55 protein-coding genes and 2 pseudogenes (1 of these 57 running past the window's edge) are annotated in these 57671 nt (G+C 59.7%); 10 read left to right on the top strand and 47 right to left on the bottom strand.

The window, feature by feature from the left end:
• The 8 genes and pseudogenes from BN2475_RS09015 to BN2475_RS08975 all read right to left on the bottom strand — a co-directional run.
• On the bottom strand, window positions 1-606 hold the beginning of the coding sequence (locus BN2475_RS09015; protein ID WP_094779193.1) for a Tn3 family transposase. 2418 nt of this gene lie to the left of the window's left edge; 606 of the gene's 3024 nt are visible here — the first part of the coding sequence; it begins with the start codon at window positions 604-606; its stop codon lies off the left edge, out of view.
• 60 nt (window positions 607-666) lie between these two features.
• Window positions 667-2451 (bottom strand): recombinase family protein, encoded by a 1785-nt coding sequence (locus BN2475_RS09010; protein ID WP_245841225.1) that lies wholly within the window; start codon window positions 2449-2451, stop codon window positions 667-669.
• A 306-nt stretch (window positions 2452-2757) separates the two neighbouring features.
• Window positions 2758-3363 carry a reverse transcriptase domain-containing protein gene (locus BN2475_RS09005; protein ID WP_218023686.1) on the bottom strand — a complete coding sequence of 202 codons (606 nt, stop codon included), beginning with the start codon at window positions 3361-3363 and terminating at the stop codon, window positions 2758-2760.
• A gap of 220 nt (window positions 3364-3583) precedes the next feature.
• Entirely contained in the window at window positions 3584-5062 is a 1479-nt protein-coding gene (gene ltrA / locus BN2475_RS09000) for a group II intron reverse transcriptase/maturase (protein WP_094779191.1), read from the bottom strand.
• Window positions 5063-6250: 1188 nt separating this feature from the next.
• A complete protein-coding gene (locus BN2475_RS08985) occupies window positions 6251-7597 on the bottom strand; it encodes an AAA family ATPase (RefSeq protein WP_094779189.1) in 1347 nt (448 codons plus the stop codon).
• Between the two features lie 2 nt (window positions 7598-7599).
• Window positions 7600-8586, bottom strand: coding sequence for a reverse transcriptase domain-containing protein (locus tag BN2475_RS08980; protein ID WP_094779188.1), 987 nt, complete (start codon window positions 8584-8586; stop codon window positions 7600-7602).
• A 749-nt stretch (window positions 8587-9335) separates the two neighbouring features.
• Window positions 9336-9515: pseudogene (locus BN2475_RS36690) on the bottom strand (CppA family protein); the annotation flags it as partial.
• A 161-nt stretch (window positions 9516-9676) separates the two neighbouring features.
• A complete protein-coding gene (locus BN2475_RS08975) occupies window positions 9677-9988 on the bottom strand; it encodes an LPD7 domain-containing protein (RefSeq protein ID WP_159444540.1) in 312 nt (103 codons plus the stop codon).
• Between the two features lie 203 nt (window positions 9989-10191).
• On the opposite strand from BN2475_RS08975, the gene BN2475_RS08970 reads away from it, so the two are divergent.
• On the top strand, window positions 10192-10413 hold the full coding sequence (locus BN2475_RS08970) for a hypothetical protein (RefSeq protein WP_094779187.1): 222 nt from the start codon (window positions 10192-10194) through the stop codon (window positions 10411-10413).
• 756 nt (window positions 10414-11169) lie between these two features.
• Here the strand turns inward: BN2475_RS08970 and BN2475_RS34225 are convergent.
• Window positions 11170-11307 (bottom strand): hypothetical protein, encoded by a 138-nt coding sequence (locus BN2475_RS34225; RefSeq protein WP_159444538.1) that lies wholly within the window; start codon window positions 11305-11307, stop codon window positions 11170-11172.
• A 62-nt stretch (window positions 11308-11369) separates the two neighbouring features.
• On the opposite strand from BN2475_RS34225, the gene BN2475_RS08965 reads away from it, so the two are divergent.
• Window positions 11370-11885 carry a hypothetical protein gene (locus BN2475_RS08965; RefSeq protein WP_094779186.1) on the top strand — a complete coding sequence of 172 codons (516 nt, stop codon included), beginning with the start codon at window positions 11370-11372 and terminating at the stop codon, window positions 11883-11885.
• 384 nt (window positions 11886-12269) lie between these two features.
• Window positions 12270-12389: pseudogene (locus tag BN2475_RS35400) on the top strand (ATP-binding protein); the annotation flags it as partial.
• Between the two features lie 149 nt (window positions 12390-12538).
• Here the strand turns inward: BN2475_RS35400 and BN2475_RS08960 are convergent.
• From BN2475_RS08960 to BN2475_RS08815, 29 genes are all read right to left on the bottom strand, one after another.
• Window positions 12539-13519: a hypothetical protein gene (locus BN2475_RS08960; protein WP_245841224.1), complete on the bottom strand. Its 981-nt coding sequence runs from the start codon at window positions 13517-13519 to the stop codon at window positions 12539-12541.
• A gap of 388 nt (window positions 13520-13907) precedes the next feature.
• Window positions 13908-14405 (bottom strand): hypothetical protein, encoded by a 498-nt coding sequence (locus tag BN2475_RS08955; protein WP_245841223.1) that lies wholly within the window; start codon window positions 14403-14405, stop codon window positions 13908-13910.
• Window positions 14395-14718, bottom strand: coding sequence for a killer protein (locus tag BN2475_RS34220; RefSeq protein WP_094779184.1), 324 nt, complete (start codon window positions 14716-14718; stop codon window positions 14395-14397). The genes BN2475_RS08955 and BN2475_RS34220 overlap by 11 nt, the downstream gene beginning before the upstream one ends.
• Window positions 14719-14728: 10 nt before the next feature.
• A complete protein-coding gene (locus BN2475_RS08945; protein ID WP_245841221.1) occupies window positions 14729-15145 on the bottom strand; it encodes a hypothetical protein in 417 nt (138 codons plus the stop codon).
• Between the two features lie 32 nt (window positions 15146-15177).
• Window positions 15178-15888 carry a StbB family protein gene (gene stbB / locus BN2475_RS08940; protein ID WP_094779182.1) on the bottom strand — a complete coding sequence of 237 codons (711 nt, stop codon included), beginning with the start codon at window positions 15886-15888 and terminating at the stop codon, window positions 15178-15180.
• A 66-nt stretch (window positions 15889-15954) separates the two neighbouring features.
• Window positions 15955-17625 (bottom strand): LPD7 domain-containing protein, encoded by a 1671-nt coding sequence (locus BN2475_RS08935; RefSeq protein WP_094779181.1) that lies wholly within the window; start codon window positions 17623-17625, stop codon window positions 15955-15957.
• Entirely contained in the window at window positions 17622-19391 is a 1770-nt protein-coding gene (locus tag BN2475_RS08930; protein WP_094779180.1) for a type IV secretory system conjugative DNA transfer family protein, read from the bottom strand. Before BN2475_RS08930 ends, BN2475_RS08935 begins: the two co-directional genes overlap by 4 nt.
• Window positions 19392-19527: 136 nt before the next feature.
• Complete coding sequence (locus tag BN2475_RS08925) at window positions 19528-19881, bottom strand: hypothetical protein (protein WP_094779179.1); 354 nt, start codon at window positions 19879-19881, stop codon at window positions 19528-19530.
• Between the two features lie 93 nt (window positions 19882-19974).
• Complete coding sequence (gene virB11, locus BN2475_RS08920) at window positions 19975-21012, bottom strand: P-type DNA transfer ATPase VirB11 (RefSeq protein ID WP_094779178.1); 1038 nt, start codon at window positions 21010-21012, stop codon at window positions 19975-19977.
• 365 nt (window positions 21013-21377) lie between these two features.
• Window positions 21378-21719, bottom strand: a complete 342-nt coding sequence (locus BN2475_RS08915) for a hypothetical protein (RefSeq protein ID WP_143325755.1) — start codon at window positions 21717-21719, stop codon at window positions 21378-21380.
• A gap of 25 nt (window positions 21720-21744) precedes the next feature.
• On the bottom strand, window positions 21745-23097 hold the full coding sequence (locus BN2475_RS08910) for a TrbI/VirB10 family protein (RefSeq protein WP_094779176.1): 1353 nt from the start codon (window positions 23095-23097) through the stop codon (window positions 21745-21747).
• Window positions 23098-23114: 17 nt separating this feature from the next.
• A complete protein-coding gene (locus tag BN2475_RS08905) occupies window positions 23115-23996 on the bottom strand; it encodes a TrbG/VirB9 family P-type conjugative transfer protein (RefSeq protein ID WP_245841219.1) in 882 nt (293 codons plus the stop codon).
• Window positions 23997-24028: 32 nt separating this feature from the next.
• Window positions 24029-24880: a VirB8 family type IV secretion system protein gene (locus tag BN2475_RS08900; protein ID WP_094779174.1), complete on the bottom strand. Its 852-nt coding sequence runs from the start codon at window positions 24878-24880 to the stop codon at window positions 24029-24031.
• A 175-nt stretch (window positions 24881-25055) separates the two neighbouring features.
• Window positions 25056-25184, bottom strand: a complete 129-nt coding sequence (locus tag BN2475_RS36205; RefSeq protein WP_281254195.1) for a hypothetical protein — start codon at window positions 25182-25184, stop codon at window positions 25056-25058.
• An 8-nt stretch (window positions 25185-25192) separates the two neighbouring features.
• A complete protein-coding gene (locus tag BN2475_RS08890; RefSeq protein ID WP_094779172.1) occupies window positions 25193-26107 on the bottom strand; it encodes a TrbL/VirB6 family protein in 915 nt (304 codons plus the stop codon).
• A gap of 24 nt (window positions 26108-26131) precedes the next feature.
• Window positions 26132-26377: a hypothetical protein gene (locus tag BN2475_RS08885; protein WP_094779171.1), complete on the bottom strand. Its 246-nt coding sequence runs from the start codon at window positions 26375-26377 to the stop codon at window positions 26132-26134.
• Complete coding sequence (locus tag BN2475_RS08880; protein WP_094779170.1) at window positions 26367-27044, bottom strand: TrbJ/VirB5 family protein; 678 nt, start codon at window positions 27042-27044, stop codon at window positions 26367-26369. The genes BN2475_RS08885 and BN2475_RS08880 overlap by 11 nt, the downstream gene beginning before the upstream one ends.
• Before the next feature lie 11 nt (window positions 27045-27055).
• Complete coding sequence (locus BN2475_RS08875) at window positions 27056-29506, bottom strand: VirB4 family type IV secretion system protein (RefSeq protein WP_245841217.1); 2451 nt, start codon at window positions 29504-29506, stop codon at window positions 27056-27058.
• A gap of 122 nt (window positions 29507-29628) precedes the next feature.
• Window positions 29629-30066: a VirB3 family type IV secretion system protein gene (locus BN2475_RS08870; protein WP_094779168.1), complete on the bottom strand. Its 438-nt coding sequence runs from the start codon at window positions 30064-30066 to the stop codon at window positions 29629-29631.
• Window positions 30067-30075: 9 nt separating this feature from the next.
• Window positions 30076-30426 (bottom strand): hypothetical protein, encoded by a 351-nt coding sequence (locus BN2475_RS08865; RefSeq protein ID WP_094779167.1) that lies wholly within the window; start codon window positions 30424-30426, stop codon window positions 30076-30078.
• Between the two features lie 45 nt (window positions 30427-30471).
• Entirely contained in the window at window positions 30472-31134 is a 663-nt protein-coding gene (locus BN2475_RS08860) for a lytic transglycosylase domain-containing protein (protein WP_094779166.1), read from the bottom strand.
• A 130-nt stretch (window positions 31135-31264) separates the two neighbouring features.
• Complete coding sequence (locus tag BN2475_RS08855) at window positions 31265-31579, bottom strand: hypothetical protein (protein WP_143325754.1); 315 nt, start codon at window positions 31577-31579, stop codon at window positions 31265-31267.
• Window positions 31580-32000: 421 nt separating this feature from the next.
• On the bottom strand, window positions 32001-33014 hold the full coding sequence (locus BN2475_RS08850) for a fatty acid desaturase (protein ID WP_094779164.1): 1014 nt from the start codon (window positions 33012-33014) through the stop codon (window positions 32001-32003).
• Window positions 32998-33711, bottom strand: a complete 714-nt coding sequence (locus BN2475_RS08845; protein ID WP_094779163.1) for a helix-turn-helix transcriptional regulator — start codon at window positions 33709-33711, stop codon at window positions 32998-33000. Before BN2475_RS08845 ends, BN2475_RS08850 begins: the two co-directional genes overlap by 17 nt.
• 934 nt (window positions 33712-34645) lie before the next feature.
• Window positions 34646-35674, bottom strand: coding sequence for a tRNA 2-selenouridine(34) synthase MnmH (gene mnmH / locus BN2475_RS08835; protein ID WP_094779161.1), 1029 nt, complete (start codon window positions 35672-35674; stop codon window positions 34646-34648).
• A gap of 1317 nt (window positions 35675-36991) precedes the next feature.
• Window positions 36992-37423, bottom strand: coding sequence for a TA system VapC family ribonuclease toxin (locus BN2475_RS08830; protein ID WP_094779160.1), 432 nt, complete (start codon window positions 37421-37423; stop codon window positions 36992-36994).
• Window positions 37423-37653: a CopG family transcriptional regulator gene (locus tag BN2475_RS08825; RefSeq protein WP_094779159.1), complete on the bottom strand. Its 231-nt coding sequence runs from the start codon at window positions 37651-37653 to the stop codon at window positions 37423-37425. Before BN2475_RS08825 ends, BN2475_RS08830 begins: the two co-directional genes overlap by 1 nt.
• Before the next feature lie 1735 nt (window positions 37654-39388).
• Entirely contained in the window at window positions 39389-40378 is a 990-nt protein-coding gene (locus tag BN2475_RS08820) for a ParB/RepB/Spo0J family partition protein (protein WP_094779209.1), read from the bottom strand.
• A complete protein-coding gene (locus BN2475_RS08815; RefSeq protein ID WP_094779208.1) occupies window positions 40375-41580 on the bottom strand; it encodes a ParA family protein in 1206 nt (401 codons plus the stop codon). The genes BN2475_RS08820 and BN2475_RS08815 overlap by 4 nt, the downstream gene beginning before the upstream one ends.
• 399 nt (window positions 41581-41979) lie before the next feature.
• On the opposite strand from BN2475_RS08815, the gene BN2475_RS33490 reads away from it, so the two are divergent.
• Both BN2475_RS33490 and BN2475_RS08810 read left to right on the top strand, forming a co-directional pair.
• The gene (locus BN2475_RS33490; protein ID WP_143325753.1) at window positions 41980-42318 is read left to right on the top strand and encodes a hypothetical protein; all 339 of its coding nucleotides are present in this window, start codon (window positions 41980-41982) and stop codon (window positions 42316-42318) included.
• A gap of 343 nt (window positions 42319-42661) precedes the next feature.
• Window positions 42662-44056: a replication initiation protein gene (locus BN2475_RS08810; protein ID WP_094779158.1), complete on the top strand. Its 1395-nt coding sequence runs from the start codon at window positions 42662-42664 to the stop codon at window positions 44054-44056.
• A 271-nt stretch (window positions 44057-44327) separates the two neighbouring features.
• Here BN2475_RS08810 and BN2475_RS08805 read toward each other — a convergent pair whose 3' ends face one another.
• The 5 genes from BN2475_RS08805 to BN2475_RS08785 form a co-directional block, all read right to left on the bottom strand.
• Window positions 44328-44567, bottom strand: a complete 240-nt coding sequence (locus BN2475_RS08805; protein WP_094779157.1) for a hypothetical protein — start codon at window positions 44565-44567, stop codon at window positions 44328-44330.
• 234 nt (window positions 44568-44801) lie between these two features.
• Window positions 44802-45092, bottom strand: a complete 291-nt coding sequence (locus BN2475_RS08800) for an NUDIX hydrolase (RefSeq protein WP_094779156.1) — start codon at window positions 45090-45092, stop codon at window positions 44802-44804.
• 518 nt (window positions 45093-45610) lie between these two features.
• Window positions 45611-45919 carry a hypothetical protein gene (locus BN2475_RS08795; RefSeq protein WP_094779155.1) on the bottom strand — a complete coding sequence of 103 codons (309 nt, stop codon included), beginning with the start codon at window positions 45917-45919 and terminating at the stop codon, window positions 45611-45613.
• A gap of 51 nt (window positions 45920-45970) precedes the next feature.
• On the bottom strand, window positions 45971-46798 hold the full coding sequence (locus BN2475_RS08790; protein WP_094779154.1) for a DUF932 domain-containing protein: 828 nt from the start codon (window positions 46796-46798) through the stop codon (window positions 45971-45973).
• A gap of 51 nt (window positions 46799-46849) precedes the next feature.
• Window positions 46850-47266: an antirestriction protein gene (locus BN2475_RS08785; RefSeq protein ID WP_094779153.1), complete on the bottom strand. Its 417-nt coding sequence runs from the start codon at window positions 47264-47266 to the stop codon at window positions 46850-46852.
• Between the two features lie 219 nt (window positions 47267-47485).
• Between BN2475_RS08785 and BN2475_RS08780 the strand changes: the two genes are divergently transcribed.
• Window positions 47486-49507 (top strand): ParB/RepB/Spo0J family partition protein, encoded by a 2022-nt coding sequence (locus BN2475_RS08780; protein ID WP_094779207.1) that lies wholly within the window; start codon window positions 47486-47488, stop codon window positions 49505-49507.
• Between the two features lie 201 nt (window positions 49508-49708).
• Here the strand turns inward: BN2475_RS08780 and BN2475_RS08775 are convergent, their stop codons facing one another.
• Entirely contained in the window at window positions 49709-50233 is a 525-nt protein-coding gene (locus tag BN2475_RS08775; protein WP_245841215.1) for a hypothetical protein, read from the bottom strand.
• Window positions 50234-50570: 337 nt separating this feature from the next.
• Between BN2475_RS08775 and BN2475_RS08770 the strand changes: the two genes are divergently transcribed.
• The 3 genes from BN2475_RS08770 (at window position 50571) to BN2475_RS08760 (ending at window position 54405) form a co-directional block, all read left to right on the top strand.
• Entirely contained in the window at window positions 50571-50825 is a 255-nt protein-coding gene (locus BN2475_RS08770; protein ID WP_094779152.1) for a hypothetical protein, read from the top strand.
• A 2-nt stretch (window positions 50826-50827) separates the two neighbouring features.
• On the top strand, window positions 50828-51193 hold the full coding sequence (locus BN2475_RS36495; RefSeq protein WP_094779151.1) for a plasmid mobilization protein: 366 nt from the start codon (window positions 50828-50830) through the stop codon (window positions 51191-51193).
• 176 nt (window positions 51194-51369) lie between these two features.
• Window positions 51370-54405, top strand: coding sequence for an LPD7 domain-containing protein (locus tag BN2475_RS08760; protein ID WP_094779150.1), 3036 nt, complete (start codon window positions 51370-51372; stop codon window positions 54403-54405).
• Between the two features lie 104 nt (window positions 54406-54509).
• Here the strand turns inward: BN2475_RS08760 and BN2475_RS08755 are convergent, their stop codons facing one another.
• Window positions 54510-54728: a hypothetical protein gene (locus BN2475_RS08755; RefSeq protein WP_094779149.1), complete on the bottom strand. Its 219-nt coding sequence runs from the start codon at window positions 54726-54728 to the stop codon at window positions 54510-54512.
• The gene (locus BN2475_RS08750; protein WP_094779148.1) at window positions 54728-55075 is read right to left on the bottom strand and encodes a hypothetical protein; all 348 of its coding nucleotides are present in this window, start codon (window positions 55073-55075) and stop codon (window positions 54728-54730) included. Before BN2475_RS08750 ends, BN2475_RS08755 begins: the two co-directional genes overlap by 1 nt.
• 376 nt (window positions 55076-55451) lie before the next feature.
• Between BN2475_RS08750 and BN2475_RS08745 the strand changes: the two genes are divergently transcribed.
• Window positions 55452-55853 (top strand): hypothetical protein, encoded by a 402-nt coding sequence (locus BN2475_RS08745; protein ID WP_094779206.1) that lies wholly within the window; start codon window positions 55452-55454, stop codon window positions 55851-55853.
• Window positions 55854-56296: 443 nt separating this feature from the next.
• On the opposite strand, the gene BN2475_RS08735 is transcribed toward BN2475_RS08745, so the two are convergent.
• Entirely contained in the window at window positions 56297-57460 is a 1164-nt protein-coding gene (locus tag BN2475_RS08735; RefSeq protein WP_245841213.1) for a hypothetical protein, read from the bottom strand.
• Window positions 57461-57671 lie beyond the last annotated feature (211 nt).

Genomic DNA, 57671 nt, shown 5'->3' with positions numbered 1-57671 from the left:
GCGTACGAGCAGGCGTTGCAGCGCGGTCCTGACGTCATCGGTGATTTGCGCCTCGATCAGCGCGGCCAGTCGTTGCCGTTCTTCACGCAGCGCGGTACTGATGATCGTCTGGAAGGTGGTATGACCCGGCCGTACGATATGTTGCTGGTTCAGCCAGATGATGAGTTCGGTGACCACGAATGCGGGTGTCACATCGCGCCGTACCAGTTGTGCGGTGCGTTGCGTGAGTGACGGGCTGTCGTGCTTCGACCAGAGGCGAAAGCGGAACCGTGAAAGGATTTCGCGTCGCTGCGCGTAGATTTCCGCAGACCGGATGGGTCTTGGCGAAAGCGCCTGTTGAGGGAAATAGCGTTCGCGCAGGTATCCCGCATCGTCCAGCGGAAGTTCCGTAAACGTAAAAAACGCCCGCGTGGCCTTGAAATAGCCGGTTTGCAGCAGACAGAGTATTTGTTCGTTCAGGCCGCGGCGCCGTTGCGCGAGCGCCAGTTCGTCGGCGGTGAAGGCAAAGTACTCCGCGCGCTGGAAATCATCGAATTCGGGGCGGTCATAGAGCGCTTGCCGTTCTGCTTCGGGCAGCAGGGTGAGATGGTCGTTGTGGGCGCGCATCCAGAGGCGGAAGAAACTGAAAGGGCGCCATTTTAAAGTGTGACGGACCAATAATTAATATTATCGGGCTAGCCACTTTGTTTCATGTAACCTTTGATGATGAAAACGCGTCACACCCGACGTCCTGCCGCAACACCTGCTGAACCCGGGTTTCCGGATGCCGATGCGCTTACGCCGCCTACAACGTTGCATACTTTTCGCTCCTTCGTCTGAATCGTTCGAATTTTCGGTGCTGCGAACCGGCGGCTGCGGATCGACGCGGAACACAACGACGATTTCGTCCTTGTGGATTTCGACGCGCTTGACCAGACCAAGAACGATCCTGCGTTTGGCTTCAAGGTCAATCGCATCCAGCTTTTCAGTGACGGCGGCTGCGAATTCCTCAAGCCGGTTAATGACGAGAAACAGCTCGCTTTGCATCGCGCCGTGGCGCCGCGATTCCTGGATCTGCTGTTCAATCTGTTCGAGCCGACTCTTCAACTGCTGGATCCTTGGCTCGAAGTCGGCCTTGTCGATGATACCGTCGGAGTAGCTGTCGATCAGTCTCGATTTGCCCTTTTCGAGCTGAAGCCGCTGCTTTTCCAGGCTGGCGGTGTCGAAGCTGCGCTTTTCGTTACGCTCCATCACGTCAAGTCGACGTTCATACTCTTCTTTCAGTCGCTCGGGATGTCTGAGCAGTTCCACGACCTGATGCCATACAAGCTCGTCGAGCTTGTCCGTTCGTACCTGCGGGTTGTCGCAAATACGTTCGCCGCCGAACCGGAAGGCGTCGGTTCCAACGCAGCGGTAATAAGCGTAATCCCGCTGATGTCCTTTGGCTGCAGCCTTGCTCACTTTCTTCGCATAGAAGGCGTAACGGCAGTGTCCGCAAACAGTGAGTCCCTGCAGCAGGCGCAGCGGCGCGTTATCACGGCGCTGGCGTGCCAGCTTGCGGTTCTCGGCAAGCTGCTCCTGAACGATGTCGAACAGTGCTTCGCTAACGATCGCCGGCACAGGGATTTCGATCCACTGCTGACGGTCCGCACGTTTCGCTGAATACGGTTTCCTGGGCACGTCGGCGCTGTGGCGCTGGGCACGCACGCGGACCGGATGATCGCACACCTGCGTTTTGCCAAACGCAGCCCGTCCCATGTAAGCCGGATTGCGCAAGATGCCCCATACCACGCTGCGGTCCCAGTACGGCTTGCCCGATGCCGTCACGATACCCGCCTCGCCAAGCCGGCGTATCACGTCTCCGAGACTCAGGCGCTCCAGCCCAACCCACTCGAACATCGCCTTCACCGTGGCCGCCTGCGGCAGTTCGATGACGTACTGGGCAGGCGTTCCATCGAGCTGTCTTCGGATATAGCGGTATCCATAAGGCGCCCCTGACAGCACATTGACGGTACCGCGTTTCGCACCGTGAAGTTTGCCGCGACGGTTACGCTCTCCGATCTTTGCCCGCTCGTATTCCGCAATCATGCCTTGCATCTGCAGCAACAGCGACTCTTCCGGCGTCGTGCCAATAGCGTGATTGAGAAACACCACCTGTACGCCGCACGAAGAAAGCTCTTCCAGCAGTAGCGCCTGGTGCGCATATTTGCGCGCCAGCCGGTCTGGCGAGAGGATGTACAGCCGATCGATCGTCCCGAACGCGGCCGCGTCGCGCAGTCGCTCCAGGTGTGGCCTGACCAGCGTTGCACCGCTCACCCCAGCATCAACGAAGCACATGTCCTCCACAATCTGCGCTCCGTCGGCCTGAATTCGCTCTTTCAATGCGGCGATCTGACTGTCTATCGTGCCGCGTTTGCTTTGTTGTTCGGATGATACCCGCGCGTAAAGCGCGACCATGGCAGCGTTGCTCATCGTTTCCCCCGCTTCACGGCCATCACCATTGCCGGCTTTGCATCCGACAAGTGCCTCGTGCTTCGGGCATCTCTCGGACTGAGTTGCTCGTAGGTCTTCTCCAATTGCTCGTTGGAATAGCGGTTCGGCTCGAAAGCGAGACGTACTCGCCAATGTTTGCGTCGTCCCCGTGTCATCGATTGGACCCCCTGTTAGCGGGAGCAACGGCCTCAAGCACGAGAACCGCATCAATGGCAGGACATTCTCTGGACCATGGCGCCAGACACTCCCTCAATATGCGAAGGCCCCATCTTACCCACGAGTTTGCTATGTTGTTGTCGGGGCTATCACCCCACCCTGAGGTGTACCTCGCGCTCGTGGCAGTCTCGTCCCATCTGCAGTCTCGAACGGCGCAGTCAGCCATCGCTCGATATACAGCAGAAGCCAGTCCACCTTGATGTGCTTGCGTACCGCCTTTAGCAGGAGGTCATGATCGATCTGATCGAACGCCGCCTTGATGTCAAACTCAACAACCCAGTCATACTGCCAGCAACGCTTGCGCGTCACCGCAATCGCCTGTTTTGCCGATTTTCCCGGCCTGTATCCATAGGAATCCGGATGGAACAACGGATCCAGTACCGGTTCTATCATGAGCTTGGCCACAGCCTGGGCGATTCGATCCGACACGGTGGGCACGCCCAGCTTTCTGGTACCGCCCGTGGCCTTGGGTATCTCAACCTGCTTCACCGGCGGCGGGAAATACGACCCCGACGACATCCGGTTCCACAGCTTGTACAGATTGCCCGACAGGTTCTGCTCGAACATGGCGATCGTTTCATCGTCCACGCCTGCTGCACCCCGGTTGGCCCTCACCAGCTGATACGCTTCCCAGACCGTGCGCTTCGCAATGCTGTACGGTTTCGTTGAGGTCATGTCACTCATCCCCACAGCGCAGGTTGGTGACCTTCGTCAACAGGATAACGCCGCCCCTTCGCTCCCCCTTCATTACAAAGGCTTCAACACTACTACGGGCGGCTCCGCCCCTCACTCCGGCATCGGTATTCATCCTCATGGTGTCTGATCGCGGTAGTGATACCCGTTACCGGGCACCCCCCGCACAGATCCGTACGTGCCCAATTCGGGCATACGGCTCCTACCTCGAGTGTTTGACGGCAAAGCGCTGGTTCGGCCACGGATGAAGTATGCGGGGACGCGGGAGCCATGTATCTGCGATTCGCGTCATTTGCGCCCAGGATGGGCGATCCTTCTGGCTGCGACGCCGCAGCGCGCGCAGCCACCGGGTTCGAACGTGATGGCGGAAAGCGTGAAGCGCCCGGAAGTTTGTGGGCACTGCATGATATGCAAAGTACCCCTGAACGACCTGCTTGAGCCATTTCCCCTGCTCTGGAATCGAATCGTGCCAGCGCCTTCGGAGATCATCCTTGATCTGCCTGAGCTTCGCCCGCATGCGATCTCCACGGCTCTTCCGCTGTAGCTGGAATGCACCGCGGCGTGAGCGCCCACAGATGAAGATGAAACCCAGGAAGGTGAACGTCTCTGGCCGGGGAAGACCTAGCCGCTGCCGCCGGGCCGCCGCATAGCGGCCGAACTCCAGCAGCCTTGTCTTCTCCGGGTGTAGCGTAAGCTCGAACTTTTCCAGCCTCGCTCGCATCGCGTCCCAGAAGCGCCTCGCGTCAGCTTCATGCTCGAAGCCGACCACGATATCATCCGCGTACCGCGAGATGATCACGTTGCCTTTGGCCTCCAGCCGTCGCCACCGTTGAGCCCAGAGATCGAAAGCGTAGTGCAGGTACACGTTCGCGAGCAGCGGCGACGCTACTGCCCCTTGCGGTGTACCGGTTTCACTGACGCTAAGTTCTCCATCTTCCAGAACACCCGCCCTGAGCCACTTGCGCACAAGACGGATGATGCGTTGGTCGCCAATCCGGTGTTCCAGAAAACGGACCAGCCATTCCTGACTGAGGCCGTCAAAGAAGTTCCGTATATCGGCGTCCAGTATCCAGTTCACTTGGGTGCGATCGATGGCCACTGATAACGCATCCATCGCATCGTGCTGACTGCGCCCGGGCCGAAACCCATACGAGAAGCCAAGGAAGTCTTCTTCGTAGATAGCGTTGAGAACGTCGACCACCGCGCGCTGGGTGATTTTATCCTCCAGCGCGGCAATTCCCAGCGGGCGCTGCTTGCCATCCGGCTTCCGTATGTACTGTCGCCGAACGGGCAGCGCCCGATACGCGCCGCTTTGTACCTGTTTGTGCAGACGCTGGAGGTTATCTTCCAGCCCTGCTTCGAAGTACTGCCATGTCATACCGTCCACTCCGGGAGCCGCCTTGCGTTTGAGCGCATGGAATGACTCTCGCAACCGGTCGATGGTGACATGGTGCAGCAGCGCAGTGAACCGCTCCTTCTTTCGCTGCCTTGCAGCCTGCCGTACACGTTCCAGCCCGTGTGACACGCTTCCCCGGTCCTGTGCCCGGCACGTGTTGAACTGACCCGCGTTCCCCTTGGTCCCCGCCCTTGGCTCCACCCACTCCGCAGCCGGTTTCCCGGCGTTGTTCGCGGGCTTCGTCGCTACTACGGCGGAGTCTGACTTCTCCCATCCGTTCATCATCGGCTTCGGCTCCTCGCCTTCCCGATGCGGACCTGCCAATGTTGCGACAGGCCAGACGAGAGATCTCCCGGTTCCCGCGCAAGGAGCGTCCGTGCATGCCAGGGTCTGCGACCGCGCCAGGTCGTCGAGGCGCTCGCGATGGCGCGCCCCTCCGTGTTGCCTTCCGCCAAATAGACGACGTCGGCACCCGGGACGTTAAAGATATCGCGGCTCAATGGCTGGCCTGCACGCTCCCCTACCGACGCTTCGCCGACATCCTCGCGGACGCCAGCGCACGGCTTGGGGCCGATGTGGTTCGCTACGCCTTCATCGTAATGGACTTTCACCATCTACTCCTTGCCGGTCTCCCGGCGCACCCATTTGTCTTTTCCCTTTCCATCCGGAGCAAGGTTCTCACGTTCCGTACCAAAGCCTGTATTGAGTTCATGCCGCCTTTACACCGGCTGCCATCGGGTCCGTAATCAGGTGTCGTCCCGACTGATCCTGGAGTAAACTTACGACTCCAGTTTTGACAGCGCTTTAGATAAGTTTTCTTCTCTTAATACTACCTGTTGCCCAGCCGGCAAGTGTGAGGGGCTATGCAGCGGTCGAAATTCGTTGTCACAAGTCGAACGCGACCGTCGGGAGTGCGGGACAGGTCGAGCAACGTCCGATGCGCATCAAGCCGACAACCCGGTTCAGGCTTCAACGCCACCGCAACCGCCACGGCTTCGCGCACATCTCTCACATCAAACTCGCGCTCAAGCATCCCGAAAACGCGGTCAAACGCAACCAGATTTTCTGACTTCGTCGCTCTTTTCGCCGGCATTTCCTGTGTCTAAGAGACATACGCGTCGGCCCGTCTGACACCGCTCCCAGCGAAGACAATACGTTTCCTGACAGCGTTACCGAAGTCGGGAAGCCCGGCTTGAGCGAGCGAGACGCCGGCACCACAAAAAACAAGATGTTGCCCGCGTCACGCGCTAGCAGCAGTTCGTCCGGGATCGACGGCCCATGCTCCAAAAAGCGCATCAATATTCCCGCGACGTATTTTCAATGAAAGGGGTATGCTTCCCGATCATCACTGGATAGCCACTCATGATGGTCCGGTGACAGCGTGGCGAACTCGCAAAGTAACGCCGCACTGCGGCTTAGGTGCGTTGCGTCGGTTTTTTCGACGGATTGTTTCCATAGCGCCTCGCTGGGTAGTCAGTCTGCATTAAGGAAGGTGTCTAGTCGGTGGATCAACTCGTTCAGTTTGTCGGCGTATGTGACGCAAAGATGCTCAAATAATTCGACGGTCGAATAAAGTTTGGCCTTCTGCAGGGCGTGGACCAAGCCCTTGCCGTCAGGCTTGGACACGTCGCCTTTCCAGCTGTCGGGTAGTAGTGCGAGCTTTTTATCTGAATAATCAATAAAAATCTGCTTTTCGACGCTGGGAAACGGCAGCAGAAGTACTCCTTCCTTTGCCCTCTGCAAATACTTTTCTTGATGCTGGTCACCATCAAGAACAGTAATTACCTTGGCAGTATCGGAAAAAAATCTTTCCGTCACGTTGCGAAGCATGAGATCGACCGTATTTGAACCACCGCCTACGTGAACGATCTTGTAGGTGAAGAATGCCTTCTTGATATGCTTCGCGATGGCGTGTTCGACAAAATTTTTCAAGGTCAGATCTTCAGTAAGAATATACCGGTCCCAGCCTGAAAATCCGAACAGTATACTGCGCACATAGTTATACGACGCGAGTCTGGTGTCGACTACTCCCTCTTCGTTACCCACGTACAGCAGTTCGGTCGACTCCAGCATACGCATCATCGCCAACGAGTGAGTGGTGAATACGATGCTCACGTGATATTGCTGACAGAAACGACGAAGATTGCCGACGAGGTGTACCTGAGCGGCAGCGTCAAGCGAGATATCAATTTCGTCAATGGCGATCAGCTTCTTTCTGTTTTTGATTTTCCGATACAGGCTGATCACGAAGTACTCACCGGAGCTGAAATAGTCCTCCCTAATGTAACGGCTATCTTCCTTGATCAAGCAGTAGTACGACCGCCCCTTGATCCGTATTTCCCTTAGATTGTCGAATCGGCGGGAGCCGTAGATATCCGATAAGAATTCGATCAGCTCGTTCGGCGTGCTGTAATTCTGCAGGACTACATTCTGGCGTATTTCTGCGTCGTGATTGCTGATTGTCTGGAAGTAGTTGAACCGTTCCCCGTAGGGCATCGGGAGTTCGACATCGATCTCTTCGCGTAGCGTCGACGGAACGGGTGTCCGGCTGTTGAGGCTCCGAATATTTGCATCATACGTATAGACGAACTCTTGGTCCCCGTATTTGTACGCGACCCGGCTATCAACCGAAAAGATGCTGCTATCAGAAGTCTTGATGTAAGTGTCGGCCACGCGAAGGTTTCGCAACGCCTTGACAAGAGACGTCTTTCCCACACCGTTCCGGCCTACTATACAGAACAGCTGGTTGCTGTCGAAGGGTATAGCAACATTCGCACTCACGATGTGCTGCACATTTTCGATCTGGACAAGCAACTCCATCGTCACTTATCCTTCTTTGAATCTGTTCTTTTCGGCTGGTGAACCAGGGTGTCAACGACAGTGACGCCATACTTCCGCCGGAGTTTGTCGAGGTAACCTTGGTCCACCGTGTTGGCGTAATTCAGCAGTCCAGACAATGTCTCGGCACTCTCAACGAGATCGGCTTTCATGACCTCCTGCAGCGCCAACTGATTTCGCACGTATAGGTGGAGAAGCGTTTCGATCCGATTCTTGACCTTGGCATCAAGTGTTACCACACCGTTTGGTAGGACCACCATCCCGAGTATCTTGATTTTTCGCCCGGTGCTGCTGATTTTCGTCTTTCGTTCATTCAGCCGCATTTCAGGCAAGTTGCACCGGCACAGCAGATCCTGTATCACCGCGTCCAGCGCAAGAAGTGGCGCCTTCTCCTGCGACGAAACCGTAATATCGTCCGAGTAACGGGTATAGATGAGACCGTTGCGCAAGCAGTGGGCCGCAAATGCATCGTCGAACGGCAGAAGCGCGGTGTTGCTGATCACCGGTGAGGTAGAAAAACCGATCGGAAGCGTTCCGTCAATGGTGACAAGATCGATGATTCGGTCGAGATAGTCTCCAAGGTCCTCTACCGGCGTTTGCGCCTCGTCTCTCAGAATTGACCGTCTAACGATATCTGCAGTGATGCTCGGAAAGAAGCTAGAAATGTCCGCCTGGTAGAAGTGTCGACTGCTTGCATGGCTGCGCACGGCGTCCGCGGCGTTCGTGCCCTTCCGGTAGGAAAAGACCACGGCTGTATTCACCGACAGGTAATTGAAGACGAAAAGGTTTAGGAAGGAATGGTACTTTCGCAACACCTTGTCCGGCACGAAGACATCTCGCTTTTTTCCGGCGTCGTCCGTAATCTGCCTTGCCGAGAGATGTCGGCCGATGTCACCCGTCGCGAAGTCCGCGAAGCTCTGTTTGTTGTGATACATCGCGTCGAACAGGAACTGCAACGGTTTCTTGGTCATCTTCAGGTATCGCCGGAACGGTCATCTGGAAACGCAGGGTCCGGAAATCGCAGACCATAGCATGACATCTCGTAGACAGACACGCAGGTGATCCGCCAGTCAGAGTAAAGGGGGAAGGGAAGACGGCGAACCGGACTGACCGGGAGGCCCATACGAAATGGGCGACTCCTTGTCATCAAGGAATCGCCCACACGTAAATGGATGCAGACCCGGTAGAGGCCAGACATATGACCGGAGAATGCTCCTGGTCGCTGACATAACCTTATTGTATGAAAAGCGGCGGATGCAGGCAAGTGAACATACTTGCTTCGGCGTTCCGTGGGATACGCGTGCCAATGCCCCCTGATCGCTAGATCATAAGAGCGAACCGGCTGGCAGAGGGCCACGCTTAACCGACACAGCACCGGGCTCCTGGTGGTCACGCACGGCGCGACGGGCGGTTGGCAGGGATCGGGGCGGGAGCGCGAGGGCGACTAGTTCGAGGCGATCGGCCATACAGGCTGAAGGAGTGCGGACGACATGATCCTGCCGGAAACGGCGCTGCACGGCAACGTTCCCCGCGACCAACGCCTTTGAAGACGGACTCGCGGTGTCGCCACCTTCAAGATATCGGATGCGCATGACCGTTAGTTGCAGTAATGTGGATCGTTGCCGCCTTAGCGAAAGCCACGTCGCACGAAGTGAAATTGGCGCTTGCCAATTAACCGAACCCTGTATAAATTAACAGTACTGTATTTAAATACAGTACTTCGTGCTACCGAAAACTCTGGGGTTCTAACACCCAGGGGTCTGCAGACGGTCGAGAGATAAGGTTTGCCTGGTCCCGCCCATTGCTCGACAACGATGGCGATTGCCGCATCTCCGACATGCCTTCGAAGCCACTCAAGCGTTCGCCGGTCTTTCTCGTTGTAGACCCTGACTAGATGCTCGTTGGCACGCGTCTTCTCCGATCGCGGAAAAGTCCTTGGCTACCCTGCGAAGGATCCTTGCTGCTCGAGCGGCACCCGCAAAACTGGTCGCTGGCTGGTAGGCCGCGCCCTCCCCCGATGCTTGAAAGCCGGTTCATTGTTGTTCTCTAAGGTTCGGTGGTTCACCGTTCAACATCGGGCTCGCTGTCCGGTGGGTCCGGATCAGCGTGCGAGCCGCCATCCTGATCTGGACGGGATAGATCGCCCTCAGCATGTGGCTGCGGATTACGCACGACGTCGCGCAGTTCGTCGCGCTCCCATCCCTCGCGCCCGCGCTGCGCCGTCCGGCGCTCCTGTGCCTCGGCATCGAGTTCGGCACGCCGCAACTGCCGGATGTGCTCGAGCTCCGGCTGTTCGAACACGACATGTACTCGCAGCTCGGCTGCCGCTAGCGCAGCGGCCGCCTGGAAATCCTCGGGCCCGGTGAGGGACAGCGTCGAGCCGTATTTCTGCTGGCGTAGGACGTAATAATTCTGTCACCGCCCCTTCACCCTAGCCACGGGCCAAAGGGCGGCCTTGTTGACACTTTCATTTCCCTTCGAATCGGCATAAAAGTGTCAACTCGCATATGTCCGTATTAATTTTGTCAACTTGCCTCCTACACTTCGAATCCCGTCGGTAGGAGGTTTGTCTCAAGGTGAATAACCTTCACGTAGCCAAGCCCATCGCGCTTGGCCGGCCGCGCGGCGCACACCAATTCGAAGCCTTCAGCCCCAAGCTCGCGCGCAGCGTCATATTCTACCGGCGAGAGTCGCTCGAACAATGGTTACTGCTCGACGAGAATGCGAACGTGATCACCTTCTGCAAGCGTCCGGGCTATGGGCTGATCAACGCACGCTACGTTGATCGCGATGAGTAGGTTGTACTAAGCGAATCGTTTTTGGGATCCGATGCAGACAGGTCACGCTCCGCGCCGCTGGCGCCGCTGGCGCCGCTGGGGTCCGCTTTGTCGTATCGGCTGAGCTCGTTGCGGCGCGTGCGTAGACGGACTGAAGTTGACCCGGTTCGACGGACGGATTTGCAGTCAGCAATTTGATGTGATTCAGCCTCCGTTAGGCCCACCGGCGCTTCAGCGCCCCCCTTGTGTAAGTAGTGAGCCCATTCACCAGTTCGTAAGGCAACGCAAGCCGGCCGGACGGGGCGCGACGTCAGCTGTTGGTCCCCGTGTTTGTCTGGTGATTCGGCCTAGGTATCCTATCCTGACAGCGGTTCGTCGTTCTTTTTCGGAACGAGATTGCGGTGAGTCACACGTGGACGATCCGGGGGCCCTCGAAAACGCAACGTTCGCCGAAAAGAGGCCCCGACTTGCAAAGACAAGCTACCCGTCGGGCGTCGCTCCTCTACAGCGACCTTGAACAAAAGGTGGGGCTAGTCGTTTTATAAGAGGGTGTAGTTGTGATGTCGGCGTTCGCTGTTTGGGACCCCGACTTTTCCGAACAGACACGAGGATGAGAGACGCAGCGCAGAAACTGGCAACGTGATCCGACGTGGGGAAGAATCATGACCCGGAGAGATTGGGTAGTGGCGGTTGTAAGCGGCCTTGGGGCTAGCCTTGTGGCCCTCCTGATGTTGGTCTCGATCAACTGGGATCGCGCACAGCAGCCACTAGCGCCTGTCAGGGAACCCGCATCGGACGCAGCCGCAGCCGCATCAGACGCAGCCGCACCCGTATCGGACGCCGCGGCGTCAGCATCAGCGCAAGCGCCTGATACGGGAGCGGCAGCACCAAAACCGACACCAACTGCGCCAACATCCCCTCCGGTCACAGCTCCCTCTCCTTCTATCTTTTCGGCAGTCGACGAAGCGATCGCGAAGATGCAAAGTGGCAACATCGCTTTCAATTCGCCCAGCCCAATAAACATTGACGATAGCGCCAAAGTAGAGTTGCGCCTCGATCTACACCAGTCACCCACCGAGCTCGCCAAATCAATCACCGCGCCCGGCACAGTCGAGACCGACGCGATCAAGGTTTCGAATCGCATGACTGCACATCTGTCCGGTCCAGACTTCGATATCACTGCCAACACGCCTGAGACTCAGGCCGTCAGTGGTAACGAGCCAACCACCTGGAGCTGGACCATCAAGCCAAAGAGTGCAGGTCAACACAGTCTCTATCTGAACCTGGACGCAGACTTTCTTCTGGACGGGGCGGTCACCCCCCGGACCATTAGGACATTTGGGAGGACCATCAACGTAACGGTGACAACGAGTCAGCGATTCGCGGACTTTGCTAAAGGGAACTGGCAGTGGTTGTGGGCCACAATTTTGGTTCCCGTCGCGGGTTGGTTGTGGAAGCGCCGACACAGGAACGCTAGCGCGGACGTGACCTGACCCAGAAATGGGAAAATCGAATACCTCAAAGTGGCCTGTTTCGACTGTTGCGGAGTCGGTCACGCGGTCATTCGGACGTCGCTTGTGTGCCCGCCGCTCACATGGTCTGGAATGCCCGCGGATACGAAAATGCTTGGCGCTGATTTCCGACGCCCGCAGGAATGCGATGCCTCAATGTCAGCGCCTGTGCTTACCCGTACCCGTCGCGGCTCCCCTGGAGGCCTTGTGCCTAAGTCAGGAGCCGGGATGCCAGGGCGCATGGCGCCCTGTGTCGCGTGATCGCAGTCCTTATCGGAATGGCCAGTCATCACGGTCAAGGCCATATGACCTAACTCGTGCACCAAAATGTTTTAAACGAACCTGCGATTCTGGTCTTCATAGCCGGGTATCCGCAATGCACAGGATGTCGACACGTGCCTGAATGGTTACGATCAGACTGCATATCCGGAGGGTACTCCCTGGAGCTTCACACGCCTTTACGTGCCCGAGGCGTTTGACGCCGGCTGCCACGCACCCCGTCGTGGCCTTTTACCCACGTGTTGTCTCGCGCTGGCGAGGGTGCGGAAGTTGCCGGCAGGCTCCCTGAAGCGGGGGCGTCCATCAAAAAGATTGGCAGATAACGAGGCGCCGTGAGACGGTCAGACTGGCCTTGTCTACAGTACTCCAGCGAGATGCAGGATCTTTGCAGCGACCCTGCGGAAAAATGCGTCGTCCCGCTCCTTCTGGTCAGCATCGTCGGCAACGCAATGCTCGATCAGGATGCCGCGGCGCTTCATGATTTCCTGAGTACGCGACTTGCGCTCAAGATAGTCAGGATCGTCGGCGCCCATCGTCTCGATGACGACACGGTGCAGCCGTGCCGCAACGCCGACGGCTGTCACCGATCGGAACGTCAATTCGAAGTCGGGGCGGCACCACAGGCTCGGCCCGTCGGTCTGTCTCACCTCCCGGTCAAACAGTGGCTTCCAGAGCGTCACCTCAACGCCGTGCTTTTTTACCCATGCCATGACGCCGAACAGCAATTTCAGCGTGACGCGCTCATAGCGGCTGTCGAGAGGTACGGGTCGCGCAAACGAATACGCATGCTGCGCGAACGCTTCCCGGAAGCGCGCATTGCCGTCGCGATCGCGGTCGACCACGCTGAGCACCCAATACGGCGGCTGCGTCAGTCGCTGATCGCGGCCACCGGCGCGGATACCCTTTTCGGGGCGCACCACACACTCGCCCATGCTGGTTTTCTTGATTGCAACGCCTGCGCGAATCTCGTCGGCAACGAACAGCAGGAGCGCGCTGCGTACCTTCCTTTCCGGCCATGGCAGGGCGTCGATCTCCATCATCTTCTCGTTGAGAGGAGTCCATGGCCTGAAATAGAGCATCTGCGAGAGGCAAAGACGCGGGCTCAGCGCCTGGCCGGCTGCATATGCTTCGAGTCGCTCCCACGATCTGGAATTTTCGTTCAATGCGTCGACGTGCAGCCGTGCAAAGTCGGCGTCCTCAAGAAGCGTGTGCAGGATGCGTCTGAGGCGTGGCAGGCGACGGCCCCTTTCGCTCACGCCGCCCTCTGATCCCGTCGAGCCGCCCGGTCGGGCAGCGCCTTCATTCAGATTGTCCAGATAGTCAAGCGCGTCGGCCACCGGTCTGAGCGGATTGTGCTGGCCTCGCCGCGCGCAACCATCCTCCGGCCCAGCGTTTTCCGGCTCCGGCGTCTGCCGGAACGACGCCAGCGCACAGTGGTGCTCGCCGTACTGGTGCATGCGCACGAAATGCCGCGGGCCGTCTTCACGCACCCGGGCCGTCAGCCGCGGCCGGCCACCGGCTGCGCTGACGCAGTCACACTCGAGCCACAGACGCACATGTCGCCCGTCGTGCATCTCTTCGAGCACGGCTTCCACGAGTCTGACGTCCTCAGGCCGCACTTGCTGTCCTTCGCCGCAGAACCGCCGCACAGCTGCGGCTTCTTCAGCACTCAGATGTCGCCTGACCGTATCGGGGCAATCGCGCTCGATGAGTTCCATGATGCGTTCAACGTGAAGGCCGGACGAGCATCGCGAGGCTGCGCACGCCCAGGAGCGACGTGCCGTGGTCCCGCAACCAGCCATGATTCTGACGGGCGAACGGCGGCGTGGCTACAGTTGTCTGTGTACCCGTGTCCGCAACGACCGGTGACGGTGGCTGCGGCGCGAACGACAGGCGCTCAACGCGGATGATGCGTGATGGAACGCTGCGCACGAGTACAAGACCTCCTTCGACGAGGGCGCAAAGCATGCCGTTTATCGCCGCCATCGGCGTGTCAAATCGCCTGGTCACTTCGCCCGCCTGGTACTCGCGGTCCAACTCCATGGTCTTAAGCAGTTTCGCAGCAGCGAGATGCATCAGATTCAGCTGGAACAGCGCTGGCAGTGCCCTGACGTCGCCGCAGTCCCGCCGCCGTTGCGCGCGATCGCCGCCGGAAGATGGAAAGCCCGGCTGCCGCAGGCCAGGAAATTCGCCGCGCCCTGAGAGAAGCGATTCACGGGCCATTCTCGACGCCGCCGTACCTGGAATTCACCGCGCTCTTCTGATCGCTTCCAACCGAACGGCACTGGTTGAGGTAATCGCCGCGCGCGCTCGACGTGCCGCCCAGATCGAAATGGCCATGGTGATAACGCACGATGGAAAAGTAGTTTGCCTCGTACTGGCTGCAGTCCCGACCGCCATTGCCGCCCTGCATCAGTCCGGCAAGGCAGAGCACTGTCCCGCATGCGTTCTGGTTGTCATCGTCGGCCCGCGCCGGCGTGACACCCGCGAGCGCCGTGCATACCGCTGCGACCAGAAAAGATGTCTGGAATTGCACGGAACGACTCCTATGCGCCTATCATATGCAGCACCACGACCGCGCCGACCGAGAGTGCGGCCGAACCAAGCGCTGCACTGACGACCCATGCTGCAAGCTCGAAGCGGCCAAAACCGCAGCGGTGACCACCTTCGCGCAGCACATCGCGCAACTGTCCCCGCACGCGAGCACTCGCCGCGTCGTATTCGCGCAATGCAAGCTCACCGACGAGCTGGTCGCGCGCCTCAGCAAAATGACCTGCCTCGGCGAGCACGCCAGTGGTCGCTGCGTTAAAGTCCTTGAGGAACTGCTCGTAGCGCGAAGTGAAGCGCAGCAGCGTCAGTTCGCCATCATCCTTGAACTGTTTGCCGCTCGCCTGGAGCAACTGGGTCAGCTCTTTCACGTCACGACGCAGGTGCGACAGCTGGCCGAGCACTTCGCCGATCAATTCCTCGCGGATCGAGTCCTCCGACGCGCCCATCAGCGCACCAGAACCTTGAACACATCATCCAGTTCTGTAGTCACCCGACTCGCAAGACGTTTGAGTGCGACCATCTGTCGGATGTGTGCTTTTTCGGCTTCCGATGCCCCGTTTTCCATTGCCTCGGCGTTCAGCGCGACATAGTCGCGCGGGTCATCGCGGATTTCGACGATCGACCTGTCGAACCCCTTGATCTTTTCGAAGATCGGGTTCTCGTAGATAACTGCGTCACGATGCATCGAGAAAACGTCACTGCGCGAGTGGAACTCGAACAGCTTCGCGAAGCCGCGGTTGACGTCCTGTTTGCGATCGACCATATTCATGACCAGCCGGATCCTTGTGGCGCGCACGCCCAGCTCAGAAAGCGCACGCAGCGTTGCGATCGTGTCGACCTGCTGCTTGGCGGTCGATACGGCCGGCACGATGAAGAGATCAAAGTCTTCATGCGATCCGTCATAGCTTCGCATCAGACCTACAAAATCTTCGACATTCGACGCGCCCACATCGACGACGGCGTTTTCCAGCCTCATCAGCTGATCCTGCAGCTCATCGAACTGCGACCCGCGCAACGCGCCTTCCTTTTCGCGGTCATCCGAATTGATCGATTCGATCGAGATCACTTCAGCGCCCGGCAGACGCGGTGCGAGCAGATGGTGCGCGACGGTGCTCTTGCCAACGTTGCCCGAGAAATTGATAACGGCAATCTTCATGGTGCAATGTTCCTTACCGGTTGATGGATGTAGCCGCATCACCGCGGCCACGCCAGACGCGTTCAGCTACGGTTCGAGTTCAAAGGGCGGGACTTCATGACCCGCCTCCTGTGTTGGGTGCCCGGTGGTCTCGTGGGCCGGTTGCTGCACAGACTGCGAGAGACCGCGCTGTTCGCGCCCGATCTGTTCACATATGGACTCGATCGTTGCCTCGCTGACCTGCGGCATCGGCACATCGAGCGGCCGGTTCGCTGCTCGCGCCGCGGCCACTGCGCTCTCGAACTCCGCGATCAGCCTCTCCTGCTGCTGCTCGGGCAAATCCTTCATCTCCTCGCGCAGAACCTCTCGTGCGGCCTGTTCCTTGATGCGCTCGCGCGCCGCGTCGAGCGCGGCGCGCTGTTCCTTCGAGTACTGCCAGTTACCGCTCAGGAAGCGCTCGCGCGCTTCGCTTATCTGCCGACGCTCGTCGACTTCCCGACGTGCGCGGGCGAGGGCCTCACGCTGCTCGTGCGTAGCCCGGCCCGGCATGTCCAGCGAGGAAGCCCGCCATTCGTTACGGCGGCTCGTAACAGTCTTTGGCGCGCACTCATTGCCCTGTGCATCGAACTGCCGCTGCCGGGACGTCACAGTCCTGCTGCCGCCTTTTTCGAGTTCGATGTGCTGGCCGACCTGCAGGCCGGCCTCACTGATGGCGCGTTCGAGATCCAGGCCCCATACCGTGCGCTCGCCATTCACGGTGCGCACGGTCGCGTAATAGCTTGGATTCTGTTTGGCGTCGTGGTTGAACGGTGCCGCCCCGTGCGCGATCAGCACGCCCGCAGTCACACCGACTACTGGCTGCTCTTGTGGTGAAGACGGCGACGGCGCCGGAGTTGCAGGCCCCGCGCGGCCGGACTGGTGCGCTCGTTGCCCGGCCGGCGTGTCAGCGATGCGGCCTGCGCCTGCGCTGGCCCGTGCGCGCCGCGCGGGCTTTTCGGGCTCCGCGACGGCGGACTCTTGAGTTGCAGCGCTCTCAACGGTGTTGGTGCGCGCTTCATGCGCATCGCCAGCTTGCTCGCCCGCGCCGATGCGCATGGCCTCGCGCGCTGCTGTCAACATCGCGCGATCCACCTGCTTCGGCTCGAAGCCGCGCGTTGGTACGCTGGCGAGTTCTGCTGCGATCCATGCCTGCCGCCGAAATTCCTCCGTGCCCTTGAGCTGCAGCTCGCTCCAGTTCTTCGCCTTTGCAACTTCCACCATGTGCGCGATCACGCTGCGGTCCTCGCTGGCCGTCGCGAGCGTGCGGCCGGTGTCCTCGAAGTGCACCGTCTCGCTCTTGCGGTCCAGGAATTTCCCGCCATGCGCAACGTACTGGTTGCTGACGGACTTCGGCACGTCGTAGCCGGTTTTCTCGAAGATCGGCTTCGGACGGATGCTGTTTTGCGTTTCGCCGTCTTTCCTGCCGATCAGCCGGCCAGTGCCTTTAGCCCTTTTCACCCCCTCGGCGGCCTGCTCGTCGCGCGATACATCGGGGGTGAGCCGCTGCCGAACCCGTTCGCGATCTGCGGCCCGGATCTTCTTCAGGCGCTCTTCCGTTGCGCTGTCCAGGGGCATTTCCGGATGGCGCGGAACGGCCTTCCCTTCCGGTTCGTTCGCCGGCAGCGTGGTCCGCGCCCGGATGGCCGAAGCGTCGTCGGCGTTGGCCGCACCACGCTCGCGGTGGTCAATCTGGTCGGCCGGGAATTCGATCTCGTTCATGCGACGACTCCTTGTTCAGGCTGAGGATCAGGTTGCGCGGCGCCTTGCGAACCGGGCTGAGCTGCTGTGGCCGCATGAGCACGAGCTGTCGCATCCGGCAGCACCTCACCCAGGTACGGCATCAGCCGGAACAGCGAGGCGCGGATAGTGCCGCGGTTGGCGAAATGGACGGCGGTGAGCACGCCAATTTCGTGCTCCCGGACATCGCGCACGCCGGCGGCCTGCGCTGCGCCCGCTGCAGGCTCCGTCTGCGCGCGACGCACGGCGTTCTGAGAGTGCCACCAGTGCTCGACGTCGATCTGCGGCACTGGCGCACTGAGTTCGCGGGCAACGAATGCGGCGTGCTTCATCTGCTCTTCGTTCGGGAACTTCGGACCGAACCCGAACCAAGCGCGGCGACGGTTGCTCTTTTCGAGACTGGCCATTACCCCCTGCAAATACGGGCTCTGCTGAACCAGGCGGTCGACGAGCTCGGCATCTTCGTAGAAGTACGCCTTTTCGCACAGGATCGGTTCGCAACCGTCGATCGTGATGATCTGCTTGCGGCTGGACAGGGCCCGCAGTTCCTGCGGCAGCATGAGCGGCCGGCCGTGTTCCGTCTCGTTCGTGCTCGTCGACGCGCTGCGGCCGCGACTGCGGCTGCGCGAGCGCGACAGATGCGTGAACGTGCCCAGCATCTTCGAATATTCTTCCGAGTCGTTGAGAGTGCGTGGCGCAAAGAGGCTGCGCATCTTGCAGTTGATCGCAAGCGTTTCCGCACCGTGTCTGCCGTACAGCTTCGGGTCCTCGAGCTGCGACATCCCGTGGAAAATCAGCATGAGCCGCAGGTTGAAGCCGGCGATGAACGCGTTGGCCGTATCGATGATGTCGATCTTGCCGGGCGCCGCAAACTCATCCATCAGCAATGCGCACTGGTATTTCAGATCCGGATTCTCGGCAGGCTGCTCACGCGTGTTCAGATCGATCAGCTGCGAGAAGAAGAGGTTGACGAGCAACGCGCCTGCCTTCAGGTCGCCCGGCTTGATACCGACGTAGACGGACATACGTTTCTTTCGTACGTCGCCCAGATGAAAATCCGATCGGCTCGTCGCTGCATCGACGACCGGATTACTGAACACGTTGAGCGGCGCCGTCATCGTCGACACGATATTGGCGAACGCTTCCTTCGACTGCGATAGAAAGCGGTTGAGCGCATCCAGACACTCGAAGCTGAGGACAGGCAGCGTGCCGGTAGCGTTCGAGCGCGTACTGACGATCGACGAGACGTGCTCGCGGATCGCACGCCCCCTGCCCGAGGCCTGCCGCAACACTTCGCTGAACGTGCACGGCAGCGAGGGCGTTTCGAGAAGGTACAGGACGATCCCGACGAACAGGTTGCGGGCGTTGTCGTTCCAGTACCTCAGGCGCGCGTCGACGTTCGACGGATACAGATGCTCGCCAATCGTCATCACGTCACCTACGCGCGTATACGCGGGCCGCCCGGCGATGTATTCGAGCGGGTTGTACGCGTGCGACCGGCCGTTTTCCGAAAACGGCGACCACAGGTAGACCGCATGACCGCACTTCCTGCGGTAACCGGACGTGTACATGAAGTTCTCTTCCTTGATGTCCTCGACGACGACCGAATCCGGATAGGTGAGAAGATTCGGGATCACCATCGAGACACCCTTGCCCGAGCGCGTGCCGGCGGCGAGCATCAGGAAGTCCTGGCCGCGATACTTCAGGTACTCGCCCTTGTACTTGCCGACGATGAACGGTGGATACATGTAGGACAAGGTGCTTTCCTCCTAGATCATGTGAGGATAACTACGGGTCCCGCAGGTGCAGACAGGTGACGCAGCGCCGGCAAAAAAGGCGTACGTGGCGCTGCCGGTACAGTCAGAGTTGAATCTGGCTGCATGATCACTTCTCCAGCAGCCCAGCCTTCACGATGTCCCGCCGCGTGGCGAAGCGCGCATTGCCGAACTGCGCGATATGCCCGCGCGATTTCACCAACGCAATCGTGATCACGACCACGGGCATACAGCCAATGACGGCTGACAGCAGCGTGCAGACGGACAGGGCCCGTCTGACCTCCGGGACGTCGCCCCAGGCCTGCCAGCAGTCGTACAGCGTAAAGACGCCAACCGCGTCCTGCGGCAGCTTCTGCATCTTCGCGAACAGCAGTCCGCCGAGATACTGACCAAGCGTCACTACGGCGGCCACGATCACCAGCACGACCAGACACGGAATGAGAATGCGGAAAATTTTCGGCATGGTTCGTCCTTCAGTGCGCTGTCGCTTCATGATTGTCACCGTCCAATCTCCTGAGGCGACCGGCGGCCTGGGATGGGGATGCAGCGCGCCTTTTCATGCGATGCCTCCCAGCAGCTGCCATTTGCCCACCGGGTCGTACCAGATCTCCGATAGACGCTTGTCGCGCATGAAAAGTACGAGATCGACGGTTACGCGGACCTGATCCATGATGAACTGCCAGTCGAGCGTCTGACCTACCACGCTCTGCTTGACCAGCGTCGCGATACGGGAGTGCACCGACCTGGCGTCGTTGCAGTGAACGGTCGTAATACCACCGGGCGTACCCGTATTGAGCAGCGCCATGTAGTCCCAGGTTTCGTCGCCACGCAGCTCGGCAAGAAACACGCGGTCGAACTTCATGCGCAGCGTCGAGCGCACCAGTTCCTTTGCCGGCAGCGTATCGCTGAAAAACATGTGCACGCGATTCGGATGCTTCGGAAGCGACAGTTCCGGCGTATCCTCGATCGTGCCGATCCTCTCATCGGACGGCACGAGATCGGACAGTGCCTTGTTGAGCGTCGTCTTGCCGGAGCCCGTGCCGCCGGCGAGCACGATGTTCAGGCGGTTCGCGACGGCGAGCTCGACGAGTCGGGTGACGTTGCGCTCGCGCTTTGCCTCAAGCATTTCCTGCTCGTACGGCGGCAGTTTGAGCGATGCCGGCGCCTCCCGGCACGGCGACATGTCTCGGTGGTCCGCGAACCAGCCGTTGCGCTCGTATTCGCGCACCGAGAACCGCTGGTTCGACGGAATCCGGATGGTGATCGAAATGGTGTCCTGCTCGCACGCCGGTTGCATCAGCACGTGACCGCGCTGGCCGTCGGGAAGGACCACTGGGTGGATTGGCTCCTTCGTCGAGAACTTGCCCCCCTTCATCACCGTCAGGGCATTGGCGAGCTTGAAACAGGCGTCAAGCGTGCAGGCGGGCGCCTCGTGCTGCCTCCAGGCGCCCGATCCCTGTGTCCAAATCTCGCCGGGCCGGTTAATGGCCACTTCGGTCAGGCTGCTGTCAAAGAAACTGGCGATACCCATCTGCCGGAGGAAGCTACGCGCGATGGTCCCCTTTTCGATGACATCGATAACCGCTGAATTCATATGCACTCCTTCCAGTTATGTATGGGGCGAGCTGGCAATAGCCGCACCGAGCCCGTCAGTGCGATCCCGCATCTGTGCCCTGCGGCTCGACCTAAACCGAGACCCGGTCCAGTCGCCCGCCGCCAGGCACGCTGCTCGCCAGATCGCGCAACGTTTGCGCAGGCGACGTGGAAACCACCGTCGTGACCATCCCCGCGGTAGCCGCCGCCGGCCAGGCAATGTTCCACGTCGTTGTCGTTGTCGTTGTCGCTGTCGCTGTCGCCAGAACTCCTACTGCTGTGCCTGCTGCGATCGCAAGGACAAGGAAACCTGTTCTGCGCTGACGCGGTGTCGAAGGGATGTTCGATCCAGAACAGTTAGTTTCACTATCTTGCTGACCGACGATGTCCGCGCAATGCCGGGCTCGGCCGGCTCAAGGCCGAGCGCGTGCCGATAGCACGCGTGACTACGCGGCGCAGCGCCATCGACATGTCGTCGAAGCGGCAACGGTCGAGCGTCATGCATTGCTCGAAGACTTGCTCGTCGTCAATCCGGCGCACCTGCAGAACATCAGACGGCTCGAAGGGCCGGCGCGCATCGACCTGTTCGGCCAGCTGCCGCACGCGGCTCCCGTCGAAGACATAATGCAAGGCGGTGCGCAGCTTTGCCTCGAACGCATCGCGCTCGATACCATGAAGCGGAAAGGTGTCGGGAAACTGGATCTGCAATCGCATCGTCATGTCCTCACAGTCGTCATTGCCGGCCCGATGGCACAATCTCGCTGCCGTCGCTGCCGACGTTTTCATACACGCTGGTCAGATCGACATCGCGCGCAACGAAGATGTTGATCACGGAGCCCTGGTTCGAATACGCAGTCGGCGGGATGTTGATCGAGTTGCGCAGCGTCTCTGCGGCCACGTCCTGTGTCGCGTTCGAGCTGTTCGTGAAGGTGATCGTCTGGCCCGAGCCGGTGGCCTTGTTGGCGAGGGCCTGACCGAAGTCGCCAATGAGGCTCACCATCAGTGCTCCACCGAAGCGAGTCCAGAAGTGCTGATCAATGTAAGCGGGAATGCCCGCAGCGCCGAGCGGATCGGTCGCCGGTGAATTCAGGGGAATACTCACATCACCATCGTCAATCTCGTCCCAGATTGCTCCGATCACGCCCTGCCCGTGCATCACCGCATCGCGCTGCTCGCCCTTGGCCAGCGCGCCCTTGCGGATAAGCAACGTCGTGCCATCGTCCGACCATACGTCATCCGCGATCGGACAGCCAACCAGTCCCGGACGGTCGGTGCGGATTGCGGTGGCCTGCCCGCAACGGATCATGGTGTTCCTGGCAATCATGTAGTGCCGGTTGGGCCGGAACGCGGCGCGCATCGGTTGCAGCTTCGAGGGCTGCAGCGACTGGTCGAAAGCCGATCCCTTGCTGTTGACGGCATCATGGTTATCCAGCCCTGTGCCAGATGAACCGGCGGCTCCCGATGGGCCGCCCCTCAGCGCCGTGAGCCCCATGGACTTCGCCATGCCGGCCAGACCATCGCCACCCGGGCCGTTGCCGGTGGTGTCGGCATTGCCGCCGCCTGCGTCACTGGACGCGAGAGTGGATTCCTCAGGAGCGTCGGAGGTCCTGACGTCGCCGGACATCACGAGCACGCTGCCTGAGAGACGCCGCTCAGCGGGGTTCAGCGGCCGTGGCCGGTTGGTCACGATCGCAGTGCTCCCTTTCACGATGGGGTGCGACGCAGCACCGGCCGGCGTCGCAAGCTGCTGTCTTGCCGCAGCGGCGGCCGCTTCCGATGCCGCGCGCGCCTGCTCGGCTTCGGCGCGTTTGATGCGCTCCTTCTGGGTCTCGAGGTCGGCGCCGGTCTCGCTCGCGCCGCTATCTTTTGGCTTGTTGAGCGCCGCCAGCCTCGCGTCCTGTTGCTGCTGGAAGAGCCGCTGCAGGTAGATCGTGACGCCCGAGGCGCCAAGCGCGATCACGATCAACGCGACCAGCACGAGCTTAAGCCTTCCGGCACGCGTGCGGCGGCGCCCGGGCAGGTCCAGCGACGGCTGAGTCCCGGCGTCAGCAGGCCCAGCACTACCGGTTTCGTTGCGTTCGCTCATGCGCTTCGGCTCTCCCGTCAGTTTTCCGGCCGATCGCTGCCGACGTGCGCGCGCTCGATGCGCGCCGTGCCGGGCAACGACGAGGCGGTGCGGTTGTAGTGGCCGTCCGGCGAGTAGCCGTCGTTGCGGATCCCCAGCACCGACTGCCCGTAGCGGATGACAAACCCGCCTGAGACCTCATGGACGACGACGGTGTCGCCTTCCATATGGAAATTCGCTGTCGCCTCGCTGCCATCCGGGAGCTTCGTGAAGATCGTCGGCAGGTCGCGCGCGGTTGCGTACTTGAAGTAGGTGAAACGTCCGTCGTCCCACAAGGCGGTGGGCGCAAGCGCGCGATCGCCGCGCATCATGTACTGCAAGTTCGCTGCGGGCGTGGCTGACCCTGGCGGACTTGGGGACGTCGCCGCGCCTGGCGCTGCGATTGCTGCCGGGACCGCGGGCGCGTCCTGCTGGCCCGCCAGCGCCGAGCTGACCGCCTCGCGGCGCCGTAGCTGTTCGGCCGCGGCCTTCGCCTTCGTGTCCGGATACTCGAAGCGCAGGATCCACGTCGCGGGCTGCAACCGCGATACGTCGACAAGCGACAACGAATAGGTGCGACGGTTGGTCACGAGCACGAGGTTGGTTTCGGGTTGGAGCGCACCGGGCTTGAGCAACGCTCCGCTGTCGTTGACTGAAACGTGCCAGGCGCGCGCGTCGCCAATGCCACCGCCGTCCTTCAGGATGTGCTCACCGGGCTCGAACTGGATCATCACCACGCGGCCCGGCATCGTCGCCACGCGGTAGGCCTGATCAGGGCTATACGTCGCGCACTGGATGTGCGGGTCAGCACCACAGTTGCGCGGGATTTCGAGCGCACGGACGCGGCCGGCTGCAAGCGCACAAGCGGCGATAATCGCCACGGCACCTATCGGCGAACGCAGTCCAGGACAACTCACGACGCGCTCCCGCCCGGTCTCGAACCGGTCGGTACGGCATCGGGCGATGCATCCGCCGGTGCGCGGGTATAGTCGCGTGTCACCTCGTAACTGGTGCACCTGAACCCGTCCGGATCAATATCCTGCTGATCCTGCTTCTCCGGCACATCGACGCGGGTGAAGGCCACTGTCGCAATCCAGTAGTTCGGGTCCGGGCGCTTTGCCGCCGCATTCAGCGGAATCAGCTGCCGTGAAAAAAACACCTGCGCGGTCGAACCGACAAAAGTAATCGAGCCGACCCGGGCGATGACGCGCGCCTGGTCCTTGAGCAGCTTGAGCGGGCCGGCCGGGCCACGGACAAGCGCGTCATAAGCGTCCTTTTCGTGATCGTCGCTCATGAACATCACTGCTCTGTGCATGTCGGAGATCGTCTCCCAGTCGTAGCTCTCGCGCATCTCGACGTAGCGGCGCAGGTCCGCGCGGTCGGTTTTTTCAGTGAAGCTGACGTGGCCATTCGCGGTCGTGGGCAGCACATCGACCTTTCCGGTCGTGTCATTCACACGCAGAACAGCCGGTGGACTCGGTCTTTTCAGGAGTCCTAAAGCCGCCATGCCAAAAACAGCCGCGAGCGCGATGCCGCCCGAGAGAACCGATCGGCGGTCAGCGATCCTTGCCTTCTCTTCAGCGGCCTCTACCTTCGACTTTTCGAACTCCCGCGCCTGGTCCAGATACCAGCTGAGTGCGTCGCGCTGTGACCGGTCGACGGCATTCGCTGCTGCCTCCCCGCCCGCGGGGGATGCGGTCGGTGTTCGTGCGCGATTACGCGAGCCCGAGCCCGCCGCGAACCATTGTCTGATTGCCGATACCATCCTGGTCCTCATTTCGGTTCCGTGCGACCGGACTGCTGGGCCAGTGGCGGGTTGACTGGCACCCATTGGCCCGTCGGCTCCGGTGGTTGCGGCGCAGAGCTGCACGCCTCAAGGACAAATGCGAGCAGTCCTGCGCAGAATAGGGCTTTCATGCCTGATGCCCTCCATTCATTGGTCATCGATGCAACCGGTGATAGATGAACGTACCGATATCGTTGAGCAACGCCCCCACGAAGCCGGCAAACGTGACCCAGCAGACGACTAGCAGCCACCAGCGGATCAGCTTTGCAAGGAAGTCGGGCATGGAGCCTCCTACGTTTGCGATACCGAGCCACCGGTCCTGTACTTGCCAGCGCTACCCATTTTCGAGGCAGCGGCCAGCGCACGGCCCAGACCACCCAGCTTGCCCGTCATCGTCGATATGCCCACGCCACTTGCCAGCGCCGACGCGAGGCCCGGAAGATTCAGGGCGACAATGAAGAACACCACGCCCATCACGTTGATCTCTACCACCTGCCGCATCGACGGGAAGGCGGTTCCGCTCGGAGCGATCGATTGTGCGAAATTGACCTCTATCGCGCCTGCACCTGCGAACAGGGCCACGAGCAGCGCGTAATTAAAGCACTGTCCCGCCCAGTTCCAGAAGAACTGCCGCACGGGCGGAAACAGCGCCATCGAAATGAACAGTGGCCCGAGTGCGAGCAGCAATCCGAGCGCAAATTTGGCGAGGATGATGTAGGCCACGGCCAACCCCATGAAGGGAGTGGCAAAGATAAGCATCACTGAAATCACCCAAACCGCGCCGATGATTTCGAAGTTGTGTGCGTGATCGTATATCTGTCCACAGGCGTTGATGTAGGCGCTCAACAAATTGTCGAGACCCGAAACCGGATTGCTCTGCCCGGTAATCGCACCGGAGAGCTGCTCGCCGAACCCGTTCACAGCTGGCACTATGTATTCGGTATAGAACTGAATGTTCATGCCGCAGGTCAGAATGAACGCCCAGGCCGCCATACGCATCAGGAAGTCGTTAATGGGTTCGTCGTTGTGCCCTTGCCAGTACGACCACAGGACCAAAAGCACGTAGATGCTGAAGCACGCCATCATCAATGGCGAAATCAGTCCGATGATGCGTTCGGAACCCGTGCTGATGGTCGTAATGACGTTCGCATCGAAGTCGGACGTCATTCTTGAGAAAATGATCGTCGTGATAGGCGCAAATGACATCTTCGACTCCTGAAATCGTTTCAATTACTGCATTGCTTTTTTCACCACCTGTTCGGCTTCCTTGTCCCGCTCGCGCTGTTCGGGCGTTTCCTCCTGCTCGAGCTTTTCGGGCGTCGTACCAAGTAGATGTGCCCTGAACTCCAGATCCTGCCTGTGTGCGATCTCCTCCTGCACGTTGTGCTGATGGCGGTCCCATGCCAGATAGCCCAGATAGCCGGCAATGACGACCAGCAGACTGACGACCGTACCAAGCAATGCCTTATTGACCATTTGAGCCTCCGAGAAACTGGTTTTTGAATTCCCGCTCCTGCTGGTCCTCCGCAAGCTTTAGCTCCGCCTGCTGCAGTTGGGTAGTGAGCTGCAGACGCGTCTGCTCATTGGTAACCATCGCCTCCTCAGCAGCCATCCGGTTCTGCAGGTCCGCCTTCTCAGCCGGATCCTGCGTGAGGTTCGACTGCTGCATCAGCGACTGGATGTTATTGAGCCGCGCCATCGTCGCGCTGTACGCCTGCTCGTTCATCGCCTTGTTAGCCGCAAGCACGTCGTAATAGCGCTGTTGCCCCGGCGTCGCGGCGTCCGTCATACCTTCCTGCTGCTCGATCGAGCGCATCGTCGAGCTGATGCCCGACAGGCTGCCATTCTTCGCCTGGTCGTAAATGTCCTGCCACTGTTCTGGCAGATAGTTGCGCAGGGACGCGTCGTTCATGATCGTGCCCAGGCTGCTGTTACCGGTGAGTGCCCGGTACTGTGCCTCCTGATTCTCGATCTGCTGCATCAGCTGCTGGACCTGCTCCATCTGCTGGGCAAGCTCCGCAGGTGAGATGGTTGGTACGCCCTGCGCACGTGCGATGGCCGTGGCACCCAGGAAGAACGCTGTGACGGCCACACGAGCGGCCGGCCGCAGGCGTGCAGGGCGTTCGTCATCGTTGACGTTCACGATTCCCCCAATCAGGCAGTGACAGCTTCGTTACCGGTGTCGACGGCGCGTGCCAACGAATAGGTGCGGGCGAGCTCGGCCCGCTTGCGCTCAAGACCGCGTTGCAGCTCGCTGGCCCACAATCGCTCATCGGCACCATGCTTTGCCGCCAGGCGCGTACGCAGCTTGCGTTCGAAGACGCGTTCCAGGTAGACCGGTAACCACACGTCCGGATCGTCCCCCAGCTCCGCGCGCACCGCGTCGCAAATCAAGACGTTCTCGCGGTCACCCGAAAACACCGCAATCGCGTCATCCATGCCGCTGATGTCAAAACTCGCGAACGCCGACTGGTTGCCCTGCTTGATGAGAAACCGGCGCGACGACGGCGTGAGCTTTTTGAACTCGCTGAATTCCTTGCGCGTCATGCCATCACGCACGTACGCCTCTTCTTCCGCCGCGGGATCGGCCAGATACAGATTCGTAGCCACGAGGCTACGGAGCGCCGGGTAGAGATCGGCAGCCTTCTGCCCCTGCTCGGGCTGCTGGGTAATCAGCATGATGAACTCACCCTCCTTCCGGCCGCTTGCGAGCGTCTCCTCGATCTGTTCGCGAATCGTGCGGAAACGGATGGGCAACCAGTACTCTTCCATCACGGTCTGCATGAGTCTGCCCTCCCGTCGCATCATCCTCTTGAGGTGGAAAAGCCAAGCGAACGCCGGCTCCGAGGGCTCGTAGTTCTCGACAAGGAATGCCTCAACGTCGAATCCGATCCAGCGTTGTTGCGTCATGTTCAGCGACAGGTTCGGCGGGTTGTCGAACACCCACCAGAAGCGGCCGTGCTCCGATTTGCACCACAGCGACAGCCGCTGGCGCAAGCTGTCGTCGCCCTCATCCGGAATGCTGTCGAGCAGCAGGCTGAATCGCCTCAGGCGAACGTCCTCGACGCCCATCACTGCATCGACGGCGTTGCGACACTGGATCTTCTCCGCGGCGCTCAGATCGAGCTTGATGACCTTGCCCTGGTGATCGACGCCGTTTCGGCGCGCGCAAAGTTCGACCAGCCCGTACAGGAATTCGCGATTCTCGGCAGTGTCGTTCAGCTCGAACGGCGCCCAGCCTGTCGGTTTGCCTTTTTCCAGATGGACGTAGGCACCGCGCATCGCGCGGATGAACACTTCCCAGGCCCGGCCCTTGTCCAGTACGAACAGCAGCTGACCGAACCGGGACAGCATGCCAGCGACGGCGGTCGCGACAGTCGACTTGCCGGCACCCGTCGTGCCTTGCAGTTTCAGGTGCGCGGCCAGCTTCTCCGCCACGTTGACGTCACCCTGCCGGCTCGCATGCGGGCTAAAGTGATAGATTCCCGACGCCGAACGGAACGGAATGACAGCTGAGCCGTCGCCAATCGGATTGCCCTCGGCCTTGCCGGCCGAATAGTCGTGACAAGTGAACATCGACGCGAAGTTGCGCGAAGATTGGATCTTCGGCCGTGGCTTGACCCTCGTACCAGGGAGCTGCGAAAAATACGTGAAGGGCGCCGAACCGGTCGCAAGCGCCCACTCGACACCGCATTCGTTGAGCGAGCGCGATGCGAACAGGATCCCGTTTTCCAGCGCCTCCAGTGTACTTGCGCCGTAGATCACGGCCGCGCCGTGGTACTCGCCGAACGACAGCTCACCCGTGTTGACGTAACCCTGCGCATCGCGCAACTCCCTGACCTGATGCTTCGCCTTGTCGCCGGCGGACTCCAGTTTGTTGATCGCCGAGTCGATCGTACGGTTCGACTCGAAGCCCGTCATGCAGTTGAATGAATGCACGACCGTGAATTCGACTGGCAACGAGAGCAATGGATCAAGCTGGCCAAAGCCGGGCTTGTCCGGGAAACTGCGCAGATCGCGGCAGGTGAAGAACCGCCGGTGGTCCGGCACTCCCGGCCCGTCGATCGCGTGCGTATCGTAGCCGAAGCGAAGATAGCTTGACGGGATGACGTCAACACCCGGCTCCGCAGCGACAGGCAGATCGACCGTCACACCGTTCACGAGATAGCTGACGAAACCATATAGCGGCGAGAACAGCATCTTCGAGCCGTTCATATGCGTGCGCTCGTACACTTCGAGCAGTTCGGCCTCATAGTCCGCAAGCTGTTGCAGCGCCTGCCCGGCGAGTGATGCGATTTCCTTCAGGCCGTCCTCGAAATCTTCGTACTTCAGGATGATCGAAAAGTAATAGCGGTTTTCGAAGAACCGGCCGCCCCTGAACTGCCCGCCATGCTGCGTCGAAAACCAGTTCATGAAGGGGCTGTCGAAACGGTACTCGCGACTGACATTCACCCGCCGTCGCATGAAAACACCGTGGTAGGCAAGGCGTCCGCCAAGGTCACGACCCAGTTTGCTCAGGGTCTCGGTGTCGCGGTCGAACTTGCGCTCAAGCACGATGTTTTCGAATACCTCGAACGGCACGCCACTCAGTGCAAGCGTCACCATGAAACGATTTCCATCGAGGTGCTGTACGTGCCTTGTGACCGGGTGCCTGAACTTTGGCATCCAGTCTTCGACGGCGCCGATTGCGCCGAGGATCTCGCTCGAGATGGTTGGTCTGCTGCCCATCACGGCTCCCGTTCGAGCTCACGCAGCCGGCGCTCGCCCTTGGACAATGGTTGGAGAAAATCGCGGAAGACACGACGCTGCCGGCCGCAGCGCAATGGCGCAAGCGTCGACGTGTTGCCGAAGTTTGGTGCCGCCCGTCCGGCATTTACCCGTGCGCGGATGCGCAACTGCCAGAAATAAAAGCGGCAGCGGAACTGCAGCCACATGATCCACAGTCCCTGATCATCGGTTTCACATATGTGCTTGAACCACAGCAGGACCGGAAAGCCGAGAAAGACGAACAGCAGGCCGCCCGGGCCAACGAAGAAGGCTACGAGCACACCCGTGAACATCGAGGCGACGACTACGACCAGCATCGCCATGTAAGGCACGCCCCAGATGGCCGCAGTACGTCCAAGACCATTGAAACCGGGATAGCGGGCTTTCTCGTCGGTCATGGCGCGTGCTCAGGTGAAGAGGTTCCACAGGTACGGAGCGAGCACGCCGACCACAGCACCGACCACCGCGACCTTGCCGCCGAGCGTAACGAACTCGCTCCAGTGAGAACGGTCTGCCCAGCACTCCGCCCCTTTCCATAGCAGCACGCAGGAAGCACAGACACCGAGAAACGAATACAGCCAGATCTTGAACGTATTCGCACCCTCCGTCGCTGAATCAAGGCCACCCCCGGCCAAGGCAAGTCCAGGCGCAATCAGTGCGGCGCCAAGCACCGTTGCCCCGACAGCGCCAGCCATGCGTTTCGCATCATCTTTCAGTTGTACTAACCTTATTGGATGGAATATCATTTTCCGAAACATATGACCTCTCCTTTTCGAACAAGAGCCGCGGTGCGGCCGGTCAAGTCATCTACATGAGTCGCTGTCGCAGCCGAAGTCGCCAAAGGCATCCCATGACGGATGTGGCGCATCCTGGCGCGGCTCTCGAACGGCGTGGCTCGTGGGGCTCGACTTACGCTCTCCTGCACCAACCTGCGTCGTCGTGCCAGCTGGCCGGTCCATGATGACTGGTATCGCGGGAACCATGTCGACAGGTCCCGCCGTGCTACGTGCATTGGCAACGACACGCTGTACGTAGCTGGATCCGTTGGATTGAGCCCGTTCGCCGCCAACGAAATCGCCGCTGTAATAGCAACTGATTGCCGCCCGCAAGGCGCGTTGGCCCTGACCATACGCGGCACTTGCCCGCTGATAGCAGGCGTACAGGATCGCACTGCCTGCACAAAGATTGGCGCATGGGTCGAAAGCGGTTACGTACGTAAGGCCGTACCGGGCGAGATTGAACCGGTTCACCTGCCCTAACCCGACGCTGAAATTGATTCCACGTGCATCGAGCGCGCGAGCCGTGGCAACCGCCTCTTCGGAGTCGCGGGGTTGTCGCGCGAGGCGGCCGCCAACTACGCCGATTGCATAGGGGTTGAAGCCGGATTCAGTGCGAGCGATGGCTTGCATCGTGACGGGATGCACGGATGGCGCGCACTGTTGAGCTAACTGGTTGAAATCAACCATGAGCGTACTCGATCCAGTGAGCGCGCGCGGCCACGATCGCCGCGGCTATAATGAGGCTAGCCATTATTTCCCTCGCACGGTAATCAATGGTTAGGCCAGTGACGGTGTTGGTAGCACCGCCACTGGTCGATCATCGGATGTTGCCTGCTACAAACTCCATATCCTTGAAGCGGATCCGGATCTCTTCCGCGTCCTTGCAGTGTTCGCACGCAAAGGCGATCGCGTCGTCCAGAACGCGCCACGTCTTTGGATGCCCCCGCTGCGTCTCAACCGTCAGGACTTTTGCATCCGCCGTCAATTCGATCTGCCACGAGCCCAGCGGCCCCATGAAGATCGCCACGCGAGGCCGGGGGACCAGTCCTTTTGCCAATTCCGCTTGCGTAATACCCATATCGCCCTTTCTTTGCACCGAAAGAGGCTTTTTGCAGCAAGCGAGAGGATTCATCAAGCATCATGAATCACTTTTTGATTCATGAACATCAAAAATCAGAAATCGTATTTTGATTATAGGCATTGCTCTTTTGCCCGTCAACCTGCGATCAGCTGCTGTGCGACGATTTGGCGAACAGGCGCGACCGTTACACCAGCGCTCGCGAGCCACTACCTGAGCATGCGTGCAAAATTGACCGCGTGTGCGCGGTCACCATGAAAGCAGATTTCACGCGCCACGCTGACAAGCTGCCCGCCAGGAAGACCGTAAATGGGCCACGCGTGCGTAGTTCCGTAATGCCCGCACTAGCGCTCGATGTCATTCATTCCCCCTTTCCCTCTCTTCCAATGCGTCACGCCGTCCGCCAATGGCAACACTGAATCGACACTACACTGACACTTTGGTCGAAACATGCTGATAACTTCAAGATCCACGTTTATTCTTGATTTTCATCCTCGCCCATGCTACGGGGGCGGTTGAGCAATTCCACATGGCGATTCATAACCAAAAACCAGAGCGGTGGGACGAGGGCGAGGATGAACATATGCAGATAGCCGGCTGGCATCGCCTTGCCGACCAACATGAGTCGCCCGTACGAGCGTGTCTGGTCTAGATGGTGATGGGTGTGGAGCCCATTGTTCACGAAAAGCCGATTCGACAACCAGGAACGCACGTTCCACGCTAGCGCGTCTTCACGATTGCGGGCGGTACCAATCAGACCGTAGTGCTGGATATAGCCGATCGCCTCGACGATGAACATAGAGATAGCGCTCTGCCCGATATAGAACAGAATGCCGCGGGAACCACCAAGGCACCCAAACACCCCGACGGTCGCAATGCAAGCTGCGGCCGGCCGTATGAGTCTGCTCTTTCGACCTTTCGCCATTCGGAGCCGATCGTGAGTGAATGCAGCGAGTAACGAAAGACAAAGGGAGTTGCCAACATGTCGCCATAGCGAAAGACCAAGGCGAGCAGTGGAGCCGTAGCGGGCATCTCCTACGTGCGAGTGATGCAGGTCGTGAACGATCCGGTAGTGTGGATAGCCAGCCAGCGTCAGCGCGATATCAGATGCCACTCTGAGCCGATAACCACCGCGATGCAAAATCTCATGGATGTGCGCCATTGCAAACGCACTCAAGACACCACATGCGGCAGTGAGCCCCGCGTATTCAGGCACAGCTACCCATCGCAAGCGGATCACCGTCGTGAGAATTGCGAACAACCACAGGCAAATGAAGACGACGGGAACAGCAGCGCTGATCACTGTGACACAGTGCTGCTCGCCGTCGGCTTCAACATGTTCACCGAGGAGCAAGTCACCTAGCAGGATTGTAGTAATCAGGCAGAGCAGAAACTTCCACGGACAGTCCCAAAGAAACGCCAAAATTGCAGCAGCCGGCATCATCGCCGAAAGCCAGTACCATCCTTGATTTTCACGCCAGGAGGCCATGCTCTTCGGCAAATTTCACGGCTCTGGTAATGCGACCAACGCCGAGCTTCTCGTTGATCCTCTGAAACTGGCGATAGACCGTCATCGATGAAACCCGTAGTTCGGTTGCGATTTCGGCCGCCGTGAAGCCCGTCTTTACCAGGCCCAAGAGCTGCACCTCGTCTTGCGTAAGACCTGTCGTCTGCAAGGCCTCTTCCCTCAAAGCACCGGAGGACCACTCGAGAAGCTCCAACGCCAGAGCACGAAAAAAGGGGCGGGCCTCGTGGAATTGCGGTTCCGCTTCTTCCGGCGGCCGATCGGACCCGAGATATAGAATTCCGATGCGACCGTGCTCGCTCGTATGAGCTGGAATCAAATAGCCGCTTCGGAATCCGTACTCCGCGGCTACCTCCAGCATACGTTTCTGTCCTGCGGTTCGGATAGGCAACGCTGAACCTAACACAGGCGCCGTATTGGAACGTGCATACTCGAGGCATGGATCGGTTAGATACCACCGATTTGCGTTATATAGCTGGCACCACTCTGGACGGCAGCCGATCAAGAACCGATAGGTCGATCGACTGTCTGAACAATCGGACGGGTGCAAAGAGGCAAACACAAACCACTCTGCTCCGTGAGCTTGCACCGCGCGTCTGACAAGCGAGATCAGCTCCAGCTCATCCGTGGAGTTCAACAGGTCATCAACACTCAGATCCATGGGTCGTACCTTGCTCAACACGCCTCATCAACGTGGCGGCCCCACACCAGCCTCCGCACCTCCCCATATATGGCTCGCATCGTCGAGTAATGCGGATCCGCCAATGCAAAGCCCTCAAAATCGGCACGTACTGACATCGGGAGGACCTGTACGGCAACCGTTTGGTTTCCCTGGACAAGAAACCGCTCGGCAATAAACCCGGTTGTCACTCGGTATAGCCGTACGCCGACCCGTTCAGAGGACGCTCCGACATGGCGTTCAAAGATAAGATTCTTCATAGTCCTCTCCAGTCCCGTCGGGATGATGACCACACTTTCTACAAGTGCGATCGAGACAGTCTCGTGGGGACCTTGCGGAAACTACGTTGTCGGCCACGCAGGCTTCACACTCGAACAGCCTAGTGAAAAAGGCTGTATGACATATCTGACATGTCAGTTGATGAACCTCGTTCTCCAGCAAGACCTCCCAGCAGTCGTCACCGAATGACTCTCCACAAGCCGGACACACGATGTTGATGCACTCGCTCATAATTCCCAACCCGATAGGATATGGACATCAAGCAGCGACGCTTAAATGCCCGAGGATAGCGGATCGACCGCTCTCCGGAGCACACCACGCAGCGATGCAGTCCCTGATGAGCAAAGCCGAGCCGGCTTGTCTAGGAGCGGGATGACGCGGTCCTCGATTGTGATGGACATGCCCCGGTACTCCCGATCCGACAATCTGTCCTGTCTGGATCAAAAAGAATTCGTATAAAGTTAATGCTCCAACTTCGGGGCGTGCCACCGCTGTTACATCCAGAAACACTAATGCGAACCGATATGCATATGTTCGGCAATTGGCTCTTGTTCGTGATCTTGATATGCACGTTGTGGTGGCAAGAATTGCGGGGACGTGACTAGACGATCGAGTGAGAGTCGATGTCTTTTGCATATCAGCCAAAGCGTCTGATGAGGCTCCGAGCAATTTGGTTAAGGCTAGCAGGCCGCAGATCCACTAGCTCGATGCAAGGTGACTCAGTGAATGATTGATAGCCTCGTTTTGTGGAACGCGCGTAGCTCGGATCGTAGTGCGAAATCATTAGGCGTTCGAACAATTCTGGAATCCTTCGCGACGCGGCCAGCTCACGCCATAGCTCGAGTTCTTTCCCGCCTACGAGGCTTCGCAGGTGTGTCAGCCGCTCAACTAAGGACTCGGGATCGCTTTCAAAGTGCGCGTAATCTTCCCGCCAGAGTCGAACTCGCTCAGTCATCGGCGCGCTGACCTGCAAGAGCGTCCCGGTTGAATGCATTGTTTCGAACAGCGCGAGCGGAAGTTGGACATTGCCAATCTTTTTGCTTTCTGCCTCAACCCACACCCGGCGCGTTGGCGAGAAGGTCGAGAGCTTCTGGAGAAGCAGGCTGTCAAAATATTTCTGGGTCGGCTGTGGAACGCCCGGGATTGCTCCGATGACAGAACCGCGATGCGCAGCGATCGCCTCAAGATCGAGCACTTGCGCCCCCTCGACCGAAAGCTGCTCGAGCAAACGCGTTTTGCCGCAGCCGGTCGGTCCAGAAAGAACGACGTACGAAAACTCTCGCGGACGGGTTTCCAGTTCTTCGTTGACCCAGCGGCGGTAACCCTTCCATCCACCCGGCAACCGCTCTACTTTGTAGCCAACTGTGTCAAGTGCATCGAACCATAGGCGACTGCGTTTGCCGCCTCGAAAGCAATATACGAGAATCCTGTTGCGGCGAGGACGGGTCACGATCACTGTGTCCAGATGGCGCGAGATATTCCTCAGCGAATAGGACACGCCAATCAGGTACGCGCGCATCTTGTCGGTGCGATGCAAGGTTCCCACCTCTGCGTATTCGTCATTGTTGACGACCGGGAGGTTGATTGCGCCGGGGATGTGATCCTCTGCAAATTCCCTCTCGCATCGTGCGTCGATGATGAGGTCGTACTCTTCAAATCGATACATGGGCGCCCGCCCTTCCTATCGAGAATTTGTCGACGTGGCTATTCTGGCAAATTTGTGGAGCCCTGACTCGAAAATTGACATACGCGACAGGGCGATGCTGAGGGCGGTCCTCGTTCGCGCCACTCGAATCCGATGACGTCGATGTAGCGCGACCGTCGCACTGCGCCGTGCCCGGCCAACATGTGCACGCATGCAAAGCAAGATTAATTGCACGCCTTGAAGTTATCGATGCGTTTCGGTACCGAAACGAGGTCTACGCGCCGTGGTTGACCGACGCCTGAAGCGAACACTCCAACATGCGCCCGGCGGCGAAGCAGGCATCGTCATTCGAGCAGTACTAGACATGCACACGTACGTTGCCGATGCCGGAGACGGACGGCTGCAGGCAACGATACCAAGTAACGGGCTGCGAGGTCAGTTTGCAAGTCGAACGTTTTTGGGACAGGCGCGGGATTGGGTGTATGACTCGTGGCTTACAGGTTAAAACCCCAATGTCGTGTCACGAATCTCGGTCCGCGTGATTTCCGCGGGTGCCTGCGCCGAACGTTTCTCCGGGCGGCGCCACCGGTACCACGAACGATGCAGGCGTCGGCCCTCAGCGCTCAGCTGCACCCACATTCGCCACACTCGTTTCGCGGCGTTTGATCCCGTCTCACTCTCGGTAGCGGCTGCTTTGACGTCGTTCGTCACAGTCCCGCAGGTTTCCCTCCCTGCGATATTTGCTTTCGTAGCCGCGAAGTTCGCCGGCGTGATCAGTTGCCGCGACCCGGCCGGGCAGTATCGTCACGGCTTTCGCATCGCCCGAGATCGGCAGACGGGTCACCCAACAACTCGGCATGAACTCTGCGTGTCCGTAACAGTCCGTGGAAGATGTGGCGCGCGGCGCACTCCGAGTCATCTCTCTCGGATATGGAAAGCCCCTCTTCCCGGCATAGTGAATCGTCGCGTCTGGAAATCGAGATAATGTTTTAGCGGAGCGGAAACCGCACTTAGCGTGGCGTTACATATTACGTGTTTTTCACTACAAGTTTGCCTTTCGCATGCACGAGCTGTGAGATTGGAGGCCGACCAAGGCAAAGACCGCCGTCCGGAAACACGCAGACGACCCACGCCCGTGAAACATTCGATGCAAACATCGGCGCAAGCCTTGCCCGACAGGGCTTTACGGGCGAAAGACATCTACCTTGGGATGTTTCACTGGTGCAGGAAAGTGCAGCCGCATGATCGCCCTAATGTTCCCTCGTTTTCTTAGGCCCGAATCGCGATTGGCGTTCGTAAGTCCCGCGAAGAGCGAGTCTCAGGAGCGCGGCACCAGCATCAACTAATGACTTCGAGGTGGCGCGCACCATCCGGCACCGCATCGACGACCAGCCGGCGGTCGAAGGTGGTCAGCGTTCCCCCGTGGCGCCGCGCGAGGGCAAGCAGGTACGTGTCGGTCACCTGGTCGGTCGCGAGTACGCGGCTGACGTCAACGTGCTCCGGATCGAGCAGGCTCAGGTCGTCAGACCAGAATGTGTGGCCAGGATGTGCGCGCAGCTGCGCGACAAGCGGCGCGACCGCGGCAGGCGTCTCCAGCGTATTCGGGTAGCGCGGATTGCCGATGATGCGAAGCACGCCGTTTTCAGTCAGCGGGCAGGTCGCCCAAGCGGCGTGCCCTGCCCGGCCGAACCATTCGTGCGCGGCCTCGTGCTGTACATGACCGGCGTCGAGCAGCGCAATTAGTACATTGACGTCAAGCAGATACGTCATCAGGGCGCTTCGTCGAGCAGCTGGTTGACGAGTTCGGGCGTGACCGTCCGCGCGGTGCGGGCGTTCGGCAGCACCGGCAAGCCGTTTCGCATGGCCGGAGCGGCTGCGGGACGCTGCAGCGCTGCGCGCGCGAGTTGCGAGATGATGCGGCCGATCGACACGTGCTCGCGGTCGGCGCGCATGCGCGCGACGGCGAGCACGTCGTCGTCGATATCGAGGGTGGTTCGCATGGGACCTCCATTGCATCGAGTTGTTTCACACCCCGTCAGATTAGCCCACATCGCATCACGCATCAAGCATCAAGCATCAGTTGTCACCAAAAGATCCTTCCGACCGACCCACCCACCCCGTGCTGCCGGTCTGGCGGGAAAAATCGACTTGAGGATCTTATGTCCTTCTTCACGCCGAACGATCACCTCCGGGCCACCGCGATGCTCGCACCCGCACGCCGGAGACAACGCACCACCCGGTCTCGAGCTGCTGGAGCTCGCGTGTCGCACCTGCCGCCGGGCGCTCCATCAGATCGCCGATATCCAAATGTTGTAAATGATCCCGCTCGCACCAGCCCCGGGTGTCGATGCACCATACGGCGGTTAGCAGCCGCTCGAGGGGCGCGGCCCACGGCGTCGGCCGTGGGCCGCGCCCCAAGGAACAGGATCCGCCCGTGGTAGCTGCAGTCGTGCTCTGTCGTCGCATCGGGCATCGCGACCACGGTCGCGATGCAGGCGATCGTTGCGAAGCACGGCGATCGACACGGAAGCGCGAATCGCTTTTTCAGGTTTCCCCGTGGTAATGTCCGCTGCATTCAGAAGGACGATTCTGCCCCGCGCCGCGTCCGCCTTGATTCAAATCAGAGGTGATGCCCGGACCTCTACGCGCTGTTGCACGACCTAGATCACGTCCAGCGTTGTTTCCGTTTCACGCTCAAGCACGGAAAATCCGCCGCGCACCAGTCACATGCGGCCGACTCTCTCGATATGCGAGCCCGCCATGTTCTAGTGGCGTCCAAGTGGCTGTGATCGCGGCCGGTCTGCCCGGAACACCAATGTGTGGCCGTGTAGCGCCAAAACCCTTCGACATGGGACTCGGTCAGCTGTCGCACCCTATAGCGGCCGTCCGGGTCGCCGTGCGTGGCACGCTGGCGCGCGAGGAACGCCGCTCTATGGAGGCGCCGGCTCTCCTGACGCCTCGTCGACCTTCAGCGCTTCCGCAGCATACGCACCTGCGTATCGACTAAGTCTGCGAAATGCTCGCCGAGGCAAACGCATGTGTTACCCCCGCCGCATCTCGACAGGCCAGACCGCCGGCTGCGCGCAACCGCCCCGCCTAAATAAGGGCTCACGGCGGACAGCACCCCTCGCAAGACGCACGGTAAAAGCCGCACCTCGCCTTCTCCGGCCAGATTTTCACGACAGCAGGCTAGCTGCCGCCCGCGTTGCATGGGCGGGTCACGCACGCCACGCCACATGCCCCGCCGGCCCGCCAGGCTCCGGGCAGATGAGTTCCGGCGAGGGCAGCGGCAGTTCGCTCTATGCCAGCCAGTAATGTGCGGCACTGCACCAGCGGGTGGGCCTCCGGCGCTTCCAGCGCCCCACCTCAGGCGCGGTCCCAAGTCAGGTTGGCGGAATTACTGGGAACCATGGACACTAGCGTTCGAGTTGCTTCGCAGGCTCTCCGGTCGCATCGTCCATTAGGCGGCATGTCTCTCTCCCAAACAGTCAGGCCTTGTTCAGGCTCTTCTCTTTCAGGCGACGCCTGACCAGCAGACGTCAAAGGCATAGATCGCCGGAGTGTCGGTACTACTGACACCGCACCACGTCGCCCGGGGTAGAGCGCTATTGGGAGGTCCGGGCTATTTCTGAGTGTCCGCATTACTGACACTCTAGCGTTGATCTGCGGGCAGCCCGCATTTGGCAATGGACCAAAAAAGCCCGCAGTCTGCGGGCTTATCTTCGGTGAGTTCGATTATTGCTGCGTGCTCGGTTCTTCCCTGTACAGCTCACTGATAAGTTGCCGGATTCGAGTCTCTTGAGCTTCACTAAGCGACCCGGTCTTGATTTTGACGGTGAACGAGTTCACGTCCTTGGTAATGCTACCGGCCTGTTCCTTGCCCGAAAAGAACTTCGCGATGCTCCGCTCGCGGGCCTCCGTTCGTGAAGCCTGACGGGTGGCCTGCGCTATGATTGCGGCAGCATATCGGCCCTGGAGAATTTCCCCTTTGAGAACGTCCGACCATAAGTCCTTTGCCGCAGCCAAACCGGCAGCGCCATGCCTTTTGATAGCCGACACAATCTCCTCTGCGGCGTTGCACCCAAGCAACGCGGGTTGCAAGTCCAATTGCTCCTTGATGAAATCAGGTAGCTTCTCGAACGCCAAAAATTGATAGAGCCCAGAGCGAGACATGCCGAGTGACTCAGCGAGCCGCTTTCGATTCGGAAACTCTGCTTCCGCACGACGAAGCGAAGTCGCTATTTCATAGTCGGTCAGGTTGGACCGCCCGATGTTCTCTACCAACGCGAGAACAACCATATCCTCATCGGAGCACTCGACTATGACGGCCTTGATTTGCTCCATACCTAAGATTTTGTGCGCGCGCAATCGCCGCTCACCAGCGACCAGTTGGTAGCCGGACTCAACGCGCCGCACCGCCACCGGCTGAACCAACCCCTTTTCGCGAATAGACTCTGCAAGATCTGAAAGCTCGGCCTCGACAAAAATCCGCCGCGGCTGCCATGGATTCGGCACAACCTCCGCAACCGGAATCGTTGCTTGGCCGCCACTCGCTTCCAACTCTTGAATTTTAAGTTGTGCGGCTGCCAAGGCCCCTGCCATCCCAGGCCCTGTCTTCGGCTTCTCGAGCACGGGCTTGGTCGCGTCCATCTCCTCGTCAGAAATTGAGGACGTCTTCCGGAGGTTGGCGGTTTGTAGAGCCATACGATCACGAATGCTGCTCATTGTGAGAGACTCCATTCGTCGACGTACATGTTGTCAATCCACTTGCAGTATTCAACCAGTGGTTGCCGTACACGCTGCACCGTCTTTGAGACCCCGTCGGATTTGCTGAGGTCGAACACTGTTGAGAGCGCGAGCGCGCCGTTGCTCATCACCGAACTCGCCGGAATCTCGGTCGTGGTCAACCAGTCTTCGTAGGCGCGTTGCGTCCAAGAGCGAACGATGGGTGCTGACGACGTCGGGCTTGTATCCACCTTCGACAGAATCACGGAGATGAAATCGTAGACCTTGTCAGACTCCTTCTCCATGAAGTTCGCGGCTATATCCGAAAACAGCCCCCAAAACGATACCGAACTGATGAAGTCTAGGCTCTCCGGCACCAAGGGCATCACCATCGAATCAGCCGCCATCAATGCGTTCAATGTGAGGTAGGAGAGGGAGGGAGCTGTGTCCAGAATGATGTAGTCGTACTTCTTACGCAGCGGCTCCAAGCCTTTCCGCAGGATTGCCCAAAACTGATAGCTCGGGCGGGTCTTCAGCATCGAGGGGATGAAGAACTCCGCACTGAACAGCGATGGATGCGCGGGAATCACATCCAAGCCGTCCCAATAAGTTTCCTTGATCGCAGATTCCAGTCCGCCTTCCATCTCCTCGTTATAAATAAAAGGGAGAACGGTCGAATCCTCATCGACCTCGTTTTCGGCATAGAGTCCGCAGAGTTCAGACAGGGAGGCCTGTGGGTCCAGGTCAACCACAAGCACTTTCCGTCCCCGCAACGACAACCCTTGCGAGATACACATCGTCGTCGTAGTCTTCGTCGACCCACCCTTAAAGTTGGCGACTAGAACAATTTTGCCATCTGCGTCGCGACCGGTCACGAGCGGCGACTGATAGATTTCCGACAACTGTTGTACGTAGGTGCGCGCCTCGGCCAAGGTAAACAGCCGGCTGCGGCCCGTGCCGTGTGCAACGCCCGGCGGCAACGTGCTTCCTTCCCGCGTCGCTTGGTAGTGAAGCTTGGTCCGGTCCAGCCCGCACAGGTCTGCTACTTCGGCAGTCGTAAAGTTCGGTGGTGACTTTCGCGGCCTCGGCGTGAGAATCTGCTCGCGCAGCTCAGCCGTCAGCCCGTCCAGTTTTTTCGCAAATTTAGCGATTTTCGCTAGTGGAACCTTGCGTGTGATAGCGGGAAATTCGACTTTAGACATGGTTTTTACACTTTCACCGGAAATCGTGACGAAGCGTAGAATACTCGAAAACTTTAAAAAAATCGCTGTCGCATAAGCTAGTTTCTTAAATTCCCCCCCTAATCCACTGAAAAACAACGAAAAAAGATCGAACGGCACGACAGAAGAGCCAGAACTGGCTGCTCGTGCGAACGCATTCCGAAACTTCATGGTGAGAGAAATTGTTGAAATACGTTGAAGTAGGGTTGTGAAGGTGGGTGAGAAGAATTGTTGAAATCTGCCAGTTGACGTGCCCGTCATGCTTCTTTCAACAATTCCTCTCACCATCGCGTTGCGGGCACATCGCATTGCCGCGAAATGCGGGGCATGTTTTTGCCCCAGAGAGTTCATCGATCCCCGGCCGGAGTCAACGCAAGCGTCATGCTGGTTTTCACTGCAAGGACAACTGCACTTGCCTACAAAAATACTCACCATCATCAACCGGTTATTGTGTTATCCACAGATGCGCTGCCCGCAAACGGCCGTCCGGTGGACCTTGGTGCTGTTCATGCTGATAAATCGAGCACGCCAACTGCGTGGTGCCACAAAAGCACTCACCATCCTTCAACAAAACCACTCACCCATTTCAAGCTATTTTTGGCCGGCAAACCCCGCCAGGTAGAGGTCCCCGCGATGGGAAGCGATATTCAACAAAAATTCTCACCGTCACTTCGCGCCTACAGAATCACTCACCTGACGCTGGTAAACCTCTCACGCTAGTCAAGGATTTCTACTCACCTTCTGCCCACAAAAGTCCTCACCTCTAGCACAAAACTGCTCACCCTCAAGGGAATAACCCATTGTTTTTACAGGGATCGCGGTTTCTCTGTTGTTAGTTGGTTGGTTTTCGCTTTTAAAAGACTTTGAAAAACATACCACCGTTCATCGCGACGCTCGACCCCAAAAAAGGAAGAAGGTAAGTAGATTTGTTGAACACACACGTCCCAATGGTGGGTGATTAGAATTGTTGAAATGCCCCATTTCATGGTGAGTCTTTTTGTTTTGACATCTCACCTACACGTGATAGAGTCTCCGCGACCGGCAACTAGGGGCAGGATCCTCGATGGCAAACAACATTACGACACGCGCAACCTCGCGCCAGCTGTCGTTCGAGCTGTTCGAGGAGATGCTCACCACCGATACACCGATCAACGAATCGACGAAAGAGATTGGCTATCAGCGTAACAACGTTTTTATAGACATCACCGATGTGGGTATTACGGCCAGGCGACTCCTGGACGCAGCGCACTTCATCGTGGCGCAAGAGCCGACTACCCCGAAGATCTATGACGTCGAGCTGAGCTACTTCCGATGGCTCATGCGTTATGACAGCTACAACTACAAGCATCTGCGAACAGTCGTGTCCGAGGCTCAAAAAGCCTTGATTCAGGTTTCGGCCTCGCCCCTTGGCAGCACGTCCGCGGAGGACGAAAAGTGGGTGTCCGTACAGCTCATCGGTATCGTCGGTATCGACAAAGGGCGTATCACTTTTGCGGTTCCTGAGCCGCTCATTCCGCACATTAAGGATCCGGTGAAGTCGCACTGGCTGAGCCTGCGAATCACCTCTGCCTTCACGCTTACCTATGCTCGAGCCATTTACGACCACGTCATCGGTTACGTGGCAGAAGGCATAACCGAGTGGATCGAAGTCGATGTGGTACGTGGCTGGCCTGGGAAGGCTGCGTCGACTGCAACCGAATTCAAGTACTTCAAACGCGACAACCTCGACAAGGCGGTTAAGCAGATTAACGCAGTCTCCGACATCGACCTTAGCTACGAGACTCGCACCGTGAGCCCGAAGTCGAAAAAGATTGACCGGATTCGTTTCAGGTTGACGCGCAAAGAAACCGCTGGAGCTATTCGAGCTAGCCTGCTTGGCGCGCAAGAGATATACACGACGCTGAAGAACGAATTCGGCTTCACCGAAAAGCAGTTCAACACCATCTCGCAAAACCGCGCTGTGTGGTCCGATGAGCGTATTCTCCAGGCAATCGAATACACGCGAGCCAAGGTCGACTCCGGCCAAGTCAAGAAGAGTCCAGGCGCCTACCTGCTAAAAGCTATCACCGATGGCTACAAGCTATCAGACGCTGACCGCAAAATGCTAACGGTACAGCAACAGCAGCAGGAGCAGGAGAGGGCGGAGTCCGGCGCGAAGCAACTGGCGATAGCGGCCGTCGCCGCCAGCACCGCAGCGGCAGAGGAGCGCAGCAAAACACAGACCGTCGAGAACGCCGACCTCGGTCGTGAGGCGTATCACAAGGCGGACGGTAAGGCGCAAAAGGACTTCATGCGTGCCTTTATCGCCTCCGCGGCCGGTAAGCTGGCCATCAAGCGGGTGAAGCTCAACCCGTTGACGATTCATGAGTCGGAAGTGTTGGCGCATAAGGACCTATCCTTTGCGCTCCACTCGTTCGTGTTTCTGCGTACCAAAGCGAAAGCCACCACCAAGGCTTAAACGATCCGCGAGCACTCGGCTCCGCACCTCGCAGACCTGCTCAAGCATCTCCCCTAGCTCGCATGCACGGTCATTGAGTTAATCGAGACCGTTTCACCACCATGCGTCTCGTGCTGCCGCCGAAGATGGTCGCGTCGAGGATGCACCTCCTCGCTTTACTTTTTGATTTGGAGACCCACCGGCTGATCGGTAGCGAGCGTATCGAACCGCCGTTCGATGTCGTTTCATGATTGGCATTCACAATGCACAACAATTCGTCCGTAATGCCGAGTTATAGGTCGGGCGCGTGGGAGACCTGATTGAATGGCATCACAGGACCGGCTTTCCACTCATCGAGTGCTATGCACACGATGTCGTAGGCGGTCCGGAAGCCGAATCCTTCGGACTGGCCCGGCACATCGGGAAACTGCCGCCGATCGACGGCCAACATGTAGTCGTCACAATAGCCATACTCGTCGAGCCGGGCATCATTGACGACGTTGTCTTTCGACGCGTCTCGGGCTGAATGCAACGATGTTCTAGTATTAGCAGGGTGCCGCGGCCGTGTGAGGAGAGCCAATTTCGTCGCCGAGCTTCCAGCTCCTGCATCTCGTCACTCCCCAATATCAGGGGAGTCCTTGCAGTCCGCGCGACTGCGCGGCGGGTGTTTACGAGCTCGGGCATCACCTGCCAGTTTTCCGGTTCAAGATCGCCAACTGTATTTATAAAACGTTCCCTCGAGTCGGTGCGGGCACAAGGCGCACCGTTAGGGGAGTGAATCCGGCCCGGCTTGGTCTGCTGCTGGGCGCCAGATACACCCAAGGCCGGCTCGGTCGCATAACAAGGCCCAGGCCGAGTAAGGGATTGCGGCGTCTTCGCTGATCCAGCGGCGCACCTGCCGACCGCCATATTCCGACAAGCCGAGATAGCGCGCAACCGCGCGTCCCGGCAAGCCGGTGCGGCGGATAACCTCCTGAATCTCGGCTCCGCTCGGCTGCTCCCAGCCGTCCTCCGCCGATCTCAGGCAGGTGGCCCGGATTTCGATGTGATAGCTCATCCTTACCTCAAACCGTTTATTTTTCCATGTGTTTCGTGAAGATCCAGTCCCCACGGCTTACGCCGCGGGGGATACAGGCGCCCTCCGGACGCTTGACGGCCCAGGCCGGTGCCCGGCCCGGGCCGTACCGGATCGTCGTGCCGCTGACGCGGCGCGCTGTGCTTCCGTAATTATCCAGCCCCCACGGCTCACGCCGCGGGGGATTCACGCGCCCTGCGGGCGCTTGACGACCCCGGGCCGGTGGTCTGCCCGTACCGGATCGTCCCGCCGCTGACGCGGCGCGCCGGCGCTCTCCCCATGTCCGGCGATGCGGCCATGGGGGACCCCGTGCGCCTCGATCCGGGCGCGCGGCGCGCGCGATGCTCCCGTGATTATCCAGCGTCCTAGCTTGCAGGGGGAGGGGCGGCGGGGCGCGGCAGTCCCGCTCGATTTCGACAATGACAAAACGTCAGTGACGAGTACCTCACAGGCCCGCGTGACCTCCACGCGGGCATTAACGATTAATCAGGATGACGAATTTAATGCAGACTTCCGTTGTGCTCCATGAGCATTGCAACGGGCGCACAAGGCGGTACGCGTTCGAAGCCAGCTAGCGCGGCGAGGGCGATGGCGCGCAACTCCTTGCAGTGCATCTCTACCGGATTGCCATCGCGGTTGAGCATGCGGGCAATGCGTTGGAGTGCGTCAGCGGATTGTGCCGCCGCGTCAGCCGACAGGGCCATGCGGTACAGTTCGCCACGAACTATGCTCCGGTCTCCGTACTGCCATACAGCCAAGAGTGGCAGCAGGGCGGCCAGCCACGTAGGACGGGTATTGAGCGGATCCATGTGAATTCCCCCTTCTGGACACGCCCCGACCGCAAGGTCGGGGCGATCCGGTTAGCCGCGCAGGCGGCGCAGTTCGTCAGCCAGCACCCACAGGGCCCGATTCAGGCGGATGTTCTGGTCGATACCTGCAACGGCACGGGTCGTGGTCGTCCGGCCGCTCGCATTGCGACCCTGCAGCCCGCCACGAATCATGTTTTCCTGGACACGGTTGAAAGTGGTCCAGAGATCGGGCGCGCGATCTTCCACCCGGCGGGGCGCGAGAACCTGGCGTTCCGTAACCGGTGCAGGCCTGTCCTCCTCGTAGCGCAACGTGAGCGCTGCGCGGGCAAAGGCAACCTGTTCGCCCTCATCGAGCACGGTTGCCGCCATGCCTTCCCGCTGCTCTGTCGTTGCTTCGAAGCTCTTCAGCACCTTGAACGCGCCTTCGATCACTTCACCGATCACGTTGCCCTTATGCGGGACGCGGATATCGTTCAGCACGTTGCCGCACACGATGCCGTTCTGGCACGCCCAGCGGAACATTCCGGCGATCATCTGGTAGCTCGACGCGCCATTGTGGCTATTGAGGAGGATGACCTCATTGGCCTCACTACCAGTGATCTGGTCGGCATGGCGCAGACGGAGCATATGCTTCGTGTAGTCACGCATGCCCTCATTGCGCACGCGGGTCTGGCAGACCATGAAGGGCTGGAAACCTTCCTTGCGCAGGGCGTTGAGCACATCAACAGTCGGGATATAGCTGTATCGCGCCGAGCGGCTTTCGTGCGCAGATTGCGCAAGGATGGACGGCGCAACTTCCGCGATTTCGTTGTTCGTCAGCGGATTGTCCGAGCGAAGGACAACGGCGTTGCTGGCAAAGCGGCTTGCAAGAGTGTTCATGCTGTTCCCCAATGAAGGAGCAGACCCGGCCGGCAGGCCGGGGCCGGTCAGTTAGTCGATGGCGCGCAGGATGTTGGCGGCTTCTACGTGTTGCGCGGCGAACTCACGCAGCTGGTGGAAACGTTCGATGATGGCGTCGTCCTGCGTCTTTTCCGCGAGGTGGCACAGAGCGAAGAGCGTCACGGTGATGCCGAAGGCATCCGCGCCCATCATGTCGTTGTAGCCGTTCAGATGCCAGCGCACATGTACACGGCCCATGTTGGCCGGACCCATGTAGAAGCCACCGTTGGACAGCGTGAAGTAATGCCACGAGCCACCGTCGTAGCTGCTGCACAGGCGCGCGGCCCAGTCGTACACCATCCCTTCGCCGGTGAGGTAGTGGCGACCGAGATAGCGCGGCAGCACGTTGAGGCGCAGTTCATCGGGGATGATTGAGGAAGTAATACGGTTTTGGATTTCAGTGGTCATCGGAAAACTCCGGTTCGGCCATCGCTTCATTGCGAGGCACGACTTTAGTTTAGGACTAATAGCCCTTTATATCAAAGAATAATTCGTCTTTATTGATTCAAAATGTATACTGAATCGATATGGCGATATTAAATATTAATCCATTCATATTAGGACTAAAAGTCCTCTAAAATTAACCTGTGCCTCGCAATGAAGCGATGGCCGAACCGGAGCAATCTGATGACAACAATCAACCTCAGCGTATCCAGCAGCATCGAGTACGTTTCATACAGCCGACTTTGCCGATCGCCGCTGAACGTACGCAAGAAAGCGCCAACCGGCATCGAAGGCCTGAGCGAAACCATCGCGGAAAATGGCCTCATGCAGAATCTCGTTGTGCATGAGATCAAAGGGCGCGGGAAAATGCCGAAGCTCGGCGTTTGCGCCGGGCAGCGGCGGCTCGCGGCGCTCGATCTGCTGTTTTCCCAGGGCCGAATTACGAAGGATTACCAGGTGCCTGTGCTAGTTGTTAGTGAAGGCGAAGCCGTTGCCGCATCGCTGACCGAGAACAGGGAAAGAGAAGACATGCACGTCGCAGATGAAGCGGTCGCTTTCCGCCTGCTGGTCGATGAGGGTAAAAGCGTGACCCACGTGGCAGCCGTTTTTAAAGTGTCCGAGATGGTCGTGCGGCGTGCGCTCAAGATTGCCAACCTATCGCCCGTTCTGCTGGAGATGCTGCGAGATGACAGGCTCGATTACGAGCAGGCCAAAGCGTTGGCGCTCGCCGACGATCACGCGACGCAGGAACGCGTGTGGAACGAGGCAGCCAACGCCTGGCAGCGCCGGCCGTCAGAGTTGCGCGCTGCGCTCACGAAAGCGGAAATCGACGCGCGCGAGAGCGCCCTGGCGAAGTTCGTCGGACTGGACACCTATGAGGCGGCGGGCGGCCACGTTCGACGAGATCTGTTCAGTGACGACCAGAATGCAGGCTATATCGAGGATTCTGAAATGCTGCATCGGCTCGCGACGGATCGGCTCGTCGAGCTATCCCAGACCATTGCGAAAGAGGGCTGGCAATTCGTAGAAACGAGGACGCGAGGCGACATGATGGAGATCATGCAGTATGGCCGGGTGCACTCGACCATGCGCAAGCCGACCACGGAGGAGCAAGCGGAGCTTGACGCGCTGGTGAGCGTGCGCGACACGGCGCAAGCCGAACTTGACGCGTACTACGATGAGGACCGTGAACAAGACGAAGACCGGTATGACCGGCTTGACGCGGCAGTGACAGCGGCCTCATACGCCGTGGACCAATACGCGGTGCGGTTCGAAGCGTTCGATGCGGACGACATGAAGCGCGCGGGCGTTCTCGTCTATCTTGATGAGGAGGGGCAGGTATGCGTCGAGCGCGGACTTGTGCGCCACGACGATGCGAGAAGGCAGTCCGACGGTGGCTCGCGGACCGATGGCGCATCGGCGAGCCGTAGTGCGGCGGCGAAGCCAAAGCCGCTGCACGGCGAAAAGCTGTGCAAACGGCTCACGGCGCACCGGACGGCTGCGGTGCAGGCGGAACTGATGACGCGGCCCAGCTTGGCGATGGCTGCGCTGATGACTCGCATGGTTCCAGTCGTGTTCGGGGAAGTCTATTCGCGACAATTTGCGGAGCACGCGATCCGGATCGACGTGCACACGTCACGAGATGCGCTGGTGTCGAACGCTGACGACATGGCAGAGAGCGTCGCCTGGAAGATGCTTGAGGGCGAACGTGCGAAATGGGCGGGGGTGCTGCCGAAGCGTCGCGATGGGTTACTGTCGTGGCTGCTGCAGCAGGAGGCGGACGTCATCTCCCGGCTGTTTGCATTCTGCGTAGCGGCGACGCTCGACGGTATCAGCGGGACGGACAGTGCCCACGCCATCAACGAGGTTACAAATGTGCAGGAAACGGACATGGCGTATTACTGGAAGCCTACGCGTGCCAGCTACTTCGATCACGTACCGAAGGCGCGCATCGAAGAGGTGATCAGCGATGCCGTGTCACCGGAAGCTGCAGCGGAGCTACGCGGCATGAAGAAGGGCGGCGCTGCAGCGGCTGCGCAGCTTCGGCTGTCGGAGTCGGGTTGGCTGCCCGAAGTGCTGCGTAACCGCGAGGTGCCGGAACATCGAATCTACGCTTATGACGACGGTGAAGACGAAGAACCCGGTGACGAGGTCGACGCCGATAGTGGCACCGATGAGGCGGAGGAGGACGCGGTAGACGCGTGAACGACGGAGAGATGATCCAGTAGAAGCCGTTGGGGTCCTTCACCCCGGCGGCTTTTTGCTATGGAAGGGGAGAAAAGATGAGCCGCGACCGCACGCCAGGTCGACTAGGCTCCTCTGCAACGCTGGTTGGCCCGCGTGCACAAATGTGGGTGTTGCGCGCGCCGCGCGCCCGACCGGGCGCAATCGACGGTGCGGCACGCCTCAGCGTCTGGGCGGGCTGCCGTATTTGCGTGCTATTTCATCGAGTCCAGTGCTGGAAAGCAGCGGCGGGTCGTATTGCTGCGCTTCTAGTTTGATCAACTGCATGCGCGAGAGGTGCGGGTTTTCGGCAGCGAGTTCGTCGAGCGTCCTGATGCCCGCGCGAGGTGGTGAAGCGGAAGGCGTGTACGCGTGCGACGCGGGTGCTATCTGCCTGACAGGGGCGGCGGGTGCAGGGATGAGTGCGGGCGATGCAGGATGGCTGATGGGCGTGCGTGTGCGGTTGGGTGCGCGTCGGCCCATGCGTTTGCGGATGCGATGCAGGGCGTTGTCGAAAACCGCGAGACTCATGGTGAGGCCGCGCTTTTGCAAACGGGCGTGGAGTTCGCGCCTAGACACTCCGCGCGCCATGGCCGCATCGATCTGTTCGATCAGATCGGCAAGCTGCGCGGTTTCAGAGCGGGTGGTGCTGGTGGCGGGCGCATCGCGCAGGTCTTCGGCGACGGTGGTGAGGTCAGTGAGCGGCATGGCGAGGTCTGCGAAGAGTCAACGCCGTTTGATAGTGCTATAAAAGTGCTAGATAGTCAAAAATGCGTGGTGAATAAAGCTTCAATAAAGCTTTAGTTATGCAAATTAATGATTGAAACCTGCTATATGGGTGCTACAGTGTTTGTTATAAAGTTGTGGAGCGAGGCACGTCGGATATGTTTACGCAACGCTACGCGCTTCGTAAAATATCTCGTGCGAAAGGGGCGAGGCCCCTTTGAAACCCCGGCGCGATCTACTGCCGCGTCATCCTGGCCGGTAGCTTCTCTGCCAACATTCAGCACTGCATGGTATGCGTAATGAATACGGAGGTGCAGTCATGATTCCGACCGGCGAATGGGTGATCCAGATTGTGATGAGGCCGCGCGCGTTTGAGCACAACAGGCGGTGGCGGTACCTACCGTGGGCGAGTTATACCCACCCCATGACGGGCGACCAGGCGATGTGTGCACTGCGCGAATGCGAAGCGCATTGGCCAGCCTATGGATTCCGCGCACATCTGATCGGCGATGACAAAACGCGAATCGATCTGCCGGGTCAGTCGGCCGACTGCACGCATCCAGTGGGGTTGTGACAATGCCGCCAAAGAAGAGGAATGATGGCGCTGGACTCGGCAAACCCATCGCCTTCCGGTTGTCGGATGCGGACCGTGCGGTCTATCTTGAAAAGGTGAACCGAAGCGGACTGACGCAGTCTGAATTTTTCAGGCAGGCCGTGCTAACGAACCGGACGCAGGTGATCGCCCGGCCGGTTGCCAGCGCGGACCGCAAGCGGCTCCTGTACATCTTCAACAAGACCAGCAACAACCTGAACCAGATCGCCCTTCGCGCGAATTCGGAACACCTGCGCGGTGATCTGTCGGCAGCGACCTACGAGCAACTGCTCACGCAGCTGCAGATGATCTCGCGCTATCTGAAAAGCACGCTCGGGAAAGTGGACTGACCGGATACAACGCACATGTGTTTCGATTATCCATATCAGATAACTGTCGTCGTGCAGGGGACGAAACGGAATGTCGGGCAGGAAGACGATGGCATGTACGTCACCGATCACACTTCGATGTTGCTCCGTCGCGCCGTTCGGCCCGCAGGCGGATCGTTCACGAGGGACGATGATCGATGCTAATACGGGTACGCGGCTATCACGACGGCATCAAGGCCTACCTGGAGCAGGGCCAGAAGCAGGACCGTGAGTTCGAGCGTGATGAGATGGATGAACGGGTGATTCTGGCCGGGGATCTGGCGTTGACCAACGACATCATCCAGTCGATGGACACGCAAGCAGAGCGCTACATCAACGTTACGCTGTCGTTCAAGGAAGACGAAGTCTCGCGCGAAGTGCTCGCGGAGATCGTGCGTGAGTTTGAGGCGTTCGCCTTTGCTGCCTACCGGCCGGACGAATACAACTTCTATACTGAGGCGCATGTCCCACGGCTCAAGAGCTACGCTGACCGGCGCAGTGGCGAGCTTGTCGAGCGCAAGGTCCATCTTCACGTGGTGATCCCCGAAGTCAACCTGCGAACGGGCCGGCGGCTGGAGCCGTTTGGGAAGGTCGACCGGCATCACCGGTTCCTCGAAGCGTTTCAGGAGCATATCAACGCGAAATACGGGCTGGCGAGTCCGAAAGACAACCGGCGCGTGCAGTTCACCGATGCGTCGGAAATGATCAGCCGGTACAAGGGCGACGTATTCGAGCCGATGAACCGCGAGCTGAAGGCCCTGGTTCTTGAGGCACTGATTTCACGTGACGTCACCCGTTACGAGGATTTCAGGGTGATGCTCACCGAATTCGGTGAGACCCGCACACGTAACGCTGGTCGCGACGGCGAATATGAAAACGTCAAGCCCGCGGGCGCGGCGAAAGGTGTGAACCTGAAGGAGTTCGTGTTCTCGCGAGAATTCATCGAACTCGATGCCGACGCCAAGCGTGAAGCGCTCGATCGGAACGTCCATGCAGAGTACATCGAGACGGGTATCCCGCGCGCGACACCCCAGCATTATCTCGATGGGCTTTTCGAGTGGAACGATGTGCACGCGAGGGAGATCAAGTATCTCAATAGCGGTAGCAGTTTCTACAAGACATATCAGGCCGCGTCGCCGACTGAGCAGCGGCGCATTCTTGACCATCGCGAACAGCGGTTCTATGACGCAGCAGGAGGATTTGATGAGCGAACCGGACGAAGCAGTAGTGGACCAGGAGACTGGCGAGATTGGGAACAGCGGTGGCACGAGCCGCCGCCCGGGCGACACGAACGTCGGGGCCGGTGGCGACACGGAGCGGATCACAACCTTGACACTCGCTTCGATCGATCCAGCCCGTCGTCCCGATCCCCACACCGTGTGCGAGGTGTGCCCGGCCGCGGTGTGGATGGCGACGCCGCGCGACGTCAAATGCTTTTGCCGGCTGATGCACTACTGGAGTTGGGAAACCACCAAGCCGACCGAATTGACCAACTGCGATGGACTGGCGATCGCGAGCGAGCGGGAAGAGAACAGCTAGATCCCGCCAGTAACCCGCTGCTCGATGCAATCGCGGCACGCATGTACGGTTCATGGGACGCTGCGGACAGTGCGGGGCGGGCACGGCTTGCGGCGACTGCCGCAGACAAGTTCACCCGCGCCGGCGGACCGTTTGGCGGCCCCGCACAAAGCCGCGAACCATTTGGTCTGAATCCCGCATTGGGCGGCGGTCGGCTGCCAGCGGATTTCGGTCCGCGAGATGAGATCCGCAGCCTGGCGGACGTTCAGTCGTTCGATGCGATCGGATCGCTTCCATTCGCATCGTCCGATACTGGCGACGAGACTCTGCCAGACACGTTCAATTCGCGCGCGCGGGCGGCAACCGGCCGGGAGGCGGATACGGTTCGGGACCAGTTCGCACGTGATTTTGCGGAGTCACGCCGTGTCCGTCGCTCGCGCGAGCGGGAGGAGTTCGCGGAAATCCGTGTGACGCTCGATGCCAGCCGGCTGCTCGCCGCACTCGCGTACTCACACGGGCTGATTGTCGGGAAGTACAGCATCGGCAAAGGCGCGGACGGCGGTGACCGGATCGGGGCGGGCTCGCGCAATCTGAACGTGTCCGATTTCCTGACGAAAGAAATGAATCTGCCGTGGGCGGAAGCCGCGCAGCTGCTTCGCGAGACGTACCGGGCGCAGGTTGGACTTAGCCCCGGCCATGCGCCGCGCCACGCACCCGAACGGGACCTGTGGGCCGGGTTCCAGCAATGGCGCGCAGCTAATCGCGACGGCCTGCGCCGCGCGTGGGATGAACAGACGCGGCTCGAGAAGGACCGGCGCGGCACGATTAAGGCGGCTTTCTACCGCGCACGTAGCACCGTTGCGGATCGCAAGGATCTCTCCGCCAGGGAGCGGCGTGAGCAACTGTCGGCCGCGCGCGTGGCGCGACTCGAGGGCGAGGCTGCGCTGCGTGACCGGATCGTGAGGGAGCGTGACGCCCTCAAGGGCGCAGGACGCCGGCCAATCACGGACCAGTATCGCGACTTCCTGCAGGAGCGTGCGCAGAGTGGTGACGAGCGGGCATTGCGCGAGTTGCGACGCATGCAGGAGCTCCGTCTGAGTGCGAAGCGCGCCGACGTCGAGCGCGCTGTGAACATCAATCGGCCATCTGATGGCGCGAAGCAACCGGTCGAGCCTGGTCACAATGAGATCATCTATCGCGGGCCATCGATCACGTACGAGGTACAAGCCAGCGGCGAGGTCGACTACCGAAAGGACGGTGTGGCATTCCTCGTCGATGAAGGCCGCACGCTGCGGTTGTGGGACAGCGAGCGCGAAGCGATCGAGCTGGCGCTGCGTTTCGCGCAACAGAAGTTCGGTGCGACATTGTCGCTCTCCGGCCCCGAAGCATTCCAGGCCGCCGCGGCGCGCGTGGCAGCTGACACCCGCATGCGTATCGTATTCGAACAGCCTGAGCTGGAGAGCATCCGCCAGGTCCGGCTTGCCGAGCTCGATGCCGAAGTGCGGGAACGTCACATCGTGCAGCGTAAGCGTGACGCATCGGAGCGCGACGAGCTGCGCAACGCAGTACGGAATACGCAACTACCGGTCCGTAGCGATCCGCCCACCCGAGGCCAGGACGCCGAACCGCCTGCTGATCCCGAAATACCCGACAGCGGGCCGCCTACTGAACGATGAACCACCACCCTGTTGCCCGGGTATCTGGCGGTCGTGGCGGAGGGCCTGAAATGACGAAATTGACGACGGGCAAACGCAGTTCAGATAAAACAACGACGAAGGCATCAATCCGAACTGTCCACCCACGCCCGTGCCCATTGAATACCCGCCCGTTCCGCTTCTTCCCCCGTGTCAAATTCGCCGAGTACACCGGACGCCTCAATGACCCTGTTGACTTTCGTGATTGTGCCGCTTGCGGCGTAGCGTTCGGAGTGCAGGATTTCCTTCTGCTGCAGAATGGCATGGCCCCACAGCATGTAGCCCTTATATTGCTCACTTTGCATCAGCGTTCGACCTCGACCTCTGCGCGACGCCCACCTACGCGAAGTACATTGCCTTCAGGCGTGATCTGACGGGGAATGTCGTCATAGCGTGGCTCTCCCATACGGTGCCCGACCGTGGCGACCGATGCCTTTGGGCCGGGCGCTGCCGCAACGATGCGGTGCTGCTGCTGGCCGCGCCCGGTGCGCATACTCGCGCGCCGATGCTTCGGTGCCTTGCGCACCGGTTGTACCCGTTGCGTGTCGCCTCGCGCCTCAGGCGGATTCCACACTTCCACGTATCGGGCGCCGGCAAGCGCCGGAAAAGCGATCGCCAGAAGGAACAGGCCGTACCTGACTACCGTGGTCATCCTTTCTCCGATTCAAAGACGCTGCCATGGGCCACGTCGTGCGTGCCCGCCGACGCAGCCCCACGGGAAGCCCGTTCGAGGTGTCCGCGTATTTTCTCATGGCTGGATTACACGGCGGTGCGCTGCTGCGCTATAGCTCCATTCAGTCGCCACGCCAGCGTCGACCGCCGGAGAAGGTCTGCTCCAGTAGCAAGGACTATCGCGGAAAGACGACGGAGGGGGAGGGGCGAGACGCCAGAATCGCCAATCGCGGCGAAGACCTCGCTAGAATAGTCGCACTGTCACACACACATTTTCAGGCAACATGAGTTCCAGGCGAGGCGGGGCACGTGTTTCCCGGCCACGAAAGCCCCTCACAAAAGCGATGTTATTGCCGATGGACCAGGCGTCGGTGCGCCAGCAATCGTTGAACTTCCATCTTGCTCTGGTTGCCTGCCGCGATGGTCATGGCAACGGGCATCTGTTTAACGAGCTGATGCGAACCGTCTACCTCGCATGGTTTCTCCAGCAGGACGGTTTCGGAAGCGAACCGGTTGGACGGTTCAAGGCAGCGGAAATTGCCGTGGAGGCCGCACTTGAACTGGCCCATGCGGCAAACGAGTGGGTGCTCGCTGAAGATGCTGTTCCCGTTTTCGAGAGCCTGCTGGCGTTGCACGATGCGCAGCTTGCCACTGTACCCCTGCACAAGATCATCAGCGCCGAACACCGCCTCAGGCAATTCCTCGGCGGAACCGCGAGTTCACCTGTTCCAGACGTCGATCCGGATGGAATGGCATAGCAGACCTGGCCAGCGGTCGCAAAAAGATTCTTGAGTTCAAGTCAGGATAACTTATCGTTCAGGGTCTTCTTCACCCTGGAGTGCGGTGCGCTGGCGTTCCATACCTGTCGCGATCGATGATGCGTCCAATGCGCTGTCGCCGCGTGAGGCGAAGGTGCTACGAATGCGGTCCGGGATCGATAGCGCGTCCGACTATACGCGTGAGGGAGCTGGGCACACAGTCCGACCTGACACGCGAACGGATCCGGCAGATCCGAAGGAGGGCGATGCGAAAAACTGATGCACCCGGGTGGGGTCGACAAGCCAGGGCAATTTCCCGACCAATGAGCCAAGGTCCGCCGTCGGGTCAGGAACAGGGTGATTCTTCGCGCGCACCGGGGCCAGGCTACCCCGATGCGCTTCATGCGTCATTGCAGAACAGGTCGTCGCACACTACCACCGACTCACAGGAGGAGTGCCTGCTGCAATAGCTCCAGCGCCTTCAGTTCGTCCAGCCGGCCCGTGCGTGCCTTTCCTGCCAGCGTCCTGATCAATGCTTCCGCGATGGGCGCGATATCGTGAAGATTGTCCAGGCTGGTCACGGAAGCGGGGAGCGACACGGGGGATTGCTGCGGGATTGCGGTGGCTGGACGCGACGCACGGGTTGCCGGCGTGGCTGCCGGCGCCTCGCCAACACCTTCTTCTGGTGAGCGCCCCGCAAGCACGTCAGGGGCATCACTATCATGATCCTGCTGGCTGGCGACTACCGATTGTTTTTCTACCGCGACATCCGTCGAAGCCAGTGGAGAGCTTTCCGGGCCGGTCCTGACGCCCGCCCGCGCCCGCCCTGTGTGCGCCTTCGCATCGGCGGGTTTCCCTGGCACGCTATCCTTCGTTGCGGCCGCGAGCGTCTCGTGCTGTTCAATGGATGCACGGCCGCGCGAAGCGGGCATAAGCAAATGCGACACAGCCTCCGGGATCTCGGCTTCCGAGCGCGGCGTGTCCAGCCAGCCAGCTGGCAAACCGAGTCGCTCAGTGAAACGGTTTGCTTCGACACTATCCAGCCGTTTCTTGCCATATAGCCGATGGGCCATGTTGGACCCGCTCATCGCCATGACTACACCCAGTCTTGCTTTCGATCCGTTGCGACCCGTGAGAAGGTGGAGGTTAGCGCGCCGGATGTTCTCGACCGCGGCGCTGTCGTCCAATGCCGGCGCTTGCTGTCGGGTTGTTCCAGCAGATGTCCTGTCTTTTGGGGGCGAACCTCTTCGCGGCGCACGAGGGGCAGGCGGTTCGGCCATCCGACTTCGACTATTCCTGACGGCCCTGGGTGACCCGCCCGTTGCTTTTTCCGGCATCTGCGCTTCCCCGGACAAACTGTCTTCAGGATATGGTTGCTGGCCGCCGTTCAGGACGGAAGGCGGCATGGGTGTTTCCGACACTGCTTCTGGTTCGTCGTCGGTCTGGACGAAATCGAGCGGTGATTTCAGGCGGGCGATGGTTTCGGCCGCGAGCGCAGGATTGGGCTGGTCAAAGAAACCGTGAGGCAACCCAAGCGTGGTCTCCATATGAAAGGCGGTCTCGGGCGTGAATCTCTCGCCCTTCGTCAGTTCAGCCACTCGCGCCATGTTCGATCCAAGTCCCAGGGCGATATTCTCTGCCCCCACCGTGTCGACCAGAAACTGGAACGATCGTGTCTTGAAAATGGAGGCAGTCTGGGCAGAGTCCCGGGCAGGTGCATTGACGTACGGTGGTCTCTGCCAGCTGGGCGGAGACTGTTTCGCGTGACGAGCCTAGCGCTGGCCGCTGTCCCGAGATCCCCTACTGATTGCAGGTTTT

Origin of the sequence: Paraburkholderia ribeironis, assembly GCF_900019265.1 — a bacterium.
Taxonomy (GTDB): domain Bacteria; phylum Pseudomonadota; class Gammaproteobacteria; order Burkholderiales; family Burkholderiaceae; genus Paraburkholderia; species Paraburkholderia ribeironis.
The sequence above is the reverse complement of the archived record's forward strand: the minus strand, read 5'-3'. Positions and strand labels throughout refer to the sequence as shown.

Excerpts from the sequence above, each read along its gene's own strand:
- BN2475_RS08885 (WP_094779171.1), bottom strand. The coding sequence starts at position 26,377 with ATGGTCAATAAGGCATTGCTTGGTACGGTCGTCAGTCTGCTGGTCGTC.
- BN2475_RS08865 (WP_094779167.1), bottom strand. The coding sequence starts at position 30,426 with ATGTTTCGGAAAATGATATTCCATCCAATAAGGTTAGTACAACTGAAA.
- BN2475_RS08935 (WP_094779181.1), bottom strand. The coding sequence starts at position 17,625 with ATGAACGAGATCGAATTCCCGGCCGACCAGATTGACCACCGCGAGCGT.
- BN2475_RS08760 (WP_094779150.1), top strand. The coding sequence starts at position 51,370 with ATGCTAATACGGGTACGCGGCTATCACGACGGCATCAAGGCCTACCTG.
- BN2475_RS36205 (WP_281254195.1), bottom strand. The coding sequence starts at position 25,184 with ATGCCCGACTTCCTTGCAAAGCTGATCCGCTGGTGGCTGCTAGTCGTC.
- BN2475_RS08980 (WP_094779188.1), bottom strand. The coding sequence starts at position 8,586 with ATGACCAAGAAACCGTTGCAGTTCCTGTTCGACGCGATGTATCACAAC.
- BN2475_RS08825 (WP_094779159.1), bottom strand. The coding sequence starts at position 37,653 with ATGCGAACCACCCTCGATATCGACGACGACGTGCTCGCCGTCGCGCGC.
- BN2475_RS09005 (WP_218023686.1), bottom strand. The coding sequence starts at position 3,363 with ATGACCTCAACGAAACCGTACAGCATTGCGAAGCGCACGGTCTGGGAA.
- BN2475_RS08875 (WP_245841217.1), bottom strand. The coding sequence starts at position 29,506 with ATGGTGACGCTTGCACTGAGTGGCGTGCCGTTCGAGGTATTCGAAAAC.
- BN2475_RS08965 (WP_094779186.1), top strand. The coding sequence starts at position 11,370 with ATGCAAAGTGGCAACATCGCTTTCAATTCGCCCAGCCCAATAAACATT.
- BN2475_RS08900 (WP_094779174.1), bottom strand. The coding sequence starts at position 24,880 with ATGGTATCGGCAATCAGACAATGGTTCGCGGCGGGCTCGGGCTCGCGT.
- BN2475_RS08855 (WP_143325754.1), bottom strand. The coding sequence starts at position 31,579 with ATGAATCCTCTCGCTTGCTGCAAAAAGCCTCTTTCGGTGCAAAGAAAG.
- BN2475_RS08775 (WP_245841215.1), bottom strand. The coding sequence starts at position 50,233 with ATGCCGCTCACTGACCTCACCACCGTCGCCGAAGACCTGCGCGATGCG.
- BN2475_RS36495 (WP_094779151.1), top strand. The coding sequence starts at position 50,828 with ATGCCGCCAAAGAAGAGGAATGATGGCGCTGGACTCGGCAAACCCATC.
- BN2475_RS08910 (WP_094779176.1), bottom strand. The coding sequence starts at position 23,097 with ATGAGCGAACGCAACGAAACCGGTAGTGCTGGGCCTGCTGACGCCGGG.
- BN2475_RS08870 (WP_094779168.1), bottom strand. The coding sequence starts at position 30,066 with ATGACCGACGAGAAAGCCCGCTATCCCGGTTTCAATGGTCTTGGACGT.
- virB11 (WP_094779178.1), bottom strand. The coding sequence starts at position 21,012 with ATGAATTCAGCGGTTATCGATGTCATCGAAAAGGGGACCATCGCGCGT.
- BN2475_RS08750 (WP_094779148.1), bottom strand. The coding sequence starts at position 55,075 with ATGACCACGGTAGTCAGGTACGGCCTGTTCCTTCTGGCGATCGCTTTT.
- BN2475_RS08955 (WP_245841223.1), bottom strand. The coding sequence starts at position 14,405 with ATGGCCCGTGAATCGCTTCTCTCAGGGCGCGGCGAATTTCCTGGCCTG.
- mnmH (WP_094779161.1), bottom strand. The coding sequence starts at position 35,674 with ATGTATCGATTTGAAGAGTACGACCTCATCATCGACGCACGATGCGAG.
- BN2475_RS08985 (WP_094779189.1), bottom strand. The coding sequence starts at position 7,597 with ATGGAGTTGCTTGTCCAGATCGAAAATGTGCAGCACATCGTGAGTGCG.
- BN2475_RS08815 (WP_094779208.1), bottom strand. The coding sequence starts at position 41,580 with ATGTCTAAAGTCGAATTTCCCGCTATCACACGCAAGGTTCCACTAGCG.
- BN2475_RS08830 (WP_094779160.1), bottom strand. The coding sequence starts at position 37,423 with ATGACGTATCTGCTTGACGTCAATGTACTAATTGCGCTGCTCGACGCC.
- BN2475_RS08795 (WP_094779155.1), bottom strand. The coding sequence starts at position 45,919 with ATGGATCCGCTCAATACCCGTCCTACGTGGCTGGCCGCCCTGCTGCCA.
- BN2475_RS08785 (WP_094779153.1), bottom strand. The coding sequence starts at position 47,266 with ATGACCACTGAAATCCAAAACCGTATTACTTCCTCAATCATCCCCGAT.
- BN2475_RS08860 (WP_094779166.1), bottom strand. The coding sequence starts at position 31,134 with ATGGTTGATTTCAACCAGTTAGCTCAACAGTGCGCGCCATCCGTGCAT.
- BN2475_RS08845 (WP_094779163.1), bottom strand. The coding sequence starts at position 33,711 with ATGGATCTGAGTGTTGATGACCTGTTGAACTCCACGGATGAGCTGGAG.
- BN2475_RS08755 (WP_094779149.1), bottom strand. The coding sequence starts at position 54,728 with ATGCAAAGTGAGCAATATAAGGGCTACATGCTGTGGGGCCATGCCATT.
- BN2475_RS08780 (WP_094779207.1), top strand. The coding sequence starts at position 47,486 with ATGACAACAATCAACCTCAGCGTATCCAGCAGCATCGAGTACGTTTCA.
- BN2475_RS08930 (WP_094779180.1), bottom strand. The coding sequence starts at position 19,391 with ATGTATCCACCGTTCATCGTCGGCAAGTACAAGGGCGAGTACCTGAAG.
- ltrA (WP_094779191.1), bottom strand. The coding sequence starts at position 5,062 with ATGATGAACGGATGGGAGAAGTCAGACTCCGCCGTAGTAGCGACGAAG.
- BN2475_RS08890 (WP_094779172.1), bottom strand. The coding sequence starts at position 26,107 with ATGTCATTTGCGCCTATCACGACGATCATTTTCTCAAGAATGACGTCC.
- BN2475_RS08850 (WP_094779164.1), bottom strand. The coding sequence starts at position 33,014 with ATGGCCTCCTGGCGTGAAAATCAAGGATGGTACTGGCTTTCGGCGATG.
- stbB (WP_094779182.1), bottom strand. The coding sequence starts at position 15,888 with ATGAAGATTGCCGTTATCAATTTCTCGGGCAACGTTGGCAAGAGCACC.
- BN2475_RS08810 (WP_094779158.1), top strand. The coding sequence starts at position 42,662 with ATGGCAAACAACATTACGACACGCGCAACCTCGCGCCAGCTGTCGTTC.
- BN2475_RS08820 (WP_094779209.1), bottom strand. The coding sequence starts at position 40,378 with ATGAGCAGCATTCGTGATCGTATGGCTCTACAAACCGCCAACCTCCGG.
- BN2475_RS33490 (WP_143325753.1), top strand. The coding sequence starts at position 41,980 with ATGCTGGTTTTCACTGCAAGGACAACTGCACTTGCCTACAAAAATACT.
- BN2475_RS08770 (WP_094779152.1), top strand. The coding sequence starts at position 50,571 with ATGATTCCGACCGGCGAATGGGTGATCCAGATTGTGATGAGGCCGCGC.
- BN2475_RS08800 (WP_094779156.1), bottom strand. The coding sequence starts at position 45,092 with ATGAGCTATCACATCGAAATCCGGGCCACCTGCCTGAGATCGGCGGAG.
- BN2475_RS34225 (WP_159444538.1), bottom strand. The coding sequence starts at position 11,307 with ATGTTGGCGCAGTTGGTGTCGGTTTTGGTGCTGCCGCTCCCGTATCAG.
- BN2475_RS08745 (WP_094779206.1), top strand. The coding sequence starts at position 55,452 with ATGGACCAGGCGTCGGTGCGCCAGCAATCGTTGAACTTCCATCTTGCT.
- BN2475_RS08735 (WP_245841213.1), bottom strand. The coding sequence starts at position 57,460 with ATGGCGCGAGTGGCTGAACTGACGAAGGGCGAGAGATTCACGCCCGAG.
- BN2475_RS08790 (WP_094779154.1), bottom strand. The coding sequence starts at position 46,798 with ATGAACACTCTTGCAAGCCGCTTTGCCAGCAACGCCGTTGTCCTTCGC.
- BN2475_RS09010 (WP_245841225.1), bottom strand. The coding sequence starts at position 2,451 with ATGAGCAACGCTGCCATGGTCGCGCTTTACGCGCGGGTATCATCCGAA.
- BN2475_RS08925 (WP_094779179.1), bottom strand. The coding sequence starts at position 19,881 with ATGCCGAAAATTTTCCGCATTCTCATTCCGTGTCTGGTCGTGCTGGTG.